67 protein-coding genes and 2 pseudogenes (1 of these 69 only partly in view) are annotated in these 56,393 nt (G+C 34.0%); 52 read left to right on the top strand and 17 right to left on the bottom strand.

Annotated features, from left to right (window positions below; translation table 11 throughout):
- Positions 1–26 precede the first annotated feature (26 nt).
- Positions 27–305 (bottom strand): hypothetical protein, encoded by a 279-nt coding sequence (locus tag I6L50_RS20285; protein ID WP_113937487.1) that lies wholly within the window; start codon positions 303–305, stop codon positions 27–29.
- A gap of 203 nt (positions 306–508) precedes the next feature.
- Between I6L50_RS20285 and I6L50_RS20280 the strand changes: the two genes are divergently transcribed.
- The 8 genes from I6L50_RS20280 (at position 509) to I6L50_RS20250 (ending at position 5,336) form a co-directional block, all read left to right on the top strand.
- The gene (locus I6L50_RS20280) at positions 509–1,270 is read left to right on the top strand and encodes a class I SAM-dependent methyltransferase (RefSeq protein ID WP_219302676.1); all 762 of its coding nucleotides are present in this window, start codon (positions 509–511) and stop codon (positions 1,268–1,270) included.
- A gap of 112 nt (positions 1,271–1,382) precedes the next feature.
- Positions 1,383–1,943, top strand: coding sequence for an AAA family ATPase (locus tag I6L50_RS20275; protein ID WP_044444592.1), 561 nt, complete (start codon positions 1,383–1,385; stop codon positions 1,941–1,943).
- A gap of 142 nt (positions 1,944–2,085) precedes the next feature.
- A complete protein-coding gene (locus I6L50_RS20270; RefSeq protein ID WP_002142115.1) occupies positions 2,086–2,349 on the top strand; it encodes a hypothetical protein in 264 nt (87 codons plus the stop codon).
- Between the two features lie 194 nt (positions 2,350–2,543).
- Positions 2,544–2,759, top strand: coding sequence for a hypothetical protein (locus I6L50_RS35685; RefSeq protein WP_307897017.1), 216 nt, complete (start codon positions 2,544–2,546; stop codon positions 2,757–2,759).
- A 209-nt stretch (positions 2,760–2,968) separates the two neighbouring features.
- Complete coding sequence (locus I6L50_RS20265) at positions 2,969–3,469, top strand: transglycosylase SLT domain-containing protein (RefSeq protein ID WP_113937483.1); 501 nt, start codon at positions 2,969–2,971, stop codon at positions 3,467–3,469.
- Between the two features lie 166 nt (positions 3,470–3,635).
- Complete coding sequence (locus I6L50_RS20260; RefSeq protein WP_000789035.1) at positions 3,636–3,866, top strand: hypothetical protein; 231 nt, start codon at positions 3,636–3,638, stop codon at positions 3,864–3,866.
- A 385-nt stretch (positions 3,867–4,251) separates the two neighbouring features.
- Positions 4,252–4,743 carry an ankyrin repeat domain-containing protein gene (locus I6L50_RS20255; RefSeq protein ID WP_219302674.1) on the top strand — a complete coding sequence of 164 codons (492 nt, stop codon included), beginning with the start codon at positions 4,252–4,254 and terminating at the stop codon, positions 4,741–4,743.
- Positions 4,740–5,336, top strand: coding sequence for a DJ-1/PfpI family protein (locus tag I6L50_RS20250; protein ID WP_219302672.1), 597 nt, complete (start codon positions 4,740–4,742; stop codon positions 5,334–5,336). The genes I6L50_RS20255 and I6L50_RS20250 overlap by 4 nt, the downstream gene beginning before the upstream one ends.
- 73 nt (positions 5,337–5,409) lie before the next feature.
- On the opposite strand, the gene I6L50_RS20245 is transcribed toward I6L50_RS20250, so the two are convergent.
- Positions 5,410–6,336 carry an aldo/keto reductase gene (locus I6L50_RS20245; protein ID WP_219302670.1) on the bottom strand — a complete coding sequence of 309 codons (927 nt, stop codon included), beginning with the start codon at positions 6,334–6,336 and terminating at the stop codon, positions 5,410–5,412.
- A 289-nt stretch (positions 6,337–6,625) separates the two neighbouring features.
- Here I6L50_RS20245 and I6L50_RS20240 point away from each other — a divergent pair, with 289 nt between their 5' ends.
- The 7 genes from I6L50_RS20240 (at position 6,626) to dltD (ending at position 12,978) form a co-directional block, all read left to right on the top strand.
- Positions 6,626–6,982: an FtsB family cell division protein gene (locus I6L50_RS20240; protein WP_002085024.1), complete on the top strand. Its 357-nt coding sequence runs from the start codon at positions 6,626–6,628 to the stop codon at positions 6,980–6,982.
- Positions 6,921–7,196 (top strand): hypothetical protein, encoded by a 276-nt coding sequence (locus I6L50_RS20235; RefSeq protein WP_113937479.1) that lies wholly within the window; start codon positions 6,921–6,923, stop codon positions 7,194–7,196. Before I6L50_RS20240 ends, I6L50_RS20235 begins: the two co-directional genes overlap by 62 nt.
- 88 nt (positions 7,197–7,284) lie before the next feature.
- The gene (locus I6L50_RS20230) at positions 7,285–7,611 is read left to right on the top strand and encodes a DUF3870 domain-containing protein (RefSeq protein ID WP_002012954.1); all 327 of its coding nucleotides are present in this window, start codon (positions 7,285–7,287) and stop codon (positions 7,609–7,611) included.
- A gap of 104 nt (positions 7,612–7,715) precedes the next feature.
- On the top strand, positions 7,716–8,777 hold the full coding sequence (locus I6L50_RS20225) for a dipeptide epimerase (RefSeq protein ID WP_219302669.1): 1,062 nt from the start codon (positions 7,716–7,718) through the stop codon (positions 8,775–8,777).
- A gap of 39 nt (positions 8,778–8,816) precedes the next feature.
- Complete coding sequence (locus tag I6L50_RS20220; protein ID WP_219302667.1) at positions 8,817–9,818, top strand: C40 family peptidase; 1,002 nt, start codon at positions 8,817–8,819, stop codon at positions 9,816–9,818.
- Between the two features lie 20 nt (positions 9,819–9,838).
- A complete protein-coding gene (locus I6L50_RS20215; RefSeq protein ID WP_219302665.1) occupies positions 9,839–11,461 on the top strand; it encodes a peptide ABC transporter substrate-binding protein in 1,623 nt (540 codons plus the stop codon).
- Positions 11,462–11,796: 335 nt separating this feature from the next.
- A complete protein-coding gene (dltD, locus tag I6L50_RS20210; RefSeq protein ID WP_219302663.1) occupies positions 11,797–12,978 on the top strand; it encodes a D-alanyl-lipoteichoic acid biosynthesis protein DltD in 1,182 nt (393 codons plus the stop codon).
- 47 nt (positions 12,979–13,025) lie between these two features.
- On the opposite strand, the gene I6L50_RS20205 is transcribed toward dltD, so the two are convergent.
- Positions 13,026–13,250, bottom strand: a complete 225-nt coding sequence (locus I6L50_RS20205; RefSeq protein ID WP_219302661.1) for a hypothetical protein — start codon at positions 13,248–13,250, stop codon at positions 13,026–13,028.
- Between the two features lie 145 nt (positions 13,251–13,395).
- Here I6L50_RS20205 and I6L50_RS20200 point away from each other — a divergent pair, with 145 nt between their 5' ends.
- A complete protein-coding gene (locus I6L50_RS20200) occupies positions 13,396–13,896 on the top strand; it encodes a DinB family protein (protein ID WP_219302660.1) in 501 nt (166 codons plus the stop codon).
- 25 nt (positions 13,897–13,921) lie between these two features.
- Here the strand turns inward: I6L50_RS20200 and uptA are convergent, their stop codons facing one another.
- On the bottom strand, positions 13,922–14,527 hold the full coding sequence (gene uptA / locus I6L50_RS20195) for an undecaprenyl phosphate transporter UptA (protein WP_219302658.1): 606 nt from the start codon (positions 14,525–14,527) through the stop codon (positions 13,922–13,924).
- Positions 14,528–14,820: 293 nt separating this feature from the next.
- Between uptA and I6L50_RS20190 the strand changes: the two genes are divergently transcribed.
- From I6L50_RS20190 to I6L50_RS20180, 3 genes and pseudogenes are all read left to right on the top strand, one after another.
- Entirely contained in the window at positions 14,821–15,936 is a 1,116-nt protein-coding gene (locus I6L50_RS20190; protein WP_219302656.1) for an HD domain-containing protein, read from the top strand.
- 37 nt (positions 15,937–15,973) lie between these two features.
- Positions 15,974–16,480: pseudogene (locus I6L50_RS20185) on the top strand (GNAT family N-acetyltransferase).
- A gap of 40 nt (positions 16,481–16,520) precedes the next feature.
- Positions 16,521–17,360, top strand: a complete 840-nt coding sequence (locus I6L50_RS20180) for a metallophosphoesterase family protein (RefSeq protein ID WP_219302655.1) — start codon at positions 16,521–16,523, stop codon at positions 17,358–17,360.
- A gap of 193 nt (positions 17,361–17,553) precedes the next feature.
- Here I6L50_RS20180 and I6L50_RS20175 read toward each other — a convergent pair whose 3' ends face one another.
- A complete protein-coding gene (locus tag I6L50_RS20175) occupies positions 17,554–18,318 on the bottom strand; it encodes a DUF1836 domain-containing protein (RefSeq protein ID WP_002065900.1) in 765 nt (254 codons plus the stop codon).
- A 257-nt stretch (positions 18,319–18,575) separates the two neighbouring features.
- On the opposite strand from I6L50_RS20175, the gene I6L50_RS20170 reads away from it, so the two are divergent.
- The 3 genes from I6L50_RS20170 (at position 18,576) to I6L50_RS20160 (ending at position 20,200) form a co-directional block, all read left to right on the top strand.
- Positions 18,576–19,025 carry a hypothetical protein gene (locus tag I6L50_RS20170; protein ID WP_219302653.1) on the top strand — a complete coding sequence of 150 codons (450 nt, stop codon included), beginning with the start codon at positions 18,576–18,578 and terminating at the stop codon, positions 19,023–19,025.
- A complete protein-coding gene (locus I6L50_RS20165) occupies positions 19,013–19,321 on the top strand; it encodes a YxcD family protein (RefSeq protein ID WP_000447767.1) in 309 nt (102 codons plus the stop codon). The genes I6L50_RS20170 and I6L50_RS20165 overlap by 13 nt, the downstream gene beginning before the upstream one ends.
- A gap of 156 nt (positions 19,322–19,477) precedes the next feature.
- Positions 19,478–20,200, top strand: coding sequence for a hypothetical protein (locus I6L50_RS20160; RefSeq protein WP_219302651.1), 723 nt, complete (start codon positions 19,478–19,480; stop codon positions 20,198–20,200).
- Positions 20,201–20,269: 69 nt separating this feature from the next.
- Here the strand turns inward: I6L50_RS20160 and I6L50_RS20155 are convergent, their stop codons facing one another.
- The 4 genes from I6L50_RS20155 to I6L50_RS20140 form a co-directional block, all read right to left on the bottom strand.
- Positions 20,270–21,514 carry an NAD(P)/FAD-dependent oxidoreductase gene (locus tag I6L50_RS20155; protein WP_219302649.1) on the bottom strand — a complete coding sequence of 415 codons (1,245 nt, stop codon included), beginning with the start codon at positions 21,512–21,514 and terminating at the stop codon, positions 20,270–20,272.
- A complete protein-coding gene (locus tag I6L50_RS20150; protein WP_033708466.1) occupies positions 21,511–21,843 on the bottom strand; it encodes a (2Fe-2S)-binding protein in 333 nt (110 codons plus the stop codon). The genes I6L50_RS20155 and I6L50_RS20150 overlap by 4 nt, the downstream gene beginning before the upstream one ends.
- Positions 21,836–22,111 (bottom strand): (2Fe-2S)-binding protein, encoded by a 276-nt coding sequence (locus I6L50_RS20145; protein WP_219302647.1) that lies wholly within the window; start codon positions 22,109–22,111, stop codon positions 21,836–21,838. Before I6L50_RS20145 ends, I6L50_RS20150 begins: the two co-directional genes overlap by 8 nt.
- A 227-nt stretch (positions 22,112–22,338) precedes the next feature.
- Complete coding sequence (locus I6L50_RS20140; RefSeq protein ID WP_219302645.1) at positions 22,339–24,000, bottom strand: sigma-54 interaction domain-containing protein; 1,662 nt, start codon at positions 23,998–24,000, stop codon at positions 22,339–22,341.
- 182 nt (positions 24,001–24,182) lie between these two features.
- On the opposite strand from I6L50_RS20140, the gene I6L50_RS20135 reads away from it, so the two are divergent.
- The 7 genes from I6L50_RS20135 to I6L50_RS20105 all read left to right on the top strand — a co-directional run bounded on the left by I6L50_RS20135 (position 24,183) and on the right by I6L50_RS20105 (position 31,867).
- Positions 24,183–25,358, top strand: coding sequence for an NAD(P)/FAD-dependent oxidoreductase (locus tag I6L50_RS20135; RefSeq protein ID WP_219302643.1), 1,176 nt, complete (start codon positions 24,183–24,185; stop codon positions 25,356–25,358).
- Entirely contained in the window at positions 25,355–26,392 is a 1,038-nt protein-coding gene (locus I6L50_RS20130) for a proline racemase family protein (RefSeq protein ID WP_219302641.1), read from the top strand. The genes I6L50_RS20135 and I6L50_RS20130 overlap by 4 nt, the downstream gene beginning before the upstream one ends.
- The gene (locus I6L50_RS20125) at positions 26,389–27,330 is read left to right on the top strand and encodes a proline racemase family protein (protein WP_219302639.1); all 942 of its coding nucleotides are present in this window, start codon (positions 26,389–26,391) and stop codon (positions 27,328–27,330) included. The genes I6L50_RS20130 and I6L50_RS20125 overlap by 4 nt, the downstream gene beginning before the upstream one ends.
- 22 nt (positions 27,331–27,352) lie before the next feature.
- A complete protein-coding gene (dapA, locus tag I6L50_RS20120; RefSeq protein WP_219302637.1) occupies positions 27,353–28,249 on the top strand; it encodes a 4-hydroxy-tetrahydrodipicolinate synthase in 897 nt (298 codons plus the stop codon).
- 18 nt (positions 28,250–28,267) lie between these two features.
- A complete protein-coding gene (locus tag I6L50_RS20115; protein ID WP_219302635.1) occupies positions 28,268–29,752 on the top strand; it encodes an aldehyde dehydrogenase family protein in 1,485 nt (494 codons plus the stop codon).
- Between the two features lie 132 nt (positions 29,753–29,884).
- Positions 29,885–31,375, top strand: coding sequence for an alanine/glycine:cation symporter family protein (locus I6L50_RS20110; RefSeq protein ID WP_257475404.1), 1,491 nt, complete (start codon positions 29,885–29,887; stop codon positions 31,373–31,375).
- Between the two features lie 126 nt (positions 31,376–31,501).
- Positions 31,502–31,867, top strand: a complete 366-nt coding sequence (locus I6L50_RS20105) for a carboxymuconolactone decarboxylase family protein (RefSeq protein WP_002085063.1) — start codon at positions 31,502–31,504, stop codon at positions 31,865–31,867.
- A gap of 55 nt (positions 31,868–31,922) precedes the next feature.
- Here I6L50_RS20105 and I6L50_RS20100 read toward each other — a convergent pair whose 3' ends face one another.
- Positions 31,923–32,195, bottom strand: a complete 273-nt coding sequence (locus tag I6L50_RS20100; protein ID WP_113938511.1) for a hypothetical protein — start codon at positions 32,193–32,195, stop codon at positions 31,923–31,925.
- An 85-nt stretch (positions 32,196–32,280) separates the two neighbouring features.
- Positions 32,281–32,922 (bottom strand): HD domain-containing protein, encoded by a 642-nt coding sequence (locus I6L50_RS20095; RefSeq protein ID WP_219302631.1) that lies wholly within the window; start codon positions 32,920–32,922, stop codon positions 32,281–32,283.
- Between the two features lie 105 nt (positions 32,923–33,027).
- Between I6L50_RS20095 and I6L50_RS20090 the strand changes: the two genes are divergently transcribed.
- The 5 genes and pseudogenes from I6L50_RS20090 (at position 33,028) to I6L50_RS20070 (ending at position 38,280) form a co-directional block, all read left to right on the top strand.
- Positions 33,028–33,531 (top strand): GNAT family N-acetyltransferase, encoded by a 504-nt coding sequence (locus I6L50_RS20090; RefSeq protein WP_219302629.1) that lies wholly within the window; start codon positions 33,028–33,030, stop codon positions 33,529–33,531.
- A 254-nt stretch (positions 33,532–33,785) separates the two neighbouring features.
- Positions 33,786–34,301: a DinB family protein gene (locus I6L50_RS20085; RefSeq protein ID WP_219302627.1), complete on the top strand. Its 516-nt coding sequence runs from the start codon at positions 33,786–33,788 to the stop codon at positions 34,299–34,301.
- Between the two features lie 437 nt (positions 34,302–34,738).
- Entirely contained in the window at positions 34,739–35,404 is a 666-nt protein-coding gene (locus I6L50_RS20080; protein WP_002085072.1) for a lytic polysaccharide monooxygenase, read from the top strand.
- A 151-nt stretch (positions 35,405–35,555) separates the two neighbouring features.
- Entirely contained in the window at positions 35,556–36,485 is a 930-nt protein-coding gene (gene ppaC, locus I6L50_RS20075) for a manganese-dependent inorganic pyrophosphatase (protein ID WP_219302626.1), read from the top strand.
- 108 nt (positions 36,486–36,593) lie between these two features.
- Positions 36,594–38,280, top strand: a pseudogene (locus I6L50_RS20070) (M3 family oligoendopeptidase).
- Positions 38,281–38,301: 21 nt separating this feature from the next.
- Here I6L50_RS20070 and I6L50_RS20065 read toward each other — a convergent pair.
- On the bottom strand, positions 38,302–38,490 hold the full coding sequence (locus I6L50_RS20065) for a DUF4017 family protein (protein ID WP_219302624.1): 189 nt from the start codon (positions 38,488–38,490) through the stop codon (positions 38,302–38,304).
- 319 nt (positions 38,491–38,809) lie between these two features.
- On the opposite strand from I6L50_RS20065, the gene I6L50_RS20060 reads away from it, so the two are divergent.
- Positions 38,810–39,259, top strand: a complete 450-nt coding sequence (locus I6L50_RS20060) for a DUF6884 domain-containing protein (protein ID WP_219302622.1) — start codon at positions 38,810–38,812, stop codon at positions 39,257–39,259.
- 132 nt (positions 39,260–39,391) lie between these two features.
- Entirely contained in the window at positions 39,392–39,577 is a 186-nt protein-coding gene (locus I6L50_RS20055) for a hypothetical protein (RefSeq protein WP_002085081.1), read from the top strand.
- Between the two features lie 51 nt (positions 39,578–39,628).
- Here I6L50_RS20055 and I6L50_RS20050 read toward each other — a convergent pair whose 3' ends face one another.
- The 3 genes from I6L50_RS20050 to I6L50_RS20040 all read right to left on the bottom strand — a co-directional run bounded on the left by I6L50_RS20050 (position 39,629) and on the right by I6L50_RS20040 (position 41,328).
- Entirely contained in the window at positions 39,629–40,081 is a 453-nt protein-coding gene (locus tag I6L50_RS20050) for a hypothetical protein (RefSeq protein ID WP_219302620.1), read from the bottom strand.
- Between the two features lie 137 nt (positions 40,082–40,218).
- Positions 40,219–40,575 (bottom strand): hypothetical protein, encoded by a 357-nt coding sequence (locus tag I6L50_RS20045; protein ID WP_000606233.1) that lies wholly within the window; start codon positions 40,573–40,575, stop codon positions 40,219–40,221.
- Positions 40,576–40,704: 129 nt separating this feature from the next.
- On the bottom strand, positions 40,705–41,328 hold the full coding sequence (locus I6L50_RS20040) for an acetylglutamate kinase (protein WP_219302618.1): 624 nt from the start codon (positions 41,326–41,328) through the stop codon (positions 40,705–40,707).
- Positions 41,329–42,420: 1,092 nt separating this feature from the next.
- Here I6L50_RS20040 and recQ point away from each other — a divergent pair.
- From recQ to I6L50_RS20015, 5 genes are all read left to right on the top strand, one after another.
- Complete coding sequence (gene recQ, locus I6L50_RS20035) at positions 42,421–44,538, top strand: DNA helicase RecQ (RefSeq protein WP_219302616.1); 2,118 nt, start codon at positions 42,421–42,423, stop codon at positions 44,536–44,538.
- Positions 44,539–44,563: 25 nt separating this feature from the next.
- Positions 44,564–44,947, top strand: coding sequence for a gamma-glutamylcyclotransferase family protein (locus I6L50_RS20030; protein ID WP_219302614.1), 384 nt, complete (start codon positions 44,564–44,566; stop codon positions 44,945–44,947).
- A gap of 334 nt (positions 44,948–45,281) precedes the next feature.
- Positions 45,282–45,956 carry a hypothetical protein gene (locus tag I6L50_RS20025; protein ID WP_219302612.1) on the top strand — a complete coding sequence of 225 codons (675 nt, stop codon included), beginning with the start codon at positions 45,282–45,284 and terminating at the stop codon, positions 45,954–45,956.
- 226 nt (positions 45,957–46,182) lie between these two features.
- Positions 46,183–46,926, top strand: a complete 744-nt coding sequence (locus I6L50_RS20020) for a class I SAM-dependent methyltransferase (protein ID WP_219302610.1) — start codon at positions 46,183–46,185, stop codon at positions 46,924–46,926.
- 117 nt (positions 46,927–47,043) lie between these two features.
- Positions 47,044–49,119 (top strand): HelD family protein, encoded by a 2,076-nt coding sequence (locus tag I6L50_RS20015; protein ID WP_219302608.1) that lies wholly within the window; start codon positions 47,044–47,046, stop codon positions 49,117–49,119.
- A 64-nt stretch (positions 49,120–49,183) separates the two neighbouring features.
- Here I6L50_RS20015 and I6L50_RS20010 read toward each other — a convergent pair whose 3' ends face one another.
- Together I6L50_RS20010 and I6L50_RS20005 are read right to left on the bottom strand one after the other, a co-directional pair.
- Complete coding sequence (locus tag I6L50_RS20010; RefSeq protein WP_219302606.1) at positions 49,184–49,912, bottom strand: hypothetical protein; 729 nt, start codon at positions 49,910–49,912, stop codon at positions 49,184–49,186.
- 84 nt (positions 49,913–49,996) lie between these two features.
- Positions 49,997–50,413, bottom strand: coding sequence for a hypothetical protein (locus tag I6L50_RS20005; RefSeq protein WP_219302604.1), 417 nt, complete (start codon positions 50,411–50,413; stop codon positions 49,997–49,999).
- An 82-nt stretch (positions 50,414–50,495) separates the two neighbouring features.
- Between I6L50_RS20005 and I6L50_RS20000 the strand changes: the two genes are divergently transcribed.
- The 11 genes from I6L50_RS20000 to I6L50_RS19950 form a co-directional block, all read left to right on the top strand.
- Complete coding sequence (locus tag I6L50_RS20000; RefSeq protein ID WP_219302602.1) at positions 50,496–50,828, top strand: DUF952 domain-containing protein; 333 nt, start codon at positions 50,496–50,498, stop codon at positions 50,826–50,828.
- A gap of 137 nt (positions 50,829–50,965) precedes the next feature.
- Entirely contained in the window at positions 50,966–51,313 is a 348-nt protein-coding gene (locus I6L50_RS19995) for a PadR family transcriptional regulator (protein ID WP_219302599.1), read from the top strand.
- Positions 51,300–52,301: an HAAS signaling domain-containing protein gene (locus I6L50_RS19990; protein ID WP_219302597.1), complete on the top strand. Its 1,002-nt coding sequence runs from the start codon at positions 51,300–51,302 to the stop codon at positions 52,299–52,301. The genes I6L50_RS19995 and I6L50_RS19990 overlap by 14 nt, the downstream gene beginning before the upstream one ends.
- A gap of 78 nt (positions 52,302–52,379) precedes the next feature.
- Positions 52,380–52,892: a GNAT family N-acetyltransferase gene (locus I6L50_RS19985; RefSeq protein WP_219302596.1), complete on the top strand. Its 513-nt coding sequence runs from the start codon at positions 52,380–52,382 to the stop codon at positions 52,890–52,892.
- A gap of 184 nt (positions 52,893–53,076) precedes the next feature.
- The gene (locus I6L50_RS19980; protein WP_219302594.1) at positions 53,077–53,844 is read left to right on the top strand and encodes a serine hydrolase; all 768 of its coding nucleotides are present in this window, start codon (positions 53,077–53,079) and stop codon (positions 53,842–53,844) included.
- Positions 53,845–54,216 carry a hypothetical protein gene (locus tag I6L50_RS19975; protein WP_002136727.1) on the top strand — a complete coding sequence of 124 codons (372 nt, stop codon included), beginning with the start codon at positions 53,845–53,847 and terminating at the stop codon, positions 54,214–54,216.
- Between the two features lie 32 nt (positions 54,217–54,248).
- Positions 54,249–54,665: a GNAT family N-acetyltransferase gene (locus I6L50_RS19970; RefSeq protein WP_219302592.1), complete on the top strand. Its 417-nt coding sequence runs from the start codon at positions 54,249–54,251 to the stop codon at positions 54,663–54,665.
- Positions 54,666–54,698: 33 nt separating this feature from the next.
- A complete protein-coding gene (locus I6L50_RS19965) occupies positions 54,699–55,103 on the top strand; it encodes a GNAT family N-acetyltransferase (RefSeq protein WP_219302591.1) in 405 nt (134 codons plus the stop codon).
- A gap of 14 nt (positions 55,104–55,117) precedes the next feature.
- Complete coding sequence (locus I6L50_RS19960; protein WP_070143336.1) at positions 55,118–55,471, top strand: MmcQ/YjbR family DNA-binding protein; 354 nt, start codon at positions 55,118–55,120, stop codon at positions 55,469–55,471.
- 92 nt (positions 55,472–55,563) lie between these two features.
- Positions 55,564–55,950, top strand: a complete 387-nt coding sequence (locus I6L50_RS19955) for a ribosomal maturation YjgA family protein (protein ID WP_219302589.1) — start codon at positions 55,564–55,566, stop codon at positions 55,948–55,950.
- A gap of 26 nt (positions 55,951–55,976) precedes the next feature.
- Positions 55,977–56,393, top strand: the beginning of a protein-coding gene (locus I6L50_RS19950) for a phosphotransferase enzyme family protein (protein ID WP_219302587.1). It continues 513 nt past the right edge of the window; 417 of the gene's 930 nt are visible here — the first part of the coding sequence; its start codon is at positions 55,977–55,979; the stop codon falls past the right edge of the window.

Below are 56,393 nucleotides of genomic sequence, written 5' to 3'. Positions count from 1 at the left end.
AAATGTCTACAAGCATAGGGAGTGTATTATGCATTTCTATTGGTAGATATAATAATATTTACAACAAATAAAAAAATTGCATTAATGATTAAAAGGCCACTAAAGGTAAAAGCGGCAAAACCTCCAGCTAATCCATCTCCTACTTTTTCTCCAATTACGTGCATAGTGGCAAAGAAAACAATGGGGGAAGAAAGAATGAAAATACCACTGGCTATTTTCCATATTCGTTTATACTGCTTTGCTATAAAGAAAATCAGTGTATTAAATATGATAAGAAGAAAAACAAATCCAATTAATGAATTCATCATATCCTCCTTTCGGTATAAGTCTGAATTTTGGTTTCTATATGTTCATTTTGAAGGGAATATTATACAATATGATTATATTCTATGGAAAGCGAGTGATATATTATGACAGTCAGCTCTTTCGAATTCTCATTAAAATTTGAGGTACGGAAAGATTAAGTAAATTAGAATCTTCCGTACACATAAAACGGAGGAGAAAATAAATGTTTAGTTATTATAGTACACTTTGTACGGAATTATATGATTTCACAAAACCTGTCGGTTACTCTTTGAATGGTGATATTGAATATTATCAAGATCGTTTAAAAAGTTGTAAAGGGAGAATTCTCGAAGCAGCAGTAGGATCGGGACGTGTCATTATTCCATTTCTTGAAGCTGGCTTTAAAGTTGATGGGATAGATTATTCGCCTGAAATGCTAGACTCTTGCCGTATGCGGTGTAAAGAGAGAGGCTTGCATCCTAATTTATATGAAGGAAGCTTACAACAATTTTCACTGCTACATAAATATGAAGCGATAATAATTCCTACTGGATCCTTTTGTTTAATTGAAAATCGTGATGATTCTATAAATGCTCTGAAATGTTTTTATCGACATCTTAATCTAGGCGGGCGTTTAATTGTAGATCTTGCGCTTCCATATGACTGGAAGACGGGTGAGATTCATACATCGACTTTTTCTCTGCCAAGCGGGGACGGAATTACATTAGAAAATAAATCAATTGAAATAGATTGGCTTAACCAAGTAACTGTATCATATTTAAAATATGAAAAATGGAGTAAAGGACAGTTAGTACAAACTGAACTACAACGTTTTGCAATGCGGTGGTATGGAATAGAAGAGTTTAAGCTCCTTTTAGAAAGTATAGGTTTCACTGACATTACTTGCTCTGCTGACTATGTTTATGAAAAGCAACCGTCAAATGCAGAACAAATTATTACTTTTGAAGCTGTACGAAAGGAATAATATAGGAACTATTCATGAAAATAAGGCAATCGACACAACATCGACTGCCTTATTTTCAATTTTAGGATATGTTTTATTTCATTGTTTATAGAGAAAGATCGGAGGAAAACAAATGAAATTCATCTTAATATTTGGCCCGCAAGCAGTCGGGAAAATGACAGTCGGACAAGAATTAGCGAAACTAACAGATTTGAAAATTTTTCATAATCACATGACCATTGATTTAGTAAGTCCATTTTTTGATTACAGTACAAAGGAAGCAAAAAGATTAGTAAGTTTGTTTCGTAATGAAATATTTGAAGAAGTGTCTAAAAGTGATTTATACGGAATGATTTTTACATATGTATGGGCATTTGACCTTCAATCGGATTGGGAGTACATAAACCATGTAGTAAGTATTTTTGAATCAAAAGGCGCAGCAGTATATTTTGTAGAGCTCGAGGCAGAATTAGATGAAAGATTAGAGCGAAATAAAAGTCCACATAGACTAGAGCATAAACCGAAAAAAAGAGACATTGAATGGTCTGAAAAAAATTTAAAAGAAACGATGAAAAAACATAGATTAAATTCATTTCATGATGAAATTGAAAAAGAAGAGTACATAAAAATTAATAATACTCATTTGAGTGCTAAAGAAGTAGCTGTAATGATTAAGGAAAAATTCCGATTGTAAAATACTTAAATGCTGTTACGTTTTCATTGTCCAAGCATTCTCCTACTAACTACATATACTATTTATGTTAAAGTCAGTCACTATTTTAAATGGGCTGTTATTTTACTATAAATGACACTTTAGAGAAGTGGGAGGAATAAACTTGGAAAACGAAGAACAAGGAAGAATTGAAAATCAAGTGTATTCAAATCGAGTAGTGAGATCAGAATTTGATGAGAATTGGGAAACTTGTATTTCAAAAAGTGGTTATGTAATCTATGTAGCTACAAGTGATCATGCTGAAGTAATAGTTTTACTTTCAGATGGTTCAAGTAAATTATTAATCTTCGAAAAAGGTGGTAAAGTAGTAGTAGGTGGCGGTGGAACGAGTCATTACAGCAAACCGCATATTGCAAGAAACATTTAATGTAAAAATGATAATCGAGAAGAGGCTGGTAACCTTATAGTCTTTAATTTTTATATGGAGATACGTATAATAAAGTTAGTTTTTGTTTTAGATTCTGGCGTTTTTTGTAACAAAAATAAGATGGAAAAGATCTTTAACGTATAAAGGTCTTTTTTGTTTTATTCACAAATAAAATTAATAGAGGTGAGCTATTAATGAAAAATATTGGAACAACCTATGTTCTTTCGGGAGTTCTCCTATTTGGCCTTACATATATAACTTCCGCAATTTACGCGGGTTCATTAGAAATTTGGGATAGACTAAGCGGGAAATTCTTTACTGCATTTTATGAAATTCATGGTACAACTTTATCTATAATTTCAATTTGTTTTATAATAGTGGGGATATACTGTATACATAAAAAAGTGTAGTGAAAAACAATCAGCCTTTCAGGTACTATACATGAAAGGCTGATTGTTTTTCTGTGTTGAAGGAGTCTTTTAGAAGAATTGTAGTTTTTAGATTGATAGTTAAAACTGTAACTGCTTATGTATAATTAATATTATTTCGTCAAATGAATGTCACATAAAAGTCTTATAGTGTATATAGAAAGTGAAACATATACAAAGCAGGAGATGAAATGATGAAAAAGGCACTACAATATATATTCATATTATTTACGTTAGTTACTTTAAGTTATGTAATTTATATTAACTATGAAAAGCAGAAAGAGATTAAAAATAATAAGCAAGTAATTAGTGAAGTTGCAAAGAGGTATGATATTCCAGATTGGATACCATTATCAATTGCGGATCATGAAACAAAATTTAACCGAAAAGCAATAGGAGATAACGGAACATCTTTTGGATTATTCCAATTACATCGTGGTGGATTAGCACCAGTGCAATTATCGGAAGAGAGTTTAGTGGATTCGCGTATAAATACAACGATAGCAATTTCAAGTATGGTCAAATCGTATGAACGTGGTGTGAAAAAAGGATTGCAGGATTGGGAGTTGCTTAAATATGTTGCTAATACATCAGGGTGGCCAGGAAACTTAGGGGGAGAATGGACAGATAATAATACGAAATATAATAAAGGGCTAGAACAATCATATCAATTATATAAAAAAGAGAAGTAGATATAAAAAGGCATTTTCAATTTGGGGAAATGTCTTTTTTATGTTATAGTATAAAAGTGTTTGGGCGTTATGTTATTTCGATATATCTTCAAATTTGTTATGTAGTATTTTTATATTAAATAACTACTAAAATCATTTTTTTATATAAGGAGTAAGAAGTAGGAATATGAAAAATATAGATTTTATACTAGAAAGTGATGAAACATTAAAACCGTCAGAACGATTAGTACTATTATTATTAGAGAAGCATAGAATGTTATATACGAACGATCTATTAGCTCTTTCAAATTTATCATATAAAACATTAACAGATTCACTAACAGCACTCGTTTTAAAGTCTTATGTTTTAAAGGATACAGGTAAGGGAAGAAGGCAGAATTGTTATAGATTAGTATGATAAGAGTACTGCTATAGATTCTTGCTATATACGTATTTTTCAAATGTAAGGATAAATTCCATTTTTATTTTCAAATGATAAAAAACTATTAATTTAAGTAAATAGCCGGTTTTGATATGTAAAGAGTTCATGGCTGCTAAATATATAATTTCATTTCATTTTTAATAATGTTTATTAGTTGTAAGTGAAAACGATATTTTTTTAAAACAATTATAAAAATGAAACTAAAAAACAATCTACTCATTAGAGTCGGTTGTTTTTTTATTAGGATAACGAATTATAAAAATAATATTATTATGTAAACTTAATTATTTAGAAAGGAACATGTGATTATTAATGGAATTTATTAAGGGGTACTTAATATTTCTATACATGGAGGTTCATTATGGAACAAATCATATCAATATCACAAGCAGTCATAAGCGGGGAAAAAGAAAAGGTAGTAGAAATCATTAATACGGATCCAAGTTTTGTTAACTCATTTAGTGAAGATGGATGGACACCGCTTCACTTAGCTGCTTATTTTGGACAGAAAGAAATTGCAAGTTTCCTTTTAGAACAGGGAGCAGAAATATATATTAGAGCAAAAAACGAAAATGAAAATACACCTCTTCAAGCAGCAATTGCGAATAAGCAAAGCGAGCTTGTAGCTTTCTTAATTGAAAAGGGATCAGATGTGAATGCTGTGCAAAGTGGTGGCTGGACAGGACTTCATGAAGCAGCTTTATTAGGAAATGAAGAAATCATTATATTACTTCTTGAAAATGGTGCTAATAAAATGATTAAGAAAAATGATGGGAAAACCGCATATGATATTGCTTTAGAAAAAGAGCATGAATCCCTATTACATCATTTGCAAGAGGGAGTGAGCTTATGATTAGCCACTGGAATGTAGGGGTTTTTCTTTTTAATGAAGTGGAAGTGTTAGATTTTGCGGGTCCATTTGAAGTTTTTTCCGTTACAGCAACAAGTGAAGGTCAACCATTTACAGTTCATACTGTTAGTCAAGATGGAGAAATGATTACAGCGAGAAATGGATTAAAGGTACAACCGGACTATAGTATCGAAAACTTGCCTCCAGTTGATATTTTAATTATTCCTGGTGGGTTAGGTGTTAGAGAAAACGAAATGAAAAATGAAATAATAACAAATTGGATCCGCGAGCAAATGAAAGAAGTAAAGTTAATGACTTCTGTTTGTACCGGTGCGCTTTTACTTGCGAAAGCTGGATTACTCGATGGCTTCAAAGCGACAACACATTGGGCAAGTATTGAAAGTTTTAGAAATGATTTTCCGAATGTGGAAGTATTAGAGAATGTAAAGTTTGTAGATGAGGGGCATATTATTACGTCTGGTGGAATTTCAGCCGGAATTAATATGTCATTTCATATTGTGAAAAATTTGTTGGGTGCTGAGGTTGCTGAAGAAACAGCGAAGAGAATGGAATATGATATTGATTTACAATATTAAATATGATATTGATTTACAATATTAAATATAAAACAAGACGAGCAGTTGGATATTTCCAGCTGCTCGTCTTGTTTTATATTGACTGAATATGCGCTAATTCCTCATCTGTAAGAATCGGGCGGATAGACGAGTCTGCATTTTCTTTCGCTTGTTTTTCTGTTTTTGCGCCAGGAATTGCGACCGATACCGCTGGATGAGTGAGGACATAACGAAGTGCAAGTTGCCCTAAGGTTTGATTTTCATTTGAGAGTAATCGTAGTTTCTCTACTTTTTGTAAATCATCTTGAAACCACTTTTCTTTTGGCCATTCTTGGCGTAAATCTCCGTCAAGAAAAGTTGTTTTATTTGTAAACTTTCCAGTTAATATCCCCATTTTTAAAGGGCCGCGTATAACAGCTCCTAAATTGTTCTCCTGTAGGTAGGGCAGTATGTCGTTTTCTGGTTTTCGGTTTAATATGTTGTAATCAAGTTGCACAACATCAATTTCATCATTTTTATTGAAGTGTTTTATATATTGTATGTCGTGAGTTGAAACACCAACAGCTCTTACTTTTCCGTCCCGTTTTAATATTTCAAATGCTCGTAAAAATGCTTCTGTTTCTTCTTGTTTATCCCACCAAATGTGACAGAAATAAACATCAATATAATCTGTTTCTAGGCGTAGTAAGCTAGTTTCAAATACTGCGATCACTTTTTCGGCAGTATTATAAACAGGCTCTCCACTTGGATCATAGTGATGCCCAATTAAACCGCCTTTCGTTGATAAAACGATATTATTACGGTGCTCTCTTATCGCTTGAGTTACTAACCTTTCACTATGTCCTAATCCGTATACATCAGCAGTATCAATAAAGTTTACGCCGCATTCAATGGCTTTCTTCATAGCGGTTATAGATTGTGTGTCGTTAACAGGACCCCATTCATCGCCGCCAATCGCCCACGCTCCAAAGCCAATTTCAGAAACAGTAATTCCAGTTTTACCTAATGTACGGTAGTGCATCATTTTCCCCTCCTTGTAAGCATGTTATAACATCGGTATGCAAAACTAGAATTTATATGTGTAAAAATATTTTCTACAATTGGGGAAAAAGAATAACATAAACTACTATTTTATAGCAGCATAAATAAAAATTCTCATTTTAAATACAGAGATGTCGTCGAACGCTATCTCTAATTGGTTAATTTGTGAGATTTTTTTGTGAAGGAGGTTATTTTATAAGAATAGAATTTAAGTTAGTAAGAGATCGTGCCTATGGTAGTGAGAAAATATGGGTTAGGGGGATTTGAAAATGAGGAAACTCAAAAGAGTCAATGTTCCTAATATACCAGAGCAACTATCACAGCCTAACGACAAGCGAACTATAAATAAGAAGAAGTTAAGGCGTTTTATTTTCATGTTCATTTTTATTGCTGCGACTACTTTGTACGTTCAATATATTTTAACGAAACAACAAGAAGTAATTAATGGCAAAAAAAATACTATAACAAATCAAAAGAAACAATTAGTTTCTTTAAAGAAAGATCAAGGTTCTTTAAAGACTAACATTGAGAATTTAACCGATAATGAAGAAGAGATTTTAAAGTTTGCTAGAAAAGAGTATCAATTTTCTAAGTCAAACGAAACAATATTCGTATTGCCAAAGTGAAGTGGTGGAACAGTTAGCGATAGCTAACTGTTTTTTGATGTATGAGGGAAAAGTTGTTTGTAGTGTGAATGTCATGGTACAAGGAGCAATGACATATTGTAAAAATGAGAAGTTTGAGCCAATTTTAATTGTTTCAAGAGATTTTCATAATTATGGAATATATGTCAAAATAAATATTGTTAAAATTCTGTCAATTGTATATAATACAAGGTAAGCGGATACATTTTTTAATCAACGTTGAGTTAACAGCTTATACGTCTGTTAAGAAAACCGTTATCCTCGTATAAGAAAGGAAGATAGCTGTGTACGCTTCAAATACAATTTACGTCGTAGGGGATGCGAAAGCACCTCAAAATAATCCCATTACCGAAAAGTTCAAAAGTTATTTTGTAGCATTTGTACTTGAGAAGGATACAGGGGAAATTGTAGATGCAGATTGCTCAGCCACAATTGCATTAACATCTCAATTTGTTAAATATTTGTTTCTACATAAAAATATTAATGACCCAGCATTAGTAACAGAAATAAAAAATCGATACTTCGGTTCGTCTCAAAAGGCGCTACTTGTAGCGCTAAAGGATGCACAGAAAAAATATAATCAGATCGCTGCTTTGTCTACCCATTCATAGACAAAATCCAGCCGTAAGAATCTTCTTATGGCTGGATTTTTTTGTTTCGCATTAACGGAAAAGCCACCCGGGGATTAAAGTATCACTCTATAAACAATGAAAGGATGAACAAAATGAAAATTACCGATGTGAAGGTAAACCGCCGACATGTAAAGCTTCATACACCGTTTAAAACTGCGCTTCGCACTGTAACGGAAATCGAAAGTATAGATGTGTTTATTCATACAGATGAAGGGATTGTTGGAAAAGGAGCTGCTGCAGCAACACCGGTTATTACAGGTGATTTTGCCAACGGGATTGAGGAAGCAATATTAGGGCCAATTCGCTCCGTATTAGTTGATAAAGATGTGCTACAATTTCAAACGTTATTGTTACGCATTCAAATGAGCTGTATAGGAAATACAAGTGCGAAAGCGGCGGTAGATATGGCTTTATACGATGTATATTGTCGATTTCACAACATACCGTTATATGCATTGTTAGGTGGGAAGAAAGAGATTCATACTGATATTACAGTAAGTGTGGATGAGCCTTTATTAATGGCAAAAGAAGCGAAAAAGCATATCGACAAGGGATTCCAAACATTGAAAATTAAGGTGGGTAAAGAGGCACATTTAGATTTAGAACGCATAGAGGCAATTCGAAATGTAGTTCCAAAGAATACGACGTTACGTTTAGATGCAAATCAAGGATGGAAACCGAAAGAAGCGGTTTCTATTATTAGAGAAATGGAGAATAGAAATTTAAATATAGAATTTGTAGAACAACCAGTTCATGCGAAAGATTGGGAAGGATTAAAGTACGTGAAGGACAATGTACAAACGCCTATTATGGCAGATGAAAGTATGTTTTCGGCAAGCGATGCATTAAAGATTGTCCAAGGAGGATATGCAGACCTACTTAATATTAAATTAATGAAATGCGGCGGCATACGAGAAGCCTGGAAAATTGCAGATATTGCGGAAGCTGCAGGTGTGAAGTGTATGGTAGGAAGTATGATGGAACCTTCACTTTCAGTTAGCGCTGTTGCCCATTTAGCTGCGGCACATCCGAACATTCATTACTTTGATCTTGATGCACCGTTATGGTTAGTGGAAGACCCGGAAGGAATGACTTACAATGGTCCAAAGGTAAACCTGCATTCTGTAGTGAATATACAATCTTAGAAGTAGTACCTAGTAAACTATCTTTTAAGGGGGATATATATGAAAAAAGTAGGAACTGCATTTTTGACAACCTTATTTATATTTTCATCGTTTACATCGGCAAATGCTGAAGAGAAGAAGGATAATAAAGCATTTATAGATGTATCTGCTGCAACGTTATGGACTGCACCTGACTCATTACGACCAATTGATGCACCGAGCGCAACAAATCCAGTTGATTTATGGAAGTGGACGAAATCAATGACGCTAGATGAGAAGCTTTGGTTAACGAGTGCAAATAAATTAGAAACGCAAGCGCTACTCGGTCAAGAAGTAACAGTAATTGATAAAAAAGGTGATTGGGTAAAAGTACTAGTGCACGGACAGCCAACGCCGCGAAATGAAGAAGGGTATCCAGGGTGGATGCCTGAAAAACAATTAACGTATAATCAAGAATTTGTAGATAAAACAAACGGACCTTTCGTATTAATAACGAAACCGACAGCAATTGTATATATTAACCCTTCTGAAAAACATAAATCACTTGAAGTCAGCTATAATACGCGTTTACCGTTATTAAGTGAAGATACGATCTCATACCGCGTATTGTTGCCAAATGGTCAGAAGGCGTGGCTACGGAAAAATGATGGAACTGTTTACCGTTCTCCAAATGATATTCCGGCTCCAACCGCTGATGATTTAATAAACACCGGAAAAATGTTTTTAGGATTACCGTATATATGGGCTGGTACAAGTGGTTTTGGATTTGATTGCTCTGGATTTACACATACGATTTATAAATCACATGGCATTACAATACCGAGGGATTCTGGGCCACAATCAAAAGCAGGAATTGCGGTTGATAAAGAAAACCTACAAAAGGGCGATTTAATATTCTTTGCACATAATCAAGGAAAAGGTAGTGTTCATCACGTTGCCATGTATATTGGTGATGGAAATATGATTCACTCACCGAGAGCTGAAAGATCGGTAGAAATTATACCGCTAAATACACCAGGATATATAGAAGAATACGCTGGTGCTCGTCGTTACTTACCTTAAAAAAGATAGGGGGGCTTTATATGAAGAAGGTTGTTCGCTACTCATTAGTTAGTACTCTACTTGTATCTTCATTTTTAGTAGGCTGTGCTAAAGAAAAAACAGCTACAAAGCCGAAAGATGAGAAGAAAGTATTACAACTATTAGAAACGGGTGAAATTCCGTCACTAAATTCCGGAAAAGTAACAGACGCCGTATCGTTTAATGTTTTAAACAATGTAATGGAAGGGTTATTCCGTTTATCGAAAAATGATGAAGTGATTGAGGCTGGAGCACAGAAATATGAAGTGAGTAAAGACGGAAAGACTTATACATTCCACTTGCGTGATGCGAAATGGTCTAACGGCGATCCAGTAACAGCTCATGATTACGTATATGCTTGGAAGCAACTTATTAATCCAGATACAGTCTCTCAATATGCATATATTGCGTACGATGTGAAAAATGCGGAGAAGATAAATAAGAAACAATTAGGCTTAGAAGAATTAGGTGTGAAAGCAAAGGATGATAAAACGTTCGTTGTAGAGCTGGAACATCCTGTACCGTATTTTACGAAACTACTCATTTTACCATCTTTCTATCCAATTAATGAAAAATATGCGAAGGAGCAAGGTGATAAATACGGGTTAGAGGCAAATAAAGCGATATATAATGGGCCGTTTACATTATCAGAGTGGAAGCACGAAGCGAGCTTTACAATGAAGAAAAACGATAAATATTGGGATAAAAAAGAAGTGAAATTAGATGAAGTAAACTACCAAATTGTTAAAGAAATTTCAACTTCGGTAAATTTATATGAAACAGATAAGGTAGATAGAGCTGTCATTTCAACAGAATTCGTAGATAAATATAAAAACAATAAAGAGCTAAAACAATATACAGATCCGGTTATGTACTTCTTCCGTTTTAATGAAAATGTACCAATTCTTAAAAATAAAAATGCAAGGCTTGCGCTAAGTACAGTGTTTGATAAGAAAGGGCTTGCGACTTCATTTTTAAATGATGGATCAGTTGCTGCGAATTATTACGTACCAAAAGGATTTTTAAAAGGACCAGATAAGAAAGATTTTAGAAGTACGGCAGGTGAGTTTAATAAGACTGATGTAAAACAAGCGAAAGAATATTGGGAGAAGGCGAAGCAAGAGACAGGCACAAATGAAGTGACGTTAGAACTATTAAACTATGACTTAGAGAACTTTAAAAAGGTAGGCGAATATATTAAAGAACAGCTTGAGAAAAACTTACCGGGGCTAAAAGTAAATGTGAAATTACAACCACATACGCAAAAACTAGCGTTAGAGAAGAAAAAAGAATACGAAATGTCGTTATCACGTTGGTTACCTGATTATCCAGATCCAATGACATACTTAGAAGTTTTCCTTTCGGGAAGTACCGTAAATAATACAGGATATGCAAATCCAGAATATGATGCGTTAATTAAGAAGATTAAAACAGAATTAGGTAATGATGAAAAAGCTCGTTGGAAAGCACTGCAAGATGCGGAAAAAGTGCTCCTTGATGATGCGGTAATTGCACCAGTATTCCAGCGCGGTCTTTCTTACTTACAAAAACCATATGTGAAAGAATTATATGTACATCAATTCGGTCCAGCTACAAGTTTAAAATGGGCAGATGTACAAAAATAAAGTGATGGAGAAACAGACTTCACGTATGTGATAGTCTGTTTTTTCTTATAGCTTCAAATGAATTATAGACATTTTATAAGTTTTTTCATCGCTTAAAAATAAAATTATTACATAAATTCCAGTGTGAAATTTATGTAGAATCTTGTATAATTAACATGTTTCTTTGGAAGCATTTTCTTGCGCTATTTGTATAGGACTTAATAGAGCAAGGGAGGAAATACATACATGTATATAATAGATAAATAGAATGGAACATGTATAGAAAAAAGGAGAAAAATGATGACGTGTCATAAACAAGGGTTACAATTTATTCGTAATAGAAAGAGGAATAAACGATGAAGATGAAGCATGCTTTCGGACCAATTATTTTAGCCTGTGTACTCTTTTTCATTGTATTGCTTATTCCATCTAAGAGTTTAGTATCACTAATAAGCGATAAAAAGATAGAAGATGCAGCAACGTCCTTACAAAAAGAGAAATTACAAAGTGTTTTCTTGCAACAGAAAATGTTAGAGAATTCGCAGTATTTACCGATGTATGGTTCATCAGAGTTTTTACGAATGGATGCATATCATCCATCTAACTATTTTAAAGTAAATCCAGCAGGTTTTACTCCATTTTTAATAGGGACTGGTGGTACGCAAAGCTTGGCTCATATATTAAATATGACGTCTACAATGGATGAATTAGAAGGTAAAAAGGTAGTCTTTGTTCTTTCACCACAATGGTTTACAAAAACCGGTGTATCACAAGGGGATTTTACAAATAATTTCTCCAAACAACAAGCATATCACTTTATTTTTAATGACGAAATAAAGCCTGAAATGAAGAAAAAAATCGCGAAACGTTTACTAGATTATAAAGTTGTTCGTAAGGATGCGATATTAAGTAGTTCGCTAGAAAGTATTGTATATAACGATACAAAACATAACATAAAAGCTGGACTAGCTAAACCGCTAGCGTATATGTACCGGAACATTTTAGATCATCGAGATTTATTTAACTCTCTATTTAAGATCGAACCGATGAAAGAGGAAACAAATATGGGATTACGTTCGCTTTCTTGGGAAGATGCACGTAAACATGCGGAACAAGAAGGTAAAGTAGGATCCACAACAAATACATTCGGAATTGAAAATCCATATTATTATAAACATAATTTAAAGAAAAAATTAAAAGGTTTAAAAAACTTTAGAGCAAATGAATCGTATGATGATTCACCAGAATATGATGACTTACAAATTGTTTTAGATCTTTTCAAAGAAAAAAATGTAAAACCAATCTTTATTTCTGTGCCTGTAAACGGACCGTGGTATGATTACGCTGGTTTCCCGAAAGAACGTCGTGATGTGTATTATAATAAGGTTCGCGATCAAGTCGAGAAAGCAGGATACCCAGTAGTCGATTTTTCTAGCCATGAATATGATAAGTATTTCTTAAAAGATACAATTCATTTAGGCTGGAAAGGATGGATCTATTTTGATGAAGCAGTGCAGAAGTTTTACTCTGAAAAATAATGCATAAACAATAGAAACAGGAATGGCAATAAAGCCGTTCCTGTTTTTTAGTATAGAGGATTTTGGTGTGGGCAATTTGGGAAGGCGTGTATATCTTGAATTTGTCTAAATTCATAATGTTTCATGGCGAACTGGGCTTGGTAAAGGTATTCGTAAACAAATAATTGATTATTTTGAACGCCGCATAAAACGCCGGAAGTTCCTTGCCCATTAATAAGAGAAACACCAACAGGGCGTCCGATTAAGTATGGTACTTTTTGCTGCCAATGCATAGGGGGATCACTCCTTTTTGAGTTACTATACGAAATTACAAATGAATTGTAACTTATCCAAGTAAATCTTAAACTGGAGGGTTTTAATGAAATGTCTAGAAATCATTAATATGAATGAATTATTTGTGTGGAAGAGGAGTGCATTATGGAGAAAGGAAGAATTCTGGAAGAAAAGTTAAATCTAATAGAATGGTGCCAAACATTGAATGGAATATCGGAGGATATATGGTTTCAACCATTTAAAAAAGGTTCATGGGCAATTGCGGATGTAATTTCACATTTTATTGTTTGGGATGAGTTTCTAATGAAGTATAGAATTTCATATTTTGTAAGCGGGAAATCTGTACCTATCGTTCCAACAGATGTTGAGGAAATGAATAAGGGTGCAATAAAATATGCAAGGTCTGGTATTTCAAAAGAAGAACTAATAGATCAATTTAGCTTTACTCGTAAACAATTAGTAGACCAAATTGAGCGAATTCCTGCTCGTAATTTTAATAATGACTATCAATTTGGTACAAAAAAGGTGAGGTTAAATAATTATTTTCCATCACTCATTCGGCATGACTTAAAGCATAAAGAAGAAATAATGCAATTTCTAATACATAATCAAGCCTATAATAAAAACCGCTATAATTCTAAATGAATTTATAGCGGTTTTATTTATATTCTTAAGCAAGCTTTTTACGTTTTTTTGCCCACTTTTTTATTACGAAATATAAAATAATAAGAACAACCCCGCCAATAGCGAAAGATTGCACATATGGTCCAGCAACGTCATTTATATTACCCCAGTTTTCTCCAAGTTTTTCACCTAAATAAATGAAAATGATAGACCAAGGAATAATCGCAAGTCCTGTTAATGTAATGAAACGTGAAATTGGCATTTTAGTAATCCCAGCTGGAATTGAAATTGCATGACGAACGACAGGGATAAAACGTGCAGTGAAAATTACGCCAGTTCCGTATCGATTAAACCAATCTTCAGCAGCATCAATTTGTTTTTTATGAATGAAAATATACTTTCCGTAACGTTCTAATACAGGGCGACCACCATATCGTCCAATCCAATAAACAAAAACTTGGGCAATAACGCCGCCAATTGTACCGAATATAACTGCGCCCACAAATGAGATACTTCCATTTGATACTAAGTAACCTGCATAAGCTAGGACAATCTCACTTGGAATAATTTCAATCATAAGTCCGAGCATAATGCCCCAATAACCTAATCCTTCAAAAAACGTTAATACTGAGTGAATAAAACTACTTAACATTGTTGCACCTTCTAATTTATGAATTTTGAATATAAGCCCCTTTATTTAACAATATAAAAGGTTCACTATATGCAGATTATACCTTATTTAATGAACATATTACCATTTCAATACTTTTTTATATCTTGTATTTGTTTTCCTAGTATTTATAGTAAACGATATAAATTGAGTTTTCATGAAGAGAGAATGAAAGGAGTATTAAAAATTTCTCATATTTAAAGAGAAGGAAAGGACGGATAGACTGAAAATTTTGTATAATGATGTAAGTGTGAATTTACAAAGGGGGAGAGTTTATGCGTCTTACAGATCCTATTTACGGACCAATTACTATTCAAAATAGAGATATCATAGGGTTGATCGATACTAAAGCATTTCGAAGGTTGGCCTATATTAAACAGCAAGGGCATACATATTTTTTACATAAGAACGCAATACATACAAGAAAAGAGCATTCGATAGGTGTATATGTACTGGTAAATAAAGCGATAGAACATCTTACAGGCGTTGGGGATTTTAGTTTGTCAGAATATGAGCGAAAGCTAGTGTCCACTGTAGCTCTTCTCCATGATATTGGACATGGTCCATATTCACATTGTTTTCAGCAAATATCAGGTGAGGATCATGGTGATTGGACTGTTCGAATGATTCAGGAGGATGAGGAAATACGCACGATTTTAAATCAGACTTCTGGATTATTAGAAGATGTAACGAAAGCTTTAACCGAAGATGGAGTTTTTCCGATTATAGATGAGCTATTATTTAATTCATTAGGAATGGATCAATTAGATTTTTGGAATAGAGATTTATATTATTCCACGCTTGAATTGGAGGGCTTACGAATAGAAGAATTGATTGCTAATATGCGTTTTATTAACGGTAAACTTGTTATTGAAGAATCAGGAATCCCTTTGATCGAACAACTAATGAAAATAAAAGAAGGGCTTTACAATAATGGCTTTGGCCATCCATTTGTAATAGGGAAAGACTTATTAATACAATCTATTTTTAAAAAGGTAGAGGAGAAAAATCTTTCGTTCTATACTCCTGAGTTACAAAATTTCTTTCATAAAGGGGAGAGGTTAGAAGTAGAGGACTTTCTTCCGTTACAAGATGAAATGATTTTAAATGAAATAAAGTATTTTGCAAAATCAGACGACATAGAAATAGCGACGTTAATCCAGCTATATTTTTCAGCTTCTAAAAGTTTATCATTTGAAAAGGGACTAGAGGGTGATTTTAAAAAGGAAAATAGCACCTTAGCAGTAATAACTGAAAAAAAGGCTTACAGTTCATACATGGGTGGTATTTATGTTTATAGTAATGATCAGTTAGAGGATATTATAGAACAATCACCTTTCATTCAAGAGATAGTAAAATTGCCTAAAAAAGAATATGCGTATTCAATTTAAATTGGTTCGAAAATTTAAAAATGAATGAGGTAGAAATATGGATTGGAAAGAACGTCTTTTAGAATTGGATGATATGCCAATTATATTAGAATGATATAACGACGAAGATTTACATAACATAGCAGATGTGAAATCATTTAAGCGATATACAATCGAAGAGCTTCGGCAGTATTGGACTGGAAAATTGTCGCGGTCTTATGCGAGTTATCATGTAATAGTAGTAGAGGATGAAGTAATAGGGAGAGTCGGATTAAAAAAGAAGCAATATGACGATGCGTGCGTGATGGAATACTCTATCCTCATTGGTGTTTCGAATTTATATTCAAAAGGGCTTGGAACGGAGATTACAAAGTATTTTATTAGTAAATCATTTTTAGATCCGGATATACAAGCCGTTGTATTGCAAGTTAGGGAAGATAATAAGAGGGCCATTCGTTGTTATGAGAAAGCTGGATTTAAAAAAGAAAAGTCGTATATAGAGAATCAAGTGAAAGTGTATGATATGCATAGAATTAAGAAAGAGGAAAAAATTACATATAATTAATTCTGAATGTACTGTAAATTAAGGGAGGCAAATGAAATACATGAAACATAAAATTGCTTTACTGGCCGATGTCCATGGTAATGCAACTGCTTTAAAAGCAGTTATCGAAGATTCTATTAAAGAAAGTGTGACTGATTATTGGTTTTTAGGAGATTTAATTATGCCTGGGCCTGGATCGAATGATTTATTTGAGATGTTAGAGAGTATTAACGTTGATACTTATGTTCAAGGGAATTGGGAAGATAGCTTTCTTGATGTGCTTAATAAAAACATTGATATTAATAACGCTACTGATATTTATGTTTCTAGATTAGTGCAGTATCAATGTGAAAATCTGGATAAAAACTATATAAATCATATTAAAAATCTACCATTACATATAACAAAACGGGTGAATGATTTATCTATCAGTATTAGTCATAATCTACCAAATAAAAATTATGGAGGAGATTTATGGCCCACTAATAATCAGGGAAATTTTGATCAGTTATTTGATCATGATTATGATATTGCAATTTACGCTCATACCCATCACCAATTGTTACGCTATAGTAGCAATGATCAATTAATTATTAACCCAGGAACTATTGGACAACCTTTTTACAGATGGGACAAGTTAAACTCTGACCTACGTGCTCAGTATGCAATTCTTGAAATTGATGAGGCAGGGATTGCAGAGGTGAGATTTAAAAAAATTTCTTATGATGTAGAAAAGGAATTAAAAAATGCTATTAATAAACAACTTCCGTATATTGATTTATATCGAGAACTGCTCGAAACAGGAAAAACCCATACTCATGATATTGAATTATTACAAAAAATTAATGATAAATTCAATTATAGGGATGAAGTAATTAGATTTATGGAAAAAATCGGTTAGGAATCTAATGGAATGAAATTTAGATTTTAAAAGAATTTCTGATTAAATTGTTTAGTGTAGTTAAGTATCTTACATCGAGGGAAAATAAGCATAACCCTGTTCTCAATATACGACAGGGTTATGCTTGTTTTCGTCTTTAAAATTAAATACCTTTTTGTTATAAAAAAAATAGAAGCAATTCTGCTCCTATTTTTTACGGCTTCACATCTAAATTTTGTAAAAATAACGTTGCTGAAACGTAACGTTTTGCTAGCATTTGTACATAAGCGGTATGTACAGAAAGTGTGGCGATAATAATAGCGTTACGAATTGCTTCGCGTTGTTCGTTATTAATTTGATCGAACTTACTTGCTATTTTATCAGCCTTTTCTTTTACGATATTTTCGATCGTATGAACTGTATCTGTAGCATTTAGTTGTAAGCAATTCCCTTGATTCAGTTCTTCAAATAAAGAAGAATAAGCTACATATAAATGAAGAGGATTAATTAAATCATCACTTCGATCGGCCGGGTCATTTACGATGAGTCGTAATAGTTTGCGAATAGATTCAAAATCAAGCGCTGTTTTTAAATCTTCGACAATGAATAGTAATGCTGCTTGTTCGATTGAGTATTTTTTCCCTTTTTGAGGTGAGCCAATCATTTCTTTTATATCTCGTTTCACCCAGTTTTGCATAGCAGTTACAGAGAAACTCGTGTTTTCAATCTGATTGCCAAGCGCAACTATTTCATTTAAAGAAAAACCGACATCCGTATCGTCAATCTTAATCAATTTTTCAAAAATAGGTGAAAGTGCGGTTGTAATAAAAGCAGTAACGCTTTGTCCGCTTTCAATATCTTTTTTATGTGACTTTGCCCAAGCTTCTTGTAAAATGCCGAGAGGCTTCTTCGTATTCCATCCTCTTAGTGATAGAAGGAGCGTTGCCATTTCGTTTCGTGTGAGATGAAATGTTTCCATCTTTTCACCTCCAAAATTATAAAAAGTTCTTATGAACTTATAATATGTTTTGTTTCATTTAAAGTCAATTCCGTTTTGCTTAATTTTTCCTATGTCATGAAATTGTCGTAAGTAAATAATGCTTGCATATTTCGACAAAAGTTCATATAATAAGTTCATAAGAACCTTTAAAATGGTTTTAAAACAAATCTATCATTCTGAATTTACTAGAAAGGTAGATTTCACATATATCTATATAAAAGGAGAATGGATATAATATGTTGAAAAAACTTGTAGCAGTAATGACAGCATTCATGGTTATCTTTGGAGCAAGTAGCTTTATGTTCGTAAATCACGCGGAAGCGAAAAGTTACAAATCTGGTAAAAAATCATATACACCAAGTTCAGGTCAAAAGTCAAAAGTTGATTTAAACAAAAAAGATTCTAATGTGAATTCACAAAAAACGACAACTGATTCAAAAACAAAAGCAACAAACACAGCGCCAAAAAGTAATAAAGGTGGCTTTATGAAAGGTTTATTACTAGGTGGTCTTGGTGGTTTACTAATGGGTAGCTTATTTGCAAATATGGGAGCTCTTGGTTCTGTATTAGCGTTTATGGTAAATATGTTATTAATGGCTGGTATCGTAATGTTAGCAGTTCGTGCATTTAAATACTTCAAAGATCAACGTAAGAAAAAGGCAGATGAAGTAGCATGGAAACAATAAAAATTTCTGAACAAGAGCTTATAAATGCGCTTTGCGTATATATCGCTGAAAAAAGACAAGTTGGTCCAGAAGAAGTTTCAGTTGAACTAATGTATGATGATGACTACGGTTTCTCTGCAGAAGTAGAGGTAAATGGTCGCCAGCAAATTTTAATTCAAGCAAACTTAATCGAAGCACTACGCTTGTTGCTTGATCGAGAATACAACGTCAATTCATTTGCTGCAAGATTGCAACTTGAATTAGATGATGAAGAAGGCATTTACGCATTAGCGAAATTTAATAATAATGAACAATAAAACTGTTAGAGCTGTATGCTCTAACAGTTTTTTATTTGGATTCATATTGTTAGTATGTTTCTTCTTTTGGGATAAAATCCAATTATTCATAAACTAATGAATTGGTAAAAGCATGTTATTATAATCAAGAATATTTTATGTTAATAGGAGGATATAATGAAAAATAAATTATTAGTAGCATTAGCTACGGTTTGTTTATCTTTAACTGCTTGCAATTCAACAGAACAAACGAAAGATGTACAAGCGAACGAAAAGAAAGATAATAATGTGGAACAACAAACTGGAACTACTAGTCCAAAAGCTAAAGAAATAACAGAAAAAAGTACAGTGGAGAGATTATCTCAAGATCATAATGTGTTATTAGAAGGTGATGGTGAGAATTCTTCTGACTTTTTTGAATTGAAATCTGGATTTGTCATTGCTGAGGTAGAACATACAGGAGAAAGTAATGCGATTCTTGAGTTGAAAGACGAACAAGGTAATGACGCTGGTTCACTTTCAAATTTTATTGGTAATGGAAAAGAAAAAAGGTTAGTTCTCATAAAAAAGAGCGGTAAATATTTCATTAATCCTACAGCGGATGGTCATTGGAAAGTTAATATGTCACAGTCTATTTCAATGGATAAAGTAATAACAACTCCGGGAACAATTAGTGGCCATGGATCTGATGCTGTTTTTGTAAAACTTGAAAAAGGCTTGAAAGAGTTACATGGTGTACATATGAACGGTGAAAGTAATTTTATTGTTGAATTAAATGATAGTATAGTATTTAATGAAATTGGTGCAGCTGATACAACGAAAAAAATGCCTGTAAAAGAAAACGGTATACATATATTCACTATTCAAGCAGATGGTGATTGGACAATTGAAGTGAAATAATTTGAAAAGCTCCTCTTATTGTTGTTGATAAGGGGAGCTTTTTGTCATAGAAAGTGTAGTATAAGTATATTAAATAATTTCTTGTTGCTTATATGAAGTATCCTTTTTAGAATGAAAATCACGCCAAAGTTCATTCATCTTCCGTCTACCAACACCAATCATCGGATTAAACTGAATCGCAGCTTTCTGACGTACAGTGTGAACATTTTGAATTGCTTGTTGTAAATGTTTTTCAATCGAATTAGATGTTTTATTAGCTTGTTTTACGATTGAATATCCAGCAACCGTTCCTTGCGCCATCGCGATTTTTCCGCTTTCAATTCCAGTAATATTTCCAGCTACAAATAAACCTGGAAGAGGGGTTTCCATTTCTTCTGAATGAAGTGGAACATGTCCGCCTAATTCTGGAATGTAATGGAAAGGGCATCCCGCTACAGCCGCAAGCTCAGCAAGCGGATATAAACCTCCGGCTATACAAACGAAGTCTGCCTCATATATCTTTTCTGATCCGTTAATAATATTCCCTTTAGAGTCAATGTTAGCAACACGAACACCTTCAACTTGTTCCGCTCCGATAATCTCAAGTGCAGCTTTACGAAGATGAAGCGGCGTCCCGTTTATTTTCATGCCGCTATTTGGATAAAATGTTAATCCAACTTTTCGAATCCAATCATACTTCATAAAACGACTACCTATACGTAGGAAAGCAGATGGGGCGAGGTGAGCCGCATTTAAGAGTGAGTTTAAAACTTCTTCTGGTTCACCGGCTTTTTGGCTTAATTCGCTTTTTTCAGGGAGTACAATATGATCCACTGTGATTCCAGCTAATTGCAATTCATTTAAAATGGCGAAAGACAAAATGTTAGCGCCAATTATGATTCCTTTTTTTCCAACTTGTACGCGGTGAACATTTGTCATAACTTGAGCTGCTCCAATTGACATAACTCCTGGAAGTGTCCAGCCAGGTAGGGGAATAGAATACTCCGCAGCCCCAGTAGCAATTAGTACGAACGGTGCTTCTAGCGTACCGATATTTGTATGCACGAACCAAGACCCCTCATCTTCATCTAAGTTATATACGGAAACACCGCACCGAATATCGACTGAAAGAGATTTTGCTTCTTCGTGAAGGCGTTTTGACTCTTCTATTCCGTTCCACCATTCTCCAGTAGGCTCTTGATGCAACTGTCCTAACAATCTCCCGCCCGGCTTCATAAATTCATCAATAACAAGTACGTTAAGTCCAAAACGTGCACAAGAGATGGAAGCTGATAATCCTGCTGGTCCTGCACCAATAATAATTACATCGATCATCGCTTTTTCACCATCGCTCTCACGATATTTGGATGCTGTTTTCCGCTGTCAACAACCATATCGTTTTCAACTACAGTTAAGCAAGCTCGTACGTTCGTTTGATTGTTTACAGTCACGCGGCATTCAGAACAATGCCCGATATTACAATAAATACCTCGCGGAGTTCCGCTATCTTCATGCACTCTTAACGTTCTTATTCCGTTTGCAAGTAGAGCGGCCGCTATCGTTTCATGTCCATATGCTTCGTATTGTTGACCGTTAAATTGAAAAGTGATGTGCTGATTATTATTTAAACTACCTAAAATAGGGTGATTTGTAATTCTACTCATGATTTTCACCTACCGCTCCAAAAGTAACCGCACGTATTGGTGGTTGATATTTTAAAGGTATTTCATTGGGAGTTATGTCAGGGTTTGTACTTTCAATCATTCGATCTATCATTATTCTACATGTGCGACCACCACAAAATCCCATGCCAGCACGTGTTCTTAGTTTTAATTCTCTTGCCGAGCATTTATATTCAGCAATTGTCGATTGAAGTTGTCCGTATGTAACTTCTTCACAACGACAAACAATTAAGTTCTCTTTATTCGTCATATGTATTCCTCCTCTAGTTCGGTTTACATAAATTATTATGCAAAAACTATGCCAATATAGAGGAGGAGAGGGATTATCCCGCTATTTGCTGGGCAGTAAGACCCCACCTCAAAATTCAGTGAAAGCAAAGAAGTTAGGTGGGGGTCGGGCTGCCCGTAAAAGCCCGATTGGTGAGGGCTGATAATCAAGTGGGGATGAACAAAACCCCCACTGATTAAAGTTTCACTTTATTGTAACCCCAGTCTTTTTAAACGGTTATATAAAGTGGCCCTCGTTACGCCAAGTTGTTTCGCACATTCTAATTTATTACCATCTAAAATGCGTAAAGCTCTTTCAATTACCTTTTTCTCGTGCTCATCCATTTCTTCTTGTAAAGAAAGAATCGTATTATTGTTGCTGAGTAATAGGGAGTGAGCTGTATGATTGTCTAAAGTTTCATTTGTATGAAATGGTAAATATTCTTGTTTAATAATGCCGTCTGTCGCAAATACGACGAGTCTTTCAACTACGTTGCGGAGCTCGCGAATATTACCAGGCCAATTGTAATGAAGTAGTTCATGCATAATATTTGAAGGTAAGTCTCGAATAGGCCTGTTATAGTTTATTGAAAAATCGTTTAAAAAGGAGTACGTCAATTCGATAATATCCTCTCGTCTTTCGCGCAGCGGTGGAATAAGCAAGCTAACTACATTTAAGCGATAGTATAAATCTTCTCGGAAAGTTCCTTTTCTCATTTCTTCTTGTAAATCACGGTTTGTAGCAGCGATAATACGGAAATCAATATTGATTTCTTTTTCTCCACCAACTCGGTAATACTTTCGTTCCTGCAGTACACGCAAAAGTTTCACTTGCATATCGAGCGGCATCTCGCCTATTTCATCGAGGAATAAAGTACCGCCTTGTGCAAGTTCTATTTTACCTTTCTTACCTTTACTATTTGCACCAGAAAAAGCCCCACGCTCGTAACCAAATAATTCACTTTCAAATAACGCTTCTGGGATTGCGCCGCAGTTAATTGAAATGAAAGGGGCATTTGCTGTTTCGCTTGCTTCATGAATTGCTTTCGCAAACACTTCTTTTCCAACTCCGCTTTCTCCTAGTATTAAGACCGTAGATTTCACTGAACAAACCTTTCTAGCTAATTGAATCGTTCTTTGTATAACAGGGCTTTTTCCATTCATCGCAAGGAAAGGATCGGATGTATCTTTATATTTTGCTACTTCTTGTTCTAAACGGTGCATTTCATGAGACATATTAAATAGTTTTTCATTTAATACGACTTGATTTGTAACATCCGTTTCTGAAACGACTGCTCCAATAATTTTATCGTTGCAATAAACGGGGTTTGAATTAATTAATACGAACAAATCTGGACGGGGCTGATGGAACTGAGCAATTATGCTTTTTCCGTCATGTAATGATTGCAGAATTTCTAAATCTTTATAATCAAAAAAACGGGTGATGGGTTGTCCGATAATTTCATTATGGTTCACTGAAAAAATCTTTTCAGCGCCATCTGTCCAAGTACGAACGCATTCTTTATCGTCGATGACTGTAACAGAAGAATCAGACGTTTGAATAACAGTGTTATAAAAAGCTAGTAGTTCATTGTAATACTTATAAAGAAAAGGAATCATTTGCTGAGCAGTTATACAGCATAAAGGCTCTTGATTTTCTTTAATGATGACAACGGATAGTTCATGAGAAAATGCGTCGATTAAAGTAGTGAAAGAGTCATCTTCATATATAACTGCGCACCTCCATTCCTCAGTAGGTGAATGGAGGTAATAAAATTTTTCACCTACTTGTTTCATGCTCTTAACGATACTTGTACAATCAATTGACAAAAATTTTATTAACTCTTTTATTGTTGGGAATGAAAATGCCATATTGTCCTCCTGTTATGTATAAAAATTTAGACAGTGATAAAAAAATAATACACCTATTTACGATAAATTTAAAATATTTTTACAAATAAAAATTATTTCATATAAATAGTTCTGTATGTAGAGTTGGCACACCACTTGCATAAATAGAAAGTGAGAGATTTAGGAGAAAGGAGGGGTGCTATGTGAGACACTGTGACGTTTTAATAATAGGCGGTGGTATTATAGGATGTTCTATCGCTTATTACACATCAAAATACGGAAGAGACGTAACAATCATCGAAAAAGGAGAATTTGTTAGTGGGACGTCTTCACGGTGTGACGGGAACATTTTGGCTATTGATAAAGACCCAGGATTTGATAGTCAAATGTCGTTAGTAAGTCAAAAATTAGTAACTGAATTAAGTGAAGAGTTGGAACACTCATTTGAATATAGGGCGCCAGGAAGCATTCTCGTTTGTGAATCAGACGAAGAGATGGAGGCAGCGCAGCAATGGGTAAATCGTCAAAAAGAGGCTGGCTTACCATTTCGAATGCTTGATAGGCAAGATATAAGAGAGGAATCACCATTTTTTGCGGATGATTTATTAGGTGGTTTAGAATGCGCAACTGATTCGACTGTAAATCCATATCTTCTTGCTTTTTCACTTCTTACAGAATCGAAGAAATTTGGTACGAAAGCTTTTAATCATACAGAAGTTAAAGAAGTGAAAAGAGATATAGACGGTTCCTTTATTGTAGAAACGACAAATGGAACGTTTACTGCGAAACAAGTGGTGAACGCAGCCGGTGTGTGGGCTCCTAAAATCGGACAGATGTTAGATGTGAATATCCCAATTGAGCCGAGAAAGGGACATATTATTGTAGCTTCAAGGCAACAACACGTTGGATGCCGTAAAGTAATGGAATTTGGTTATTTAATTTCTAAATTTGGTGGAAAACGAAAAGTGGATGCTTTAACTGAGAAATACGGGGTAGCTCTTGTATTTGAACCGACAGAAAGCCAAAATTTTTTAATTGGTAGTAGTAGAGAGTTTGTAGGTTTTCATACGAGGATAAATAACGAGGTTATTAAATGTATTGCAAATAGAGCAATTCGTTTTTATCCGAAAATGGCAGATATGATGGTGATTCGTTCATATGCTGGATTACGCCCGTGGACAGAAGATCATTTGCCAATCATTTCAGGAGTGGAACATATTCCGAACTACTTTATAGCAGCAGGACATGAAGGTGATGGAATTAGTCTTGCGGCAGTTACTGGGAAAGTGATTGAAGAGTTATTAAATGAAAAAGAAACAATCATTCCTATTGAACCACTTCGTTTGAGTCGTTTTACAGAAAGGGTGTTAAACGGATGAGGTCACAAAGAGTCTTTACGACAATTGATACACATACGGGCGGGAATCCAACGAGGACATTAATTAGCGGACTTCCTAAGTTAATTGGAGAGACGATGGCAGAGAAGATGTTACATATGAAAAGAGAGTATGACTGGATTCGGAAATTGTTAATGAATGAACCTCGTGGTCATGATGTAATGTCAGGGGCATTATTAACTGATCCGTGTCATCCTGAAGCTGATATAGGTGTTATATACATAGAGACAGGTGGATATTTGCCGATGTGTGGCCACGATACAATCGGTGTATGTACAGCTTTAGTTGAATCAGGTTTAATTCCAGTAATTGAACCTGTTACTTCTTTAAAGCTAGATACACCAGCTGGCTTAGTTGAAGTAGATATTTCTGTTCAAGATGGGAAAGCGAAAGAAATCTCCTTCTGTAACATACCAGCCTTTTTACTGAAAAATATTTCTGTACACGTCGAAGAAATTGGAACTGTAGAGGCGGATATTGCGTATGGAGGGAATTTTTATGCCATTATCGATGCGAAGTCAGTAGGTTTAGAGTTAGTACCAGAAAACGCATCTACAATCATTGATAAGGCGATTCATATTAGAAATACAATTAATGAGAAGTTTGAAATCATTCATCCAGAGTATTCGTTTATAAGAGGATTAACACATGTTGAATTTTATACAGATCCTACTCATGAAAGTGTGCATGTGAAAAATACAGTTGTTGTTCCGCCAGGAGGAATTGATCGATCTCCATGTGGCACAGGAACATCAGCGAAGTTAGCTGTATTATACGCTCATAAAAAAATTAAAATCGATGAAGAGTTTATTCATGAGAGTATCGTTGGTTCATTATTTAAAGGGTGTGTCATAAATACGACATATGTGGAAAATATTGAAGCTGTAATAACGAAAATTACAGGATCAGCTTGGCTTATGGGTATGCATAGATTTTTTTACAATGAAAAGGATCCACTTAAAGAAGGCTTTTTGCTAATTCCGCCGATGGAACATGAAACGGAGGATGTAAAATGAATATTCAAAAAATGTATACAGCAGTAGACGTACACGTAAATGGCGAGGCGTTTCGTGTAATGAAAGACGTACCATGCAAATACTATTACAGTTTGGAGCAATTAAACGAACAATTTTCAGGTGAATTAGTAGAAGAAATGAAGCTTTTATTAAATGAACCACGTGGTTTTATCGGTTTAAATGGATGTATTGTCGTTCCTTCTATTCATAATGAAGTGGATGCAGCTGTATTGTTTTTTAATCATGAAGGATCCATTCCTCTTCATTACGGAGGCATTGTCGCAGTAATAACGATGTTACTAGAAAGCGGGTATTTAAAAAAGAGAGAGTCTAATCAATACAAAATCGAAACGCTATCTGGCATATTTTCAGTGGATGCATATGTAGAGAATGATGAAGTTGTATCTGTTTCGTTTGAAAGTAAACTATGTTATATGATTGAAAAAAATTTAAAGATTGGTAATATAAGTTACTCTCTCATACAGGCAGATAAAGTATATGCAGTTGTAGAAAAGGATACGTATTCGCCAGAAATCAGTATTGAAAACATCTCTAAATTAAAAAAATGGGGTGAAGCTACACTTCAAAATATACAAAAACAGTCATTAATAAAAAGACTTATTTTAGTAGATTCTATGCAAAAAGAAAAGAACCATATAAAGTCGATTACATTTCATGAAGATAACTTTATAGTACGTTCACCAGGTTTTGTTTCTACTATTGTGTCTTATGTTCATGCTTTATTTAAAAATGAATATATAGCGGATAAACCTTTTAAAAATGAAAGTATTTTTAATAGCTTTATAACAGTAGAAAAAGTGAAGAAAGAAGAACTCGGATATATTTTCCGATTTGAAAGTAGAGGGTTTATTACAGGTATGCAAACATTTATATTAGATCCTACCGATCCGTTTCCAACAGGTTTCTTATTAAAATAATATGTTAAAGGGAGAGAGAAAGATGCAAAATATTAAAGGGGCATTTCCAGTATTAATAACACCAATGGATGAGTTTCAAGAGATTGATTGGAAAGGTGTAAAACAAAACGTAAACTACTTTATTGAGCAAAAAGTAGCTGGAATTATTATTAATGGAAGTACGGGAGAATTTGTTAGTTTATCAAAAGAAGAACGATTCAACATGGTAGAAACAGTATTAAAAGAAGTTGATGGCCGTATTCCAGTTATTGTTGGAACTGCTGCGGAGACGACGAAAGAAACGATTGAATATACGAAACATGCAGAAGCGCACGGAGCAGATTGTGCCTTAATTATAAACTCGTATTACTGTAAACCGAAAGAAGAGGAAATTTATTTTCATTTTAAAGAAATCTCAAACGCTGTAAATATACCAATTATGCTATACAATAATCCATTTACTTCTGGTGTTGATATGAGTACAGAGCTAATGCTCCGTATTGGAAAAGAATGTGAAAATGTTACACATATTAAAGAATCTAGCGGAGATATTCGAAAAGCGAGAGATTTAGTAAGACAAGGCGAAGGTGCTTTTCAAGTCTTCTGTGGATCTGAAGATTTAGTTATGGAATCTTATTTAGTTGGTGCATCGGGATGGGTTTCAGTAGCAGGAAATATCGTTCCAGGACTCGTTACGAAAATGTATGAGCATTTTCAAAATGGTGAATTAGAAAAAGCGTGGGAAATGAACGATGCTATTTTACCTCTTTGTGAGTTTCTTGAAGGATCAGGGAAATATGTACAAATCGTTAAACGTTCAATGGAATTACACGGACAAGTCGGCGGACCTTCTCGCTATCCGAGATTAGGATTAACGGAAGAAGAAGATCAAAAGCTTCAAACGATTTTATCAGAAATTGCAGCTCATGCAGCTGTTTAAATAAGGAGGAGAGTATATATGTTAACGACAAACATTGAGCTGAAACCAAAAGTGAAAGCGTTTTTAAATGAAGAAATTAAAATGTTTATTAATGGCGAATTTGTTCCTTCTATTAGTGGTAAGACGTTTGAAACATACAATCCAGCGACAGAAGACGTTCTAGCGGTTGTATGTGAAGCGCAAGAAGATGATGTTGATATCGCAGTAAAAGCGGCAAGATTTGCTTTTGAATCAGGCCCGTGGGCAGAGATGACTACTGCTGAAAGAGCACATCTTATTTATAAATTAGCAGATTTAATTGAAGAGCATAGAGAAGAATTAGCACAGCTGGAAGCTTTAGATAATGGAAAACCATATCAAGTAGCACTTGATGATGATATTGCAGCGACTGTAGAAAATTACCGCTATTACGCGGGATGGGCTACAAAAATTATCGGGCAAACAATTCCAATTTCAAAAGATTATTTAAATTACACACGCCATGAACCGGTTGGCGTTGTAGGTCAAATTATTCCGTGGAATTTTCCGCTCGTTATGTCTTCTTGGAAAATGGGAGCCGCTCTTGCGACAGGTTGTACGATTGTATTAAAACCAGCAGAGCAAACACCTTTATCTTTACTATATACAGCGAAGCTTTTTAAAGAAGCTGGTTTTCCAAACGGTGTCGTAAACTTTGTACCAGGTTTCGGACCTGAAGCAGGATCGGCAATTGTAAACCATCATGATATTGATAAAGTAGCTTTCACAGGTTCAACAGTTACAGGGAAATACATTATGCGTCAATCTGCAGAAACAATTAAACATGTAACATTAGAACTTGGTGGTAAGTCACCAAACATCATTTTAGAAGATGCTGACTTAGAAGAAGCGATTAACGGTGCGTTCCAAGGAATTATGTATAATCATGGTCAAAATTGTAGCGCAGGATCTCGAGTTTTCGTTCATCGAAAGCATTATGAAACAGTCGTAAATGAACTTGTGAAAATGGCAAATAACGTGAAGCTTGGAGCAGGTATGGAGGCGGAAACTGAAATGGGACCGCTCGTATCTAAAAAACAACAAGAGCGTGTGCTAAATTACATTGAACAAGGAAGAGCTGAAGGTGCTACTGTTGCAGCGGGCGGTGAACGTGCATTTGAAAAAGGTTATTTTGTACAGCCAACAGTATTCACAAATGTTACAGACGATATGACAATTGTTAAGGAAGAAATTTTTGGACCAGTTGTCGTTGTACTCCCGTTCGATTCGACAGAAGAAGTAATTGAAAGAGCAAATCGCTCTTCATATGGACTTGCTGCGGGTGTATGGACACAAAATATTAAAACAGGGCATCAAGTTGCCAATAAATTAAAGGCAGGAACAGTGTGGATTAATGATTATAACCTAGAAAATGCTGCTGCACCATTTGGTGGATATAAGCAATCTGGTGTTGGACGTGAATTAGGTTCATACGCCCTTGATAACTATACAGAAGTGAAAAGTGTTTGGGTAAATATAAAGTAATAGAGAGTCTAACTGTTAATAAATAGAGGGATGAAATAATGAGAGATGCGGACAACTGGAAGGTTTAATAATAGTTGTCCGTTTTCTTATATATAAAATTGCTTTTTCAAAAGAATGATAAGGGGGATTTGGATGGAGCAGTTAGTAGAATGGTTAGTAGGGCAAGTTTGGAGTATTGGCTTAGTTGTTTTCGCATTAGGAGCAGGAGTGTATTTCACAATTGCAACTCGTTTTTTACAAATTCGCTATTTTAAGGAGATGATTAAACTATTATTTGAAGGGAAGAGCTCGGAGACTGGGATATCATCCTTTCAAGCATTTTGTTTGGCGTTATCAGGTAGGGTTGGAATTGGTAATATCGCAGGAGTAGCGACAGCTATCGCTTTCGGCGGACCTGGAGCTGTATTTTGGATGTGGGTGATGGCATTATTAGGAGCAGCTAGTGCATTTGTTGAATCAACATTAGCACAAGTATATAAAAGTAAAGTAGGCAATGAATACCGTGGTGGTACGCCATATTTCATTGAGAAAGGCTTGAAAATGAAATGGTTTGCGGTCATTGTAGCGGTCGTTGTAACACTATCATATGGCGTTTTATTACCAGGTATTCAATCGAGTAGTATCGCAGTTGGATTTGAAAATTCTAATGGTATTAGCAAATATATAACTGGTATATTGTTAGTCGTATTATTAGCAGCTATCATTTTTGGTGGCGTAAAGAGAATTGCGGGCGTTTCTCAAATGCTAGTTCCATTTATGGCAATTGGTTATGTAATTGTTACATGTATCGTATTAATTGCGAATGTAACGGAAATTCCAAGTATGTTTGCTTTAATTTTCTCAAGTGCATTTGGTGTAAATGAAATGTTTGGGGGCATCGTCGGCGCAGCTATTGCATGGGGGGTAAAACGTGCTGTATTTTCAAATGTTGCTGGTGTTGGAGAAGCGACGTATAGCTCAGCTGCAGCTGAAGTATCACATCCTGCAAAGCAAGGGTTAGTTCAAGCGTTTTCTGTATATATCGATACAATTGTTGTATGTACAGCGACAGCGCTTATGATTTTAATAACAGGTATGTATAATGTAATACCTGAAGGGAAAAGCGCTATTGTAAAGAATATAGGAAATGTAGATGCAGGTCCAATCTATACACAACAAGCAGTTGAAACTGTTATGACCGGATTTGGTCCAATATTTATTTCAATCGCAATCTTCTTCTTTGCATTTACAACTTTGCTTGCTTATTACTATATCGCTGAAACGACGCTTACTTATTTAGATCGTGGGCTCAAATATAGTTGGTTAAAGCCAGTTTTAAAAATTGGATTTTTAATTATGGTTTACATCGGTAGTGTAGAATCAGCGTCGCTTTTATGGAATCTTGGAGATTTAGGAATCGGTAGTATGGCATGGTTAAACTTAATCGCGATTCTATTATTAAGTAAAACTGCATTAAAAGTGTTAAAAGACTATGAAACGCAGAAAAAAGAAGGGAAAGATCCAGTGTTTGATCCTAAAAATGTGGGAATTGAAGGTTTAACATTTTGGGAAGAAAGAAGTAAAGAGGTTGAAAGGAAAAATTCTAAAGAAAAAGTGTCAGTAGATAATGGGCTGAAACTGTAGATGTGCAAATTTAAAAGTTGAATAAACTGAAAATTCATTCTATTTTTTAAAAGTGAATATTTGTATATACCCTTCATTTTATCTCATACTAAAGTAAGTGTGAATAAAATGAATGGAGGATATACGATGGAAAATCAACAATATGGCTCTATAAATGATGTATTACTTGATTATAAAGAAGGTATAGGGAATTTTACGCAACAAATCCCTGAAATTGCAGAAACATATAACGCTTTTACACAAGCATGTTTTCAGGAGGGTACATTAACTAAAAGAGAAAAGCAGCTCATTGCATTAGGGATTAGTTTAGCAACACAAGACGAATATTGTACGATTTATCATACGAAGGGCTGTATCGACCAAGGATGTTCTGATAAAGAAATTTTAGAAGCTTGTGGTGTTTCAGCCGCGTTTGCTGGGGGAGCTGCAATGAGTCAGGCAGTAACCTTAGTACAAGAATGTCTGGTGGAATTGAAACATCAAAGTCATTAAACAAGAAAAAGCCCTCCTTGAAAAAATTATTTTAAGGAGGGCTTTTTAGTTTAGCCTAATTTTTTTGGAAGAGTTTCAATTGTTTCATATAATCGATAGCTTTTGTTTTATTACTCTGTTTAGAAACATATTGTAGCTCGTTTAAATCTCTATAATAACTATTAAATATTTCTTCAGAAAGTATGCCGTCAGAGATAGCTTTTTTTATTGCACAGTGTGGTTCATTTGTATGCGAACAATTAGAAAATTTACATTTCCGAGATATACCCGTAATATCTTCATATCCAAAATCAAAGTTACCTTTATGTTCTATCAAGTCAAATCCCATTTTACTAATAATTATTCCCTCCAATTTTGAAAGAGTTTTTTAGAATCATACATACAAATTTTAGCGTTTTTAAGTTATGTTTATTTTAATATTCTATATTTTTATAAATCGATGTCTCTATATTAGGGAGAAGTGTGTATATGCTCTTACCAATTAAAGATTCTAATTCTTTCTTAATTGCATAGAATCCCTTCCAATGTAAAGAAGTATGAGAGGTTGTGCCATGACGTAAACCAACTGAAATCAATCTTTTTTCAAGAGTAGTAAATCCATCCGCATCAGCAAGTGCGTCACAAAGGGTAATCACCTTATTGTATAAGTCATAGTCACTATTTTTATTCAATATTTCAATTAACCGGCTTTCCATATAATCAGGAACAATGCTCCACTCCGCTGCGATATCTATATGTTCATTTTTGCAAGGAAATGAATGCGTCACACATATAATGGCGTTTCCTGTATACCCTAAATCATTCATATACATATAACCATCATAGGAATGAATAACAGATTTAGTAAAACCTTTATATCTTCCTATGTCATGCAGGAGGGCAGCGTTGTATGCTATATCAGCATCTAGGTCGTACCCATTATTAATAAGTTCAACAACTATCTTTTCAGTTGCAAGGGCAACATTACGTGAATGATCGAACCACGGACCTGGGTTTTGTTCATATGCCCACTGGAGTAATTCTCTTGCATATGTCCTATCTAATATATATTTCATATAGGTATCCTTTCTCTAAAAAATCATATATTTAATAATTTCATCTTAGAATTTCATTATTCCTTCTTTAAAAGTTGTTACAATGAAATAAAAGGGGGAAAAGTAATGCGAAATTTAGTAATTGAAGAAATTAAGCAACTAGAAAATGATATTGAAGAGCTTTCTGAACTGTTGAAAACTGTAGTAGATGATGGGGCGTCAATAGGTTTTTTACCTCCACTAGAAGAAAAAGAAGCAGCGAAGTATTGGCAAACTGTATTAGCACCAGAAGTGATATTGTATGTTGCTAAAATAAACAATGAAGTGGCGGGCAGTGTTCAATTACATTTAGTTACAAAGCCTAACGGGATACATAGAGCTGAAATTTGCAAGTTAATGACTCATCCAAACTTTAGACGTAACGGTATTGGACGTTCACTTATGCAAAAAGCAGAGGAACGAGCAAAGCAAGAAAACAGGACTCTTTTAGTATTAGATACGAGAGAAGGAGATCCTTCCAATAGATTGTATAAGTCATTAGACTATCAAGAATCCGGTAAAATACCGGGGTATGCAATTTCTCCGAATGGTGAGTTAGATGCAACGATAATTTATTATAAAATGATTTAGTTTTTTATTTAAAAAGAGGGATATTTTCAAACCACAAAGTTGTTATTAGGTCTGAGTATTGATTTATAAAAAGATTGATAAACCCCTGTATAATAGGGGTTTTCTTTTCATTCATTAACTTCATATTGAATGTTCAATTTGAGGGCCAATTTGTATAAGGTTTTAATAGGTTTATACGAGGTATTATTTAAATAGGAATTTTGAAGTCTTTTGGTGAATATTAAATGTTAATCTAAAAGATGGAGGTTGCTGTGATGTTGAAACTGTTTCAATATAACTGGCAAGTTCGTGATGATTGGTTTACATGGTGCGAAGACATACCGGATGAAGAACTGGTAAAGAAACGGGCCGGTGGGTTTGGTAGTATACTACATACACTATTTCACATTGTAGATGTGGAATATATGTGGATCTTAGGTTTGCGAGGTGAGCCAGTGCCTGAGGAGCCATTGTTTGAAGAGTATGCCAGCTTGCAAAAAGTAAAAAATCTCTCAGCTCAATATCACGAGAAAGTGAAGCCATTTGTGACATCTTGGACAAATGAAATGGATTCTCGGAAACTTTCAGAAACTGATTTCAATGAAGAAACGATTAGCTCTAGAGACGCCCCAATCAGGCGCCGAGTCATTGAATGTACACACGGAGAGATAATACGTCATGTCATTGTCCATGAAATCCACCATATCGGCCAGTTATCTATATGGGCACGTGAAATAGGAAAGGAGCCTGTTTCCGCAAATCTGAGGGGAAGAGGGCTATTCGATAACTAGACTACCTTTGCCAATTTCGTAATTTATTTATAAACGAATGGTTTAATTGAGTATATTTAAAGCGTGTTTAGATTAATCTTTTTCAAAACACACTTTTTCTTTGTATTATTTTATCTAGGTTTATAGAGTTAATGTAATCAAACTTTTTTCGAAGCTACACTGTGATATATAATTGTAAGTAATTATTAACTACTTTAACGCCGTTTGTATTTTCAGACGGTGTTATAAGTATTTAACAGTAAAACGACAAAATAAATAATAGATTTGATAACTGGTAATTAAAATGCGTGAAGAATTGATATTTTTGTAGCTAAAAGAATTTGAGAAAGTTTTTAGAGGGTTCTTTTAGTAATGCCCTTCCACTTATAATGGTTGTAGAGAAGATGACTAGGCAACTATAGTTATTTTCGTTTCATTTTTGGGAAGGGGATGAAAGAATGAAAAAGACAAGTTTACAAAAGATGAAAAAGATTATGTTAAGTGGTGGGATATTACTTACGGGATTATTAACATTTGGATTTTCAGAAAAGGCTTCAGCTCATGGGTATGTAGAATCACCAGCAAGCCGATCTTTTTTATGTAAGCAAGGGGTAAATGTAAATTGCGGTCCAGTTCAATATGAACCACAAAGTGTAGAAGGAATAGGCGGCTTTCCGCAATTAGGACCTTCTGATGGACAAATTGCAGGTGCTGGTCATTTTCCTGCTTTAGACGCTCAATCAGTAGATAGGTGGAAGAAAGTTACGTTAAACGGCGGGACGAATACATTCAAGTGGAAACTAACCGCACCTCATAGTACGAAAGAATGGAAATACTACATTACAAAGAAGGATTGGAATCCAAATATGCCTTTAACAAGGTCTAGTTTAGATTTAGTGCCGTTCTATGTGAAAAATGATGGCGGAGTTAGACCGGGGACAACAGTAACGCATGAAGCAAATGTACCAACTGATCGTAGTGGCTACCATCTTATTTTAGCTGTTTGGGAGATTGCGGACACTGGAAATGCGTTTTATCAAGTTATTGATGTGAACCTTGTGAATAATGGTTTAAATTCCAATTTTGCGTTTAACAATGTAGTGCAAGTTCCTACACTATTTTAAATTAAATATACATTTTGATCATCTAATTCATTTTAGATGATCTTTTTTATGAAAAATATAGAAGAAAGTACAATTATTTATAAAAAATTCGGCTTTAAATATTGTCATATTTGCTTCTTTAAGATATCCTTTTCATGAAGAGGTGGAAAACATGGAAAAAGTACTAGTTTTCGGGCATAAAAACCCAGATACAGATGCAATTTGTTCTGCGATTGCTTATGCAGAATTGAAAAAAGAATTAGGAATGAATGCTGAGCCTGTACGTTTAGGCGAAATCAGCGGTGAAACTCAATTTGCGTTAGACTCTTTTAAAGTAGAAGGACCGCGTTTTGTTGAGACAGTAGCAAACGAAGTGGACAACGTTATTTTAGTTGACCATAACGAGCGTCAACAAAGTGCTAACGATATCGAATCTGTTCGTGTGTTAGAAGTTATTGACCATCACCGTATTGCTAACTTTGAAACAAGCGATCCTATTTACTACCGTTGTGAGCCAGTTGGATGTACAGCTACAATCTTAAACAAAATGTACAAAGAAAATGGCGTTACAATTCGTAAAGAAGTTGCAGGTTTAATGTTATCTGCAATCATTTCAGATTCTTTACTATTCAAATCTCCAACTTGCACAGAGCAAGACGTAGCAGCAGCTCGTGAATTAGCGGAAATCGCTGGTGTAGATGCAGATAGCTACGGCTTAGAAATGTTAAAAGCTGGTGCTGACTTAAGCGGAAAAACAATGGAGCAATTAATCTCCCTTGACGCTAAAGAATTCCAAATGGGTAACGCGAAAGTTGAAATCGCACAAGTAAACGCTGTTGATACAAACGACGTTCTTGTACACCAAGCGGAACTTGAAAAAGTTATCTCTGCAGTAGTAGAAGAAAAAGGCTTAGACCTATTCTTATTCGTTGTAACTGATATCTTAACTAACGATTCTGTCGGTCTTGCGATTGGTAAAGCAACAAACGTTGTTGAGAAAGCTTACAGCGTAACATTACAAAACAACACAGCTACTTTAAAAGGTGTTGTATCTCGTAAAAAACAAATCGTTCCTGTACTAACAGAAACATTCCAAGCTTAATAATATTGAGTACGGATAAACAGAAAGGACAAGTAGTCATATTGGCTACTTGTTTTTTTCTTTTTTAAAATGACAGAAAATTATAATTTAAAACAAGGAGGGTTGTGTATGTTTAATGGTTCAAAGACGTTAAAAAGGGATGGAAATAGGAAATGTTATGACTTGAAAACGTTGGAAAACAAATTTCAATCACTTTTAAATCAAAATATTTCTTCTGTTGCTGAATTAGAGGAATGGCTAATAAAGGAACAGCGTTTAACTGCTGAAGTAGAAGAGGTGTTAACGAGTCAATTAATTGCTGTGTATAGAGATACGAAAGACAGTACAATACGTAATCTACATAAATATAACCAAAATAGTATTCAACCACTTTTAAAAAAATACAATGCAAAATTTGATCGGAAATTTAGTGATTGTCCGTTTTCAAAGCTATTGGATGAACGAAAATACGGATACATGAAAAAAGTAAGATTGGTGAACAGCGAATTATTTAATGAAAAGAATATTTCTCTTGCCGTTAAGGAGGAGGGTTTTATAACGAAGTATAGAGAAATTATGTCTAACATAACAATCAATTGGAACAATGAAATAAGGACGTACGCATACGTTAAAGCACTCAAATAGAAGCATTCGTGAAAAGGCATGGCATGCTTTATGTGAAGCACGAAGTGTAGTAAAACCAGAAATAGATTGTATTATGAATGAACTTGTACAATTACGGAATCAAATGGCCCTAAATGCAGGGTTTAACAATTATAGCGAATATATTTTTAAGCTAAAAAACAGAGAATATAGTATTGAAGACTGTTATACGCTTCATGAATCTATAGAGAAGCTGGTTGTACCCGTATGGAAACGATTAGGAAATCTTTTTAAAAAGGATCTTGGTGTAAAAGCGTATCTTCCATGGGATCTTGCTCCTTGTACATTGCAGAAAGTTTCATTTCAAAATTCCAATGATTTATTGGATGGGATTGAAGAGATGTTAAGAAAGACAGATTCATATTTTCATGAGGAATTTATTCATATAAGGAAATCAGGATTAATTGACGTAGAAGAACGAGAAAATAAGGCGCCGGGGGCTGCTTGTTTTACCTTACCTTATAACCAAGAGGTTTTTATTTATTCTAATTTTAGTCCATCATTTAACGCAATTAATGCACTCATACATGAAGTGGGTCATGCACTTCATTTCAATAAACAGTTTAACAATGAAAGTAGTATGCAAGAAAAATATCTTCGTGAAGAAGTAGCTGAGTTGTATTCTCATAGTCTCGAGCTATTACTAATGGATAAACTTAACATTTTTTATAAGGAAGAGAATGAATATAAGAAAGCACAACGAGAACAACTGCATCGAGCTTTGTCTTTATTAATTACGCCAGTTTCAGGTGATCTATTTCAGCATTGGCTCTATACCAATCCAAATCATTCATCAGAAGAACGGGATGAGAAATATCTTGAATTATGTAAAAGGTATAAATTTTCGTCAATCGATATTACAGGCTATGAGGAAGGGCTTGGTGCGAGTTGGATAGAATCGTTCCATTATATTCAGTATCCTTTTTACAAAATTGAATATGCAATTGCACAATTAGGAGCACTACAATTATTTCAAAAATATCGGGAGAATCAAGAAAAAGCGATTACTTTCTTTAAAGAGGGAACGAGTGCGGATTGGAATTTTTCCATACAGGAAATCTATGAAAATACAGGTGTTGCATTTGATTTTTCGCAAGAAACGGTACAAAGTACTGCTGGAGCTGTATTGAAGTTTATAAGTGAATTAAAATAAGGATAGCATTCGCTATCCTCTTTATTCATAAGATCGTTTCTTGTTTATATAAAATGTAACAATAGCAGCAATAATGAAAATAGGTATTGCGTACGCTTGCCCAACAAAGAATTTCCAACCTATAGTATTATAGCCGTCAGATGCTGGAATGATAATTGCGATGATACAAACAATAATATAAGCTAATAATGCTGGGAGTATATTTTTCATAGTTGTTCACCTCCTTTTCATACTACATTTATATATTTTACTATTAAATAGCGATTGGGAGATTAAGTGTACTTGATTTTATGAAATTTTTACAAATTCACTAAAGGATGACGTGTTTGCATGCTGTATGAAAGTGACTTTAGTACGGTATGTTTATGTAATAATATATATGCTTAATAGACTGTTGTGAAATAAATTAAACCAAATATAGAATATAATGTAATTTGATCTTTCAAGATTAGTATATAGTATTCTGTAAAAAAATGTACTGGAAAATTGATATTTCATAAGAAATATAGAATCGAGGTAAGAAATAACGATGAAAAGGTTATGCATAATTCCATGCGGAAAGAAGAAAATTTGGGATAAGTACTCAGATTATGGAGAGGCAGAGGCAAAAGATGTATATATTAGTCCATTCAGAAAAGCATGTCAGGCGTATGCAACTGAGTTTTTTGAGAATTGGGTTATATTATCAGCAAAGCATGGATTCTTAAGACCAAATGATATCGTACAAGAAAACTATGATCTTGCATTTGATTCAAAGAGTAATGAGATTATTAGCATAGAACAATTAAAACAACAGATGATTGATAAAGATTTACTTCAGTTTGAAGAGATCGTCTTACTTGCGGGAAAGAAGCATAAAAAAGTAGTGACGAAGCTATATCCAGAAGAAATCATCACATATCCGTTAGTGGGATGTAGAGGGATTGGGTATATGTTGCAGAGGTTGAATGGGGCAGTGGAAGGGCAGAAGGAAGTATAGGGATAAATTAGTAATATAGATTAAAATCATGCCAAATTAATACATTTAAAATAGACTAGTAAACAAGCCTTTTTACGTTTTTAAACATAGAATATGATGAATTCTATTTTATATTAGGAGGGAATCATATTCATGTGTAATAATTGTGGTTGTAGACGCAGAGATTGTAATAGATTTTGGGATGATTTAATGTTTGGAAGATGTAGACGTAGAGATTGTGATGATTGTGGTTGTAGACGTAAACGTGACTGTGATTGTGATGATTGCCGTCGCAATCGTAAACGTGACGACGATGATGATAAATGTCGTAAGTGGTAATATTTTAAAAAGAGTACTTTGAAGTAAGTACTCTTTTTGTGTATAAACCTTTTAAATTCCATCTTGAACAGATTTTTTTTCAATTTCCCATGAATCCTGTTTTATAATCTTTAAAGTTACATTAGTACCATTAGATTCCTTATAAAAGATATATCCGTGGTTTGATTTAACGTAAGTTAAAGGTTCGCCAATGCAATCTTTAGAACAAGATGTGTTGATAAGTTTAATTAAGGATAGTTCGCTAGGATCGGTTTTACTAGCATCTATAAGTGTATCAAGGTTCGTTTTACGAAAGCCTTGTAAGTTTACATCGAAATTCTTTTCTATTTCTCCAGTAACGCTAGTATTCATTACTTCAACTGAATTTTTCTTTTCTAGAAGAAAACCATTTCCATAAAGGAATTTTGTATATCCAATCCATGCGATTAAAAATAGTATAAAAAATATACCAGTTGTTTTAAGTTTTCGAAGCCGTTTACTTACGATTGATTCTGAATATTTCATTCAGCCTAATCCTCCAATGTTTTTATTTTAAAGTATGCGTGGGTATATATATTTAGAAGGAGATGAAAGTTAGAGAGTTACTGATTCAAAAAAAGAAAGCATCTGAAGTTAGGTGCTTTCTTTTTGAATACTGTCCGCTATCTGTTAGTTACTTGTTTCATAAGCGGTCTTATTTCTTTAACAGGTGGTTTTTTATCATAGGCATCAACGTAAGAAAAGTAATAATTTAAGTTTCTAAGAAGTCCCTTTCCTATTTTTGCGCTTAAGAAGGGGAATACTTGTCCAGTATAATCATCGAGAGATTTACAGTAGTATTTTTCGTCTAAGTATATGCTGTATTTACATGTTAGTTCTACTAATGAGTTACCTTCATCATCAAATACTTCTTTAGAATCAATAATGTCTATTAATGCGAATTTTTCATTCAGATAAACTTTCTTCTTTTTCTCGTGCTTATTTGTGAGAATAAATACGAGACCAATTGCGTTAATCAAACTATTTCCTCCTATAAAAAACGGATATTAATAAAATATATCGATATACGTTAAATGTAAAGAGGAGTAGTGAAATATCATTGATAGAAAGCTAAATAAGCCGATTTGTTTTTTCAAATCGGCTTATTTTTATTGAAATACTTGCGGAAATTGTTTTACGATTGCGTCTGTTATCATGTCGGCCATTTCTAATGCTTCTTTTTCAATTTTATCGTATAGTTTTACACTGGCATCATAATCTTTATTTAGGAAGGCAAGTGCTTCCGCTTTCGTTAACGCTAAATGCTCATAAAACATTTTTCTAAATTCTTCTTTTTCTATATATGGATTGATACTAGTTAGAAACTCAACAATTTCGTCTCCATTAGCGTACCATTTCTTTTCTATAGCGGCCGCTGCGTTTTGATCACCAGCTTTTGCGGCTTTAACAAGATCAGCAGCGATTGTTAAGTGGTCTTTAATTAATGCACTATATTTTTTTACTGCATTTTCTCCGTAGAATGGTTCAAGTGATAGCCCCATGTGTGTTGCATTTTGTAGAAGACGTCCAACGGTAACGTTTACGTCGGGCAAGTTAAAGATGATGCCTATAATGGCTAATCGTGTCCAAGCAACGTGTTGTTCCCATAAAGAACGCATATATCCTTTTAGAAAGTTTTCGTTTTTACTAACTGGGTAATTTCTTACAAATGAATCGAAGTTTCCATTAGTGATATGATAAGGGGAGTAATACGATTGCCAATAAGTATACATAAATAGTTACACTCCTTTGAACATGTATATCTCACAATATGATAAACGTTATTTTTAAGTTACGTGTCCAAGAGTTTTTTTGAGAGTTGGAAAAGGAGAAAGTTGAAGGGGAATGAAAAATATACTTATGATATATATAAATCAAAAGAATTTTAAAATAATAGAGGTCCTGCAAGGGAAATTACAGGACCTCTAAAGGGTATTGTCGAGATGTCGGACTCGACTACGTAATATTAACATAAAATTCTTTCAAAAAAACCTGGTAAATGTGTCCAAATAAGAAGGGTACTTTTTAATAAAGTTAAAGGGGTCTGCTTCCCGTGGCAGACCCCTTTAACTAGATAATGTTGATGAGCAAAAACTCATCTAGAGTACTTTTATAGTAACAAATGAAATTCACTTTGTGTATTGAGAAAAAATGAATTGCTTGTATGAATGTAGCGGATTTATATTTTGCTTTTTGGAATTATAATCATTTGTGGAGAGCGGAATAGGGTTCTAAAATGGAGAAAAGACTTTTCAACCAGGCTACGATATATTGCGATATGCAAGTATAAAAAAAGACCTGCTAATTTAAGCAGGTCAACATAAGGGGTTTATCTAACAGATTATTATATATGGTAACAACTGTATTGTAGTAAGTCTATAAGTTATATGTTGAGAAAATTTGTTTGAATGATATATATTTGGCACATGTATTAACGTTTAAAAAGTTGAGAAAGGAAATTCATAAGCTTGCTATAAGAAAATAAGGGCTGATACTTATAAAATGATTCATATTTCCACGCATCATTATTAGAGAATTGGAGTTGTTTATTTGACGCTTTAGGTTTGTTGGAATTATTGTAACGACTCTTCATAATTTAACCTCCTCAAATTCATATGTATACGATTAGTAGTATTCTAGGAAGGTAAATTAAATGAATATTTATTTTGAAATTCTTTCTTCTTGTGTACTAGATTTGTTTTTTTATGTTGGAAAACGTAGAAAGCAAATAGAACTCAAATACTTATAAAATTCAAAGTGGCGAGAATCAGTTTGATGATATAATGGGAATAGATGAAAGATAAAGAAAAGCAGGTGACTCTTTTTTGTTTACAAAAGCACAAGAACTTTTAGCGTCTTATTTCGGTTATTCTTCATTCCGAAGAGGACAAGATGAAACAATTAAAAATGTATTAGATGGGAAAGATACAGTCTGTATTATGCCTACGGGTGGTGGTAAGTCAATTTGTTATCAAATTCCCGCATTAGTATTCGAAGGAACGACATTAGTTATTTCACCTTTGATTTCACTTATGAAAGACCAAGTAGATACATTAGTACAAAACGGTATTTCAGCTACTTATATTAATAGTTCCATTTCTATTACAGAAGCAAATCAACGAATTCAATTAGCGAAACAAGGCCATTATAAGTTACTTTATGTGGCGCCTGAGCGTCTTGATTCAATGGAATTTGTTGATCAACTTATCGATATGAAAATCCCGATGATTGCAATTGATGAGGCGCACTGTATTTCGCAGTGGGGACATGATTTCCGTCCTAGTTATTTACATATACATCGCATATTAGATTATCTTCCAGAAAAGCCGCTCGTATTAGCGTTAACAGCGACGGCAACACCACAAGTTCGTGAAGATATTTGCAACACACTTGGAATTAATCAAGAAAACACGATTATGACAACGTTTGAGCGCGAAAACTTATCATTCTCTGTCATTAAAGGACAGGATCGTAATGCTTATTTAGCGGATTATATTCGTCAAAATCAGAAGGAATCTGGGATTATATATGCAGCTACAAGAAAAGTTGTCGATCAGTTATATGAAGATTTAGGGAAAGCAGGAGTTTCTGTATCGAAATATCATGCTGGTATGAGCGACCACGATCGAAATGAACAGCAAGAACTCTTTTTACGAGATGAAATAAGTGTTATGGTGGCAACATCTGCATTTGGAATGGGTATAGATAAATCGAATATACGTTACGTTATCCATTATCAACTTCCAAAAAATATGGAAAGTTACTATCAAGAAGCAGGACGTGCTGGTCGTGATGGATTAGATAGTGAATGTATTTTGTTATATTCTTCTCAAGATGTGCAAGTACAACGCTTTTTAATCGATCAATCAACTGGAGAATCACGTTTTTCAAATGAGATTGAAAAACTCCAAAATATGACCGATTATTGTCATACAGAACAATGTTTACAATCATTTATTTTGCAATACTTCGGAGAAGAGCCGAAGGAAGATTGTGGTCGCTGCGGTAATTGTACGGACGACCGTGAAAGTATCGATGTGACGAGAGAATCCCAAATGGTACTATCTTGTATGATTAGGACGAACCAACGATTCGGAAAGCAAATGATTGCACAAGTATTAACTGGATCTAAAAATAAGAAAGTCATTGAATTTAATTTTCATACTTTGCCAACGTACGGTCTTTTATCAAACCGTAGTGTAAAAGAAGTCAGTGAGTTTATTGAGTTTTTAATTTCAGATGAGTTAATTGCAGTTGAACATGGTACGTATCCAACATTAAAAGTAACGGAAAAAGGAAAAGAAGTATTACTTGGTAAAGAGAATGTTTTACGCAAAGAACGAGTAGAAACGAGACAAATTGTTCAAGACCATCCTTTATTTGAAGTGCTTCGTGAAGTGCGTAAAGAAATTGCACAAGGAGAAGGTGTACCGCCGTTCGTTATTTTCTCTGACCAAACGTTAAAAGATATGTGTGCGAAAATGCCACAAAGTGACTCCGAACTCCTAACTGTAAAAGGAATCGGAGAACACAAACTCGTGAAGTACGGGTCTCACTTCTTACAAGCAGTTCAGCACTTTATTGAGGATAACCCAAACTATGCGGAAACAATTAAGACTGAAGTTGTTTCAGAGAGTAAAAAATCAGGAAAAGCGTCAGCGAATTCTCATTTAGAAACGTATGAAATGTATAAACAAGGCATTGATCTAGATGAAATTGCGAAAGAACGTAGCTTATCAAGACAAACAATTGAAAATCATTTAATTCGCTGCTTTGAAGATGGAATGGAAGTAGACTGGAACAGTTTTGTTCCTGCAGAATATGAATCACTGATTGAAACTGCCGTGCAAAATGCAGAGGGTGGTCTGAAATCGATTAAGGACCAACTTCCAAACGAAGTGAGTTACTTTATGATTCGTGCTTATTTACAAATTAGAAAGTAGAGACATATAAAGGGGATAGGGATTTATGCATCACGTTTTCGTGTATGGCACGTTAAGAAAAGAGCAAACGAATGCTCATTTTATGCAAGGTGCAATATGCATCGCAGACGAAGCATGGACGTATGGTAAATTATTTGATACATACGAAGGGTATCCTGCGATGATTTGTTCAAATGGGGAAAAGGTATACGGAGAAGTTTATGAAGTAAATGATGATGTTCTGCAAAAGTTAGATGAACTTGAAGAATACACAGGTAATGCAGAGAGTGATTTATATGACCGAATCACCGAAACGATTTATTTAGGTGATAGAGAAATACGTGCATTTGTGTATATTGCTCAAGGTAGTGAAATGTTAAAGAAAGTTATCATTTCTGGTGATTGGCTGGAGTATCAAAGAGAGAAATAAAGTGAAGCTTTAATCATTGAGCCAATCGTGCCTTTACGGACAGTTGATCTCCCACCTAACTTCTTTGCTTAGCTGAAGTTTGAGGTGGGAGGTGGGAGTCTTACGGCTCGTTAATGCGGTATAAAAACTTATTTATAGTTATGAGTAATATAAAACCTGGATAGTGGCCGCTTGTAAAACGGTCATAGTTCGGGTTTTATTTGTTTTTTAGTGTTAAGGTTACTTTTTATCATCCGCTTTTATTAGTTACTATATTAATAGGTAAAGAGGACTTGCGAACTAAACAGTGAATATATTTAAATTAAAGTTTCGAATTAAAGGAAGGTGATAACAAATGGAAAGTTTAACAATACCTGAGTTGTTTCTTTTATTATCTGTAGATGATGAAACAGAAACGATAAAAGCTCCTTATCAATCGAATATAGAAATGTTCATAACAATAAATATATTGTTAGAACTTTATCTTCAAAATCATATTCACATAGATCATGAATTTAATGTAAGGAGAACTGGAAAGTCATCAAATATTTCTTATTTGCAACAAACTTTAGATGCAACAGAGCATTTAGGAGATAAGCATGGTATAAAAATATGGTTAATGATGATTTGCAGTAAACAACAATTAACCCACAAACTATATAATTCAATACTGGAGTGTATACAACATAAAAAGCAAATAAAGATAATCGAAAAGCGTGTATTAGGTATAACGGTTCAAAAAAAATATATTTGCCTTCAAACGAAAAACCAAATTCTTATGTTTTTACGACAAAGATCTTTGGAAGGTGGGAGACAATTTTTAACTACGTTAACACTTTTCTTAGTTATGGATTTGAATGGTATGTTAAAAAGCGAAATATTTCAAAGTAATTATGAGCATTTAGTGCAATTAGAAGAATACAACGAGCGGTTGCAGGAGGTTACATTTTTGCGCAGGGTAATAATACATATTAAAGAGAAATTACCTAATCTTTTAATAAGGAAACACGCTCCATTTTCGAGCATGTAAGTTTAGTTATTTAACATACTGTATAACTGGTAGCATTCAGTAGAGAAATTATATGGAGTTAAGTTGTAATGTTCTGTCTATTTCGATATTATGTTAGATGTAGTGCAGAGGAAATGTTTTACTATATTTGGACTTGTAGTGTTAAGTGAAAGGGGAATTATTATGGGTATCAGAAATTTAGTTTCTCACCTGTAGTAGAAAAATCTATTGCAGGAGGAGAATAATAATGAACGAATTAAATGTGAAGGAATTTTACAAAAAACAATTTGAATTGTCGAATTACGATATCAATACAGAAAGCTGGCTAGAGCAGGTTGCTAAAGAAGTTCAAGAACAAGTTGGTCATCCATTTCAAGCGATGTTAGAACTAGGAGCAGGAAATGGTAGATTTGCAAGGGCGATGTCTAGGTTACAAGTGAAAATGACTACGGTTGAACTTGTACCAGAGTTAGTTATGTTTGCAAAAGAACATTCTACTAATAATATAGATATTCATTGCGCTGATTTTTATAAAATTAACTTTGAAGAAAAGTTTGATGTTGTTAGTTATTTAGACGGATTTGGTGTAGGAACAGATGATGAGCAATTGATTCTATTAAAACGGATTAAAGATTGGATGAAGGATGAAGGATGTGCACTTATTGATATTTATCAACCATTGTATTGGAAAAAAGTAAGTGGACAAGAAATGTCCTTAAGTGCAGCTATGCGAAAATACGAATATGATAGTATAAATGAAAGAATGTTAGATCATTGGTGGGACCCTAATTATCCAAATGATGTAGTAACACAGTCTTTACGATGTTATACGGTAGATGAGATTAGCAATCTATGTGCTGAAGCTAGTTTAAGTATTATGGGATTCTTCCCTGGGGGAGCATATGATTTTGAAAAACGAAAATATAAAGAATTGGCAACATTAAATGAATGTTTGGCATATCGAATTAAAGTAAGGAAGAGTAGGGATTAATCTCTACTCTTTTTTAATTTAGAAAATTCTCACTAAAACTATTGACTTTATGAATGGATTTTTAATACAATTATATTTCGACTGAAAAAATTGGAACGGACAGGAGGGAATCATCAAATGAACAACATTTTTGACGAAGAGTTACAAAAAATGAAAGATACTTTAAGTACGATGGATGATCAATTAGAACAGCTTGAAAAAATCCCGGTTTATTATGGAGAAGATTTTAAAGAGCAAATTCTTGAAAGTATGAGGGAGTCTAATAGACAAAGCTTACGTATTGGTGTACATGAGCCGTATTTTGGAAGATTAGACTTTCAGGAAAATGGCAAGGAAGACGTAATGCCGATTTACATCGGTAAAGTAGGTGTTTCGGATAAAGATACGATGAAACCAATTGTAATTGATTGGCGTGCACCTGTCGCAAGTATGTTTTATTCATTTACCGGTGGTGAAGAATTAGCATTTTATCATTCACCAGACGGATTAGTAGAAGGCGATGTTTATTTAAAACGAAACATTTCGATTCGAAAGAGAGAACTAGAACGTGTTGTTGATACATATGTGAAAGGAAATGAAGATGTCTCACATGCTGATGATTTTCTTCTATATCGATTAGGTGAGAATAAAGATAACAAATTGAAAGATATCGTTTCGACTATACAATCGGAGCAAAATGATATTATACGTGCGGAAAGAAACTTACCATTATTAATTCAAGGGGTTGCAGGGAGCGGAAAAACAACGATCGCTTTACATCGCCTTGCTTTTTTAATTTATGAATATCGTGAACAACTTGAAGCGGAGAGAATGATCGTATTCGCTCCAAACAGTTTGTTTTTAGACTATATTTCAAGTGTACTTCCTGAGTTAGGGGTAGGAAATATTAGTCAAACAACGTTTCCAGATTGGGCATTGCGTCTGTTAGATGGTTCGGTGAAACTGAAGCAGACAGAAGAAAAATTGAAAGAGGCTTTTTCAATTAATCGCGATGAAAAAAAGGTTATGCTCGGAAAATTAAAAGGCACGCTGGAATTTAAGTCGTTTATTGAAGAAAGAATGATTCAATTTGAAAAAGAATTAGTACCGACAAAAGATTTTGAGGCATGGGATAAAGCAGTTATTCCAGTGGAAGACGTTAAAAAATGGATGCAAGTTGAATATAAACATTATCCATTAAAGAAAAGAAGAGAACGTTTAGTCGGCCGAATGAAGCGCTGGATTGAAATTGAACTTAAAAAGTTTGGAGAAACAAACGAGAAAAAGTTACTAAAAAAAGAAGCAACAAAGAGATTAAATACATATATGAATTTTTGGCCAAAAATGAGCGCACTTTCACTATATAGTTCGATGATGAAGAGTAAAGAAATACTCGAAGTATTACCTGAAGAACTTGTTCAAGAAACAGAAAAGAATTGCCGTAAAAAAGAAGTATATGTAGAAGATTTACCAGCTTTAATTTACATACACCATCGCATAAATGGAATTGAAATCGGACAGAAGTTTCATCACGTCGTTATTGATGAAGCACAAGATTTTTCACCATTCCAAGTGTATGTATTAAAAGAAATTACACTAGGTAATTCTTTCACCATATTAGGTGATTTATCTCAAGCGATTTATGATTATCAAGGAATTGAAGACTGGAATGCTTTTAAGGAAGTATTCCAAGAAACAGGTTATTATGAACTGACGAGAAGTTATCGTTCTACAAAAGAAATTATTGAATTCGCGAATGAAATAATTAAAAATGCAGAGATTCCAGTAGGACTCGCAACACCAGTTTTCCGTAGCGGGGAAGACGTGAAAGTAATCCGGGCAGAGGACCAATTTACTGAAGTTTTAAAGACATTACAGCATTTGCAAAATGAAGATGTGCAAACAATCGCGGTAATTGGTAGAACAGATGATGAATGCCGTGATATATATGAGAAATTAACAAATGTAGGGTTGACAGTTAATGTCATTGAAGCAGATCAAAGCAAGTATGAAGGTGGTATTTCCGTAGTGCCAGTATACTTGGCGAAAGGGTTAGAATTTGATGCCGTACTTCTAATCGACGTTGATGAAGAACATTACAAAAATACAAAACATGATGCGAAATTATTGTATGTCGGATGTACAAGGTCGCTTCATGATTTATGGATTTTCTATAGCGGGGAAGTATCACCTTTAATTAAGGGATTAAAATAAATAAAAAAGAGGATTTTCTAGTAGTTCATGAAAATCCTCTTTTTATAGTTAAAAGGTATATGAATTAACAATCTAAGCTGTTTTTTAAATAATAAAATATCATATTCTCAAATTCCTGAATCTGCTCTTTTTCCCATAGACGAACAGCATCTACCGGATTTTGTGTATTCTTTAACCAATCTAGAATTAAGTTTAGTTGCTCTTGTGTTTGCCATATTATTTGTTCTTTTATGTTCTCATCCCGAATTCTCTCAATTAATTGAATCATATAGGGAAGTTTTTCAATACATTCGTTTAAATCTCCGCAATAACCTGATGGAAATTCATGCGTACCAAACTCTAAGCTATTTATATAGTAAGAAACAAGATGTATCATTGCCTCTTGTTCTGTATCGCCACCTAATTCAATGGTTTTTTGGAGAAGTTGTTCCAAATCCTCATCAGTATTTCCGGAACCCATATAAAGTCCCATCCATCTAAAAGGTCTTGAATCAGATGGATCCTTTTCTATCCATCGATATAGAATGTCTATTAGAAAACGATTTAGTGGGAAAGTTAACACTTCATTTTTTTCGTTTGATGTATCTAAAATAGTAAACAGCGTAATAGCAAACTCTTGTTGTTCTTTGAGTTCCCATTTCTTTGCATTTGAAATAAATGTTTCTAAATGCTTAAAAGCTAAGTTTCGTAGTCCTGCTTCGAGCTGCTGACAGTAAGAAATAAAATCATGCCAGTTCTCATTTGTATTCATATGTATAATAATGGCTTGTAGTGCAGTGTGATTTTTACTCATTAGTTATGTATCTCCATCCCGATAAAATGCTATTTTAATTGAATAACGTAAGCATATAGAAAAAATTCACTGGAGTTATATGCTTTAATATGTGCGTTTAAGTATAAATCTTGGTGATGGAAGTGTTTCTTGTTCTGCTTCAAAATACGCAACTTGATTTGTAATTGAGTATAGAATAGAAGGCATTCCCATTCCAACAGCAGCCTCTAATGCGTCTAGCAAAGGGAGGGTTTTCCCATCAATTTTTGTGTCCCATGATATGGCGTAGCAAGAATCATCGGCCCCATGTTTTTTTAACAGACGACCTATATCAATTGGACACGAATTAGGTTTAGGAATTTCAATCATATATTCTTCACGTAACGTAGTTCTGTAATTATGGCAAAGTCGACCTATCGCATCTTTATGTTTCTTAGTAGAAGAAAGCTCAAACATGATTCTACCTTGAAGTCGTTTAGTAAAAAATGATTTTACAATGATCTCTTCTAATTTTTTATCCATTATAAGTCTCCAATCTATTAATCATGTGTTGAAAATTTTAGTATTATTATATCATTACATATATTAAAAAAGGAGAGTAACTATGATTGCAAAAGTAATAACAAAAAGAAATTGGAGAATCGCGAAAAACATTGGAGAGATTAATGAAGCTTCACTTAAAGAAGAGGGATTTATTCATTGTTCATTATTAGACCAAGCTTTAAAAGTTGCTCAAAAACATTTCAATCATGAAAAAGATGTTTTATTACTTACAATAGATCCATCTCTTGTAAAAGCAGAAACAAAATATGAACTTGCTTCAAACGGTCAAGAATACCCGCATGTATATGGAGTAATTAATGTTGAGGCGATTGTAGAGGTTGTCCCATTTTCTAAAGAAAAAGGAGAGTTTATATTACCAGAGGTACATAGTTAAAAGTATTAATGGTATTTAAGTTTGTTAGTAAGCTGCAAGAAAATAAGAAAAGATTGCTTTTGTCACAACTATACTGTACGATACATAGTATAAAACATATACTGTATGACATATAGTAATGCAAATGAGGTGGGTAAATGGATGCTTTATTAAATTCATTAATTACTGAGCTAAGAAGAGGGACGTTGACATTAGCAGTTTTAAGCCAATTAAGAACACCGCAGTATGGTTATTCACTTGTCCAGTTATTGGAGCAATCAGGAATCATGATAGATCAAAGTACTTTATATCCACTACTTCGCCGATTAGAAAAACAAGAGCTAGTGACGAGTAGTTGGGATAAAACGGAGAGTAGACCTCGTAAATATTATGTTTTAAGTGAATATGGATTAGATATATTTTTGCAATTGAAAAAGGAATGGATAAAGGATTCGAAAGAACTTTATAACTTATTAAAGGAGGAGGACGAGAATGAATTTAATTGATATCTATATCCAAGAAGTTGCGAAGAGATTACCTGAAAAAAATCGTGAAGATATTACATTAGAACTCCGGTCAACTATAGAGGATATGTTACCTGATGATTATAATGAAGAAGATGTAAAGAGTGTCCTTGAAAAATTGGGGAGCCCAGTTTCATTGGCTAATGGGTATTTGGATAGACCGATGTATTTAATTGGACCGCGTTATTTTGATGTATATACGACATTATTAAAAATGATTATACCAATTGCAGCTGTTATCGCACTCATTGCAATGGTTGCAGAAAATTTTATAGGCTATAGTGGTGATCAAGCAGTATTAGATGTTATTTTAAAATTGATAGGTAAAGGCATTGGGGAAATTGTCGAAGTAGGCCTCCATGTATTTTTCTGGTTGACACTTGTATTTGCTATTTTAGAAAGAACAGATAAAGACAAAGGTACCCAACCGTTGACGACAAGTTTAAAAAAATGGACTCCTGATGATTTGAAAAATATCTCGTATGTTCCAAAGAAAAAGTCAATCTCGAAGTTTGAAGTTTTTGGAGGTTTAATGTGGACAGCAGTGTGGGCTACACTTTACTTTTATGCGAATCATCTTGTAGGTGTATATCATGGTACAGAAAACGGACTGAAGTTTGTCGCGCCAACTTTTAATCAAGATGTTTTACTTCAGTACTGGCCAATCGTTGTAATTATGATTGTTTTCGAAATAGGTATATCTCTTTATAAGTTAGTGCAAGGACAATGGACGAAAAGAGTGGCAATTGGGAATGCAATACTACAGCTAGCTGCAACAATAGTATTCATTGTAATCGTAGTAAATCCTCATTTATTTAACGAAGGATTCATTACGTATGTGGCAAATGTGTTTACAATTTCTCCAGAGGAATTTAAAACGTGGTTAATTGGTGGAGGGATAATTATCTCCATATTATCTGCGGTACTAAATGCAATTGATGGTTTTCGAAAATCTAGAATTCGGTTGTAAAAATAAGTTTGTATTATTATTAGGTAGATCAGTTGAAAGAAAGGTACAGAGAAAGATCATTATGAAAGGAAGAAAACAATGATAAGGGAAGCAATGAAAGAAGATGTAACATTTATTTTAGATATTTATAATGATGCAATCCTTAATTCAACAGCTGTATATGCGTACAAACCTGTAACCCTTGAAAATAGAATAGATTGGTATGAACAAAAAAAGGCTGATGGCTATCCAATTTTAGTCTACGAGCTAGATAATAAAGTAGTAGGATTTGCGACATTTGGTCCATTTAGAGCATGGCCTGCCTATAAATATTCAATTGAACATTCTATATACGTTGATAAGGAATATAGAAAAAATGGAATTGGGAAGTCTTTAATGAAAGAACTAATAGCTATTGCACAGAAAAGAGAATATATGACCTTAATTGCTGGAATTGACGCAGAAAATGAGAAAAGTATTGTCCTGCATCAAAACTATGGATTTGTTCATGCAGGAACAATAAAAAAAGCCGGTTATAAGTTCAATCGATGGCTAGATTTAGCTTTTTATCAATTGGAGCTTAATGGTCCTAAAAATCCTACTGAAGAATAGCTGTATCTATTACTGTAAAAATAATTTTAAAAAGAAATTGTATATATTACAAAAGATAGTATGAAGAAATCTCATGCTATCTTTTTCTTATTGTATTCATGATTATCATTTAACAAAAAAGGATTCTTATATTCTATATCGAATTTTGAGAAGATGATAAAACGATATAAGAAGAGGGATGAATATGCAGGCTGTCATTAGAAAAATAAAAGAAATACAAATTGGTCAAGTTGGAATACTTGTTTATTCAACAAAGAATGGAAATATAGTTGCTACCCATAACAATGAGCTATACGTTCCTTTAGCATCAGCAGCAAAAGTGGCAATTGGATTTACAGTAGCAAAGATGGTAAAGGATAAACTAATTAGTTGGAGTGATACACTTCATGACATTAAGTATAATCCAAATGAGGATAGTGCGCAGTTATATCCTCACTTACAAGACAGAGCTACATTAACACTTAGTAAAGCGGTTGAAGTAATGATAGCATGTCACGACAGCTATATTGCTCAGTCAATTGTTATGCACTGCGGAGGATGGGATACTGTCAGAGAATATGTTTCAACGAACTTTTCCAAGATTCATATACAGGAAAACCCTAAAGATGAGAAAAATATTGGGGAATTACAACAAGTTCTTTCGCTTTTATTACATATTTTCCAAGGATATAAATCCGCACCAGAATTATGGGAACCAATTATAAGTGGAATGGTAAGACAACAAGGAGAGTATGAAGGTATACCTTATTATCATCTAGCACATATGACAGGTGGTTTATCCACCGCTATAATAAATATTGGTATAATAGGAATGTTTCATAAATTTCCGTTTCTTTATGTAATTGGGGGAAGAGATTTACCTAATCGATTTGATAATAAACAAGTTGATGAAACCGTTATAGAAGCTTTGAGGTACGTATACAAAGAATATAGTTATGTTAGGGGTGAGTGATTGAAACGAAACTTAAAGACTTCAACAATCATTATTTTAATCATTACGATTATTGCTCTTGAAGTTGGAATTGCACTATACGATCACACTTTGTCATTAGATACAATTTACTTTGCAGCGATTCTTATCTGTATTGTATTGCTTTTTGGTACACGTGTTTCTGAAGAGAAAGAAAGTACATCGAAACAGAGACGAAGAAAAACAGCTCTTATATTTTGGCCATCTATTTTATTATCAATCGCTAGTTTTGCAGTTATTAGTTATGTAAGAATAGGCTATGTCTCTGTACCAGGAATAATTGGTTTTTCATGCTTTGTTACATATGGTGGATTTGTATTCATCAGTATATTAAAGAGAAGAAATAAAAATTAAATATAGCTTACTAAGTTGAAAGGAAGAAATATATGAAACGCATAGAGAACGGTACACGCACTGAAGGAGAATACATTAAAAATAAATTAATTCAATATAACATGTCTGTGCTGTCAGATGAAGTAAAACAGCCGATGGAACAAGTAAGCTTCGTAGTGAAAGATGAAGATGGAAAAATCTTTGGCGGGGTAACGGGAACGATGTATTTTTATCATCTTCATATCGACTTTTTATGGGTTGATGAATCAGTTCGTCATGACGGCTATGGCAGTCAATTGTTACATAAAATTGAAGACATTGCGAAGGAAAAAGGATGTAGACTCATATTACTAGATTCATTTAGTTTCCAAGCACCAGAATTTTATAAAAAGCACGGATACCGAGAATATGGTGTCGTTGAAGATCATCCGAAAGGGCATAGTCAACACTTTTTAGAAAAGAGATTATAATAATATTATGTATACTGGTTGAGAGGAGAAAAAATGTACACGTATAAATTACAACATGAACAACCAATCTGTGTAGAAAAAATAAAGAAACTTTACGATTCTGTAGGTTGGTGGCCAGAAAGAAAAGAAGTCGATATTCAAAAAATGTTAAAGAATAGTATAGCAATTGGAGTACGGGAAGAAAACGAATTAATTGGATTTGCTAGAGTTGTTACTGACGGTGTTTTTCGGGCGTATATTGAAGATGTTGTCGTACATGAGAGTGTAAGAAACAAAGGAATTGGTGAGAAGATGCTAACATTGTTACTGAAAGAGATTTCCCATATTGATATTGTTAGTCTATTTTGCGGAGAGAAACTAATAAAGTTTTATGGTGAACAGCAATTTAAAGCGACGAAGCAAATTGTAATGCATCGTAATCAAATAGTGGAAGAATAAGAGGTGCCAGAAGAATGAATGCAACGAGAGAGTATTGTTTATCGAAAAGAAAAGCGACAGAAGATTCTCCGGATGGCTGGAGTGCAACATGTATGAGATTAAATAATAAAATATTTGCGATAGTAAACCATGAAGAAGGTGAAAAAGCTGCGATTACATTAAAATGCGATCCAGAACTTGCCTTGCGAATAAGAGAAGATTATCCCGAAACAATTATTCCTGGATATCATATGAATAAAAAACATTGGAATACAGTGTACATACATAAGGATGTGGGGCAAGAACAAATTAATAAAATGATAGATTGGTCGTATGATTTAGTACTACAATCATTTTCAAAGAAAAAGCAGCAAGAGTTATTGGATTAAATACAAAGTGAATTCGACTATAAATAGCTAGTAAAATGATTATATTTTACTAGCTATTTGCAGTTTTACATTATATATTAAGGGATTTTGAAATGAATACGAAACGAAATAGATTACTATATGCGGTGTTTACTATAGTTGTTATTATGTTAGGTCTTAGTTCAAGAAAGTTTGCTTTTGTGTTACCAGATTTATTAAATGATTACTTAGGTGATGCTTTATGGGCATTAATGATTTTCGTTGGATTCGGATTTTTGTTTCCTAAAATAGAAACGAAGAAATTAGCTTTTATTAGTTTAATATTTTGCTACGGGATTGAAATTAGTCAATTGTACCATGCGGAATGGATAGATAGCATTCGAGCAACGACTCTAGGTGGACTCGTATTAGGTTACGGATTTTTATGGAGTGATTTAGTGGCTTACACAATTGGTGTTGGAGTAGGAATGCTTGGTGAGTTTATGCTACGGAAGAAATAAGTGACTTTAAAAAGGGGGATTTGTACATGAAGGATATATTAGAAATTGCAAAGTTTTGGTTTCAAGATAAAGGTGTCACAGCTACTGAAATTCAACCAAACGTAACGAAGATTCATTGTAATAATAAAGCGTATATTTTAAAGGGAAAGGGATCGATAAAACAGTTTCTAGTTGAACTAAATGTATTAGAACAGCTTGATGAAAAAGGAGTTAAAGTACAAAAATTAGTAAAAACGAGAAATGATGAAAGGTACGTATTGTATAAAGAGAAGAATTATTGTTTGTACGAATATGTTGCCGGAAGTGTACTAGAAATCAAAGATACAGAAAAGCTAAAAGTGCTAGGAAGCACAATTGGAGAGGAAATGGCTAATTTACATTACGAACTAAACTCAGTGAATAGTGCTAACGAGTTAATAAAAAGAGAGTTATATAAAGTGGTA

Source organism: Bacillus sp. FDAARGOS_1420 (genome assembly GCF_019344915.1).
In the GTDB taxonomy this organism is placed as follows: Bacteria; Bacillota; Bacilli; order Bacillales; family Bacillaceae_G; genus Bacillus_A; species Bacillus_A mycoides.
This window is presented reverse-complemented; position numbering and strand designations above follow the sequence as displayed.

Bases quoted from the DNA above. Each gene is read 5' to 3' on its own strand.
- I6L50_RS19995 (WP_219302599.1), top strand. From the start codon at position 50,966: ATGGATGCTTTATTAAATTCATTAATTACTGAGCTAAGAAGAGGGACG.
- I6L50_RS20065 (WP_219302624.1), bottom strand. From the start codon at position 38,490: ATGAAAAATATACTCCCAGCATTATTAGCTTATATTATTGTTTGTATC.
- I6L50_RS20200 (WP_219302660.1), top strand. From the start codon at position 13,396: ATGGAGAAAGGAAGAATTCTGGAAGAAAAGTTAAATCTAATAGAATGG.
- I6L50_RS35685 (WP_307897017.1), top strand. From the start codon at position 2,544: ATGAAAAATATTGGAACAACCTATGTTCTTTCGGGAGTTCTCCTATTT.
- I6L50_RS20245 (WP_219302670.1), bottom strand. From the start codon at position 6,336: ATGCACTACCGTACATTAGGTAAAACTGGAATTACTGTTTCTGAAATT.
- I6L50_RS20015 (WP_219302608.1), top strand. From the start codon at position 47,044: ATGAACAACATTTTTGACGAAGAGTTACAAAAAATGAAAGATACTTTA.
- I6L50_RS20225 (WP_219302669.1), top strand. From the start codon at position 7,716: ATGAACAAAATGAAAATTACCGATGTGAAGGTAAACCGCCGACATGTA.
- I6L50_RS20215 (WP_219302665.1), top strand. From the start codon at position 9,839: ATGAAGAAGGTTGTTCGCTACTCATTAGTTAGTACTCTACTTGTATCT.
- I6L50_RS20125 (WP_219302639.1), top strand. From the start codon at position 26,389: ATGAATATTCAAAAAATGTATACAGCAGTAGACGTACACGTAAATGGC.
- I6L50_RS20020 (WP_219302610.1), top strand. From the start codon at position 46,183: ATGAACGAATTAAATGTGAAGGAATTTTACAAAAAACAATTTGAATTG.
- I6L50_RS20175 (WP_002065900.1), bottom strand. From the start codon at position 18,318: ATGGAAACATTTCATCTCACACGAAACGAAATGGCAACGCTCCTTCTA.
- I6L50_RS20060 (WP_219302622.1), top strand. From the start codon at position 38,810: ATGAAAAGGTTATGCATAATTCCATGCGGAAAGAAGAAAATTTGGGAT.
- I6L50_RS20100 (WP_113938511.1), bottom strand. From the start codon at position 32,195: ATGGGATTTGACTTGATAGAACATAAAGGTAACTTTGATTTTGGATAT.
- I6L50_RS20250 (WP_219302672.1), top strand. From the start codon at position 4,740: ATGATTAGCCACTGGAATGTAGGGGTTTTTCTTTTTAATGAAGTGGAA.
- I6L50_RS20220 (WP_219302667.1), top strand. From the start codon at position 8,817: ATGAAAAAAGTAGGAACTGCATTTTTGACAACCTTATTTATATTTTCA.
- I6L50_RS20180 (WP_219302655.1), top strand. From the start codon at position 16,521: ATGAAACATAAAATTGCTTTACTGGCCGATGTCCATGGTAATGCAACT.
- I6L50_RS20130 (WP_219302641.1), top strand. From the start codon at position 25,355: ATGAGGTCACAAAGAGTCTTTACGACAATTGATACACATACGGGCGGG.
- I6L50_RS20190 (WP_219302656.1), top strand. From the start codon at position 14,821: ATGCGTCTTACAGATCCTATTTACGGACCAATTACTATTCAAAATAGA.
- I6L50_RS20105 (WP_002085063.1), top strand. From the start codon at position 31,502: ATGGAAAATCAACAATATGGCTCTATAAATGATGTATTACTTGATTAT.
- I6L50_RS20205 (WP_219302661.1), bottom strand. From the start codon at position 13,250: ATGCATTGGCAGCAAAAAGTACCATACTTAATCGGACGCCCTGTTGGT.
- I6L50_RS19960 (WP_070143336.1), top strand. From the start codon at position 55,118: ATGAATGCAACGAGAGAGTATTGTTTATCGAAAAGAAAAGCGACAGAA.
- I6L50_RS20255 (WP_219302674.1), top strand. From the start codon at position 4,252: ATGGAACAAATCATATCAATATCACAAGCAGTCATAAGCGGGGAAAAA.
- I6L50_RS19990 (WP_219302597.1), top strand. From the start codon at position 51,300: ATGAATTTAATTGATATCTATATCCAAGAAGTTGCGAAGAGATTACCT.
- I6L50_RS20055 (WP_002085081.1), top strand. From the start codon at position 39,392: ATGTGTAATAATTGTGGTTGTAGACGCAGAGATTGTAATAGATTTTGG.
- I6L50_RS20025 (WP_219302612.1), top strand. From the start codon at position 45,282: ATGGAAAGTTTAACAATACCTGAGTTGTTTCTTTTATTATCTGTAGAT.
- I6L50_RS20265 (WP_113937483.1), top strand. From the start codon at position 2,969: ATGATGAAAAAGGCACTACAATATATATTCATATTATTTACGTTAGTT.
- I6L50_RS20240 (WP_002085024.1), top strand. From the start codon at position 6,626: ATGAGGAAACTCAAAAGAGTCAATGTTCCTAATATACCAGAGCAACTA.
- I6L50_RS20110 (WP_257475404.1), top strand. From the start codon at position 29,885: ATGGAGCAGTTAGTAGAATGGTTAGTAGGGCAAGTTTGGAGTATTGGC.
- I6L50_RS20030 (WP_219302614.1), top strand. From the start codon at position 44,564: ATGCATCACGTTTTCGTGTATGGCACGTTAAGAAAAGAGCAAACGAAT.
- I6L50_RS20165 (WP_000447767.1), top strand. From the start codon at position 19,013: ATGGAAACAATAAAAATTTCTGAACAAGAGCTTATAAATGCGCTTTGC.
- I6L50_RS20095 (WP_219302631.1), bottom strand. From the start codon at position 32,922: ATGAAATATATATTAGATAGGACATATGCAAGAGAATTACTCCAGTGG.
- I6L50_RS20140 (WP_219302645.1), bottom strand. From the start codon at position 24,000: ATGGCATTTTCATTCCCAACAATAAAAGAGTTAATAAAATTTTTGTCA.
- I6L50_RS20090 (WP_219302629.1), top strand. From the start codon at position 33,028: ATGCGAAATTTAGTAATTGAAGAAATTAAGCAACTAGAAAATGATATT.
- I6L50_RS20040 (WP_219302618.1), bottom strand. From the start codon at position 41,328: ATGTATACTTATTGGCAATCGTATTACTCCCCTTATCATATCACTAAT.
- I6L50_RS19965 (WP_219302591.1), top strand. From the start codon at position 54,699: ATGTACACGTATAAATTACAACATGAACAACCAATCTGTGTAGAAAAA.
- I6L50_RS20280 (WP_219302676.1), top strand. From the start codon at position 509: ATGTTTAGTTATTATAGTACACTTTGTACGGAATTATATGATTTCACA.
- I6L50_RS20285 (WP_113937487.1), bottom strand. From the start codon at position 305: ATGAATTCATTAATTGGATTTGTTTTTCTTCTTATCATATTTAATACA.
- I6L50_RS20005 (WP_219302604.1), bottom strand. From the start codon at position 50,413: ATGGATAAAAAATTAGAAGAGATCATTGTAAAATCATTTTTTACTAAA.
- ppaC (WP_219302626.1), top strand. From the start codon at position 35,556: ATGGAAAAAGTACTAGTTTTCGGGCATAAAAACCCAGATACAGATGCA.
- I6L50_RS20010 (WP_219302606.1), bottom strand. From the start codon at position 49,912: ATGAGTAAAAATCACACTGCACTACAAGCCATTATTATACATATGAAT.
- I6L50_RS20115 (WP_219302635.1), top strand. From the start codon at position 28,268: ATGTTAACGACAAACATTGAGCTGAAACCAAAAGTGAAAGCGTTTTTA.
- I6L50_RS20080 (WP_002085072.1), top strand. From the start codon at position 34,739: ATGAAAAAGACAAGTTTACAAAAGATGAAAAAGATTATGTTAAGTGGT.
- I6L50_RS20160 (WP_219302651.1), top strand. From the start codon at position 19,478: ATGAAAAATAAATTATTAGTAGCATTAGCTACGGTTTGTTTATCTTTA.
- I6L50_RS20260 (WP_000789035.1), top strand. From the start codon at position 3,636: ATGAAAAATATAGATTTTATACTAGAAAGTGATGAAACATTAAAACCG.
- I6L50_RS19980 (WP_219302594.1), top strand. From the start codon at position 53,077: ATGCAGGCTGTCATTAGAAAAATAAAAGAAATACAAATTGGTCAAGTT.
- I6L50_RS19985 (WP_219302596.1), top strand. From the start codon at position 52,380: ATGATAAGGGAAGCAATGAAAGAAGATGTAACATTTATTTTAGATATT.
- I6L50_RS20085 (WP_219302627.1), top strand. From the start codon at position 33,786: ATGTTGAAACTGTTTCAATATAACTGGCAAGTTCGTGATGATTGGTTT.
- I6L50_RS20275 (WP_044444592.1), top strand. From the start codon at position 1,383: ATGAAATTCATCTTAATATTTGGCCCGCAAGCAGTCGGGAAAATGACA.
- I6L50_RS20145 (WP_219302647.1), bottom strand. From the start codon at position 22,111: ATGACGAATAAAGAGAACTTAATTGTTTGTCGTTGTGAAGAAGTTACA.
- dltD (WP_219302663.1), top strand. From the start codon at position 11,797: ATGAAGATGAAGCATGCTTTCGGACCAATTATTTTAGCCTGTGTACTC.
- I6L50_RS20050 (WP_219302620.1), bottom strand. From the start codon at position 40,081: ATGAAATATTCAGAATCAATCGTAAGTAAACGGCTTCGAAAACTTAAA.
- I6L50_RS19955 (WP_219302589.1), top strand. From the start codon at position 55,564: ATGAATACGAAACGAAATAGATTACTATATGCGGTGTTTACTATAGTT.
- I6L50_RS19970 (WP_219302592.1), top strand. From the start codon at position 54,249: ATGAAACGCATAGAGAACGGTACACGCACTGAAGGAGAATACATTAAA.
- uptA (WP_219302658.1), bottom strand. From the start codon at position 14,527: ATGTTAAGTAGTTTTATTCACTCAGTATTAACGTTTTTTGAAGGATTA.
- I6L50_RS20150 (WP_033708466.1), bottom strand. From the start codon at position 21,843: ATGAGTAGAATTACAAATCACCCTATTTTAGGTAGTTTAAATAATAAT.
- I6L50_RS20170 (WP_219302653.1), top strand. From the start codon at position 18,576: ATGTTGAAAAAACTTGTAGCAGTAATGACAGCATTCATGGTTATCTTT.
- I6L50_RS20155 (WP_219302649.1), bottom strand. From the start codon at position 21,514: ATGATCGATGTAATTATTATTGGTGCAGGACCAGCAGGATTATCAGCT.
- I6L50_RS20000 (WP_219302602.1), top strand. From the start codon at position 50,496: ATGATTGCAAAAGTAATAACAAAAAGAAATTGGAGAATCGCGAAAAAC.
- dapA (WP_219302637.1), top strand. From the start codon at position 27,353: ATGCAAAATATTAAAGGGGCATTTCCAGTATTAATAACACCAATGGAT.